Source organism: Pseudomonas sp. NPDC087690, assembly GCF_044743175.1.
GTDB lineage: Bacteria > Pseudomonadota > Gammaproteobacteria > Pseudomonadales > Pseudomonadaceae > Aquipseudomonas.
Map to the genome: position 1 here is coordinate 57,672 of NZ_JBIUVX010000001.1, position 57,671 is coordinate 115,342.

Below are 57,671 nucleotides of genomic sequence, written 5' to 3' on the forward strand. Positions count from 1 at the left end.
AATGGCGGGGCCTTGTGCATAGGACTGTTGGGTTGCCTGAGGCGCCCCGCACTGTGGGCAAGCCACGGCCAAAGTGCTTATTTCCTTGGCGCAACCGCGGCAGAAAACCATGCTCATATTTTTTCCCTAAAATTATTCAATCGATAGACACAGCAAAACCAACGCGGTAAGGCCAGACAAAATGATGCCGGCGATCGCAAGGTTTCTTCCTGAGTGTTTTTGGTTGATGCAAATGATGCCGCAGGCGAGACCGGCGATGCTGATAAAACCAACACCGAGGATCGTTTCAGCGTCCCATTCGGAATCATCAAAGAGCGTGAGTGCGCAGATAATTCCGAGGATCATCGAAACGATGGCTAGCCAAGGTACTTCGGCTTGCGTTTGCGGCACGAAGGCCTGTTGGCTGGCCCCGCACTGGGGGCAAGAGAGCGCCGTTTCGTGAAGCTCCTTGGCGCAAGCACGACAATAGACCATTGCCATCGTTTTCCTTAACTGAGTGCGAAATCCCCGACCTTCCGTAGGCCGAGGCGGCGCTAAGTTAATCTTTATTACCAAATTTGTCATCAGGCACTGTGCCACTAATCGCATTTTTGCCCTTGTAGACGCTGTGGTGGGTGGTTCAACACTCCTTTGAGAGCCTCAAGACCTATAAGTCCCGAGCAAGCGCCTGACATGCACATTTCGCTAGGGGGCTATAAATCTGTTTGGTGACAAATCTGCGTAGCGGTGCGTGCAAAGGTCATGACCGCAGATGAAATGATTGCATTTGAATAGTGGCTCTATGATGTTATTTTTCGCGACCCATTTCCTGTTTCATTCGCTCAAGGAGAAAGAGCACTCATGGTTGAGCATCAGTTGATCCTGTTCGGACCGCCCGGCACCAGTAAAAGCCATCGGGCCCGGACGACAAAGGCCGAGGCTCTGGGCGTGGACGATGCGCAGATCGTTCCAGTCGCCTTTCATCCGGATTACAGCTACGGCGAATTCGTTGCGCGATTGATGCCCAGAACTCGGGAAAATCAGATCGAGTATCGCGTCCACGCCGGGCCTTTCCTGCGTGCGTTGGCGCTTGCCTATAGTCATCTGCCTCAGGCAAGTAACGGTCAGGCATCGCAGAACGTATTGCTGCTTGTCGATGAGATCAACCGCGGTAATTGCGCAGAAATTTTTGGCGATGTGTTCCAGTTGCTTGATCGTGATGATGAGGGCTGGTCGAGCTATGCGATCAGTGTTTCCGATCTGGTGATCGATGCGCTTGAGGCCGAGCTTGCACTGCTCGGCCACAACAGTCCTTTTCCCGATTTGAACAAGCGACTGGCGGATACGCTGAAGCAGCGTCAGTTATGCTTGCCGCCGAACCTGATCATGATCGGCACGATGAACACCAGCGACGAATCCGTGTATTTTATGGACTCGGCGTTCAAGCGTCGCTGGCATTTTGAATTCTGTGCTGAAGAGTTCAGCAATGACGTGCCGGCCAGCCAGAAAAAGGCTCTCATGCCGTCAGCACATCATTTGACTTGGGAGACATTCGTCACCGCGCTGAACCAGTTCATTCGAGACCGCTGCACAGCCCCAAGGCTCGATGACAAGCTGGTGGGGCCTTGGTTTATCAAAGGCAGGCGCGAGCCGGATAGAACTCTGGCCGATGTCTACCCAAAAGAACTGAACAAGCTCATTGCCGCGACCGGCATGATTGGCGACCCCGCCAGCGGTGTTCGGCAAAGCAGAGCGTTCGACGATGACTTGAAGACGCTGGCTGACAAAATGTCCGAAGCCAATCGCAAGCGCTTGCTGAAGGAGGGTGGCCATGATCCAAAAGCTGAACTCAAGTTCACAAAAATCCGTTCCAGTTCCGGCCATGCAAATCAGTACTACTGTTCAAAGACCTCTCCAAAGAAGTTCAAGTCGGACACCAAAGGTCTGATTATCGAAGACTATTTAGAGCAGCTTGCCAGGTTCAAACTGCACTCTGAAGTTCACCGCATTGAGCGCGCCGATATCGTGGGCAAGTTGTTCCTCTATTTGTGGGACAACGTCTTTGATCGTGACCGGTCCCCGTTGTGTACGCTGCTCGCAATCGAACAGCGTGAGCTGCGCACCTTCGGGCAGTTTGCCACGCGGGTCGACGAGTTCATTAAATGCTTGTGCCCACCCCCTGATATCCACGAACTACTAAGCGCCGCGTTCGTTGAGGCTGCCCTGGATCTGGAAGATGATGCATTGCCTGCATCCGACGAGGCCTGACGATGCTGCTCGACGACATTGAACGAGTCGAAAGCGACGGCGAGGTGGGACTGTTTCGCGAAAAGGATGGGCGCTATCTGTTGAAGGTGCCCCATGGCATGAGCGAAGTGAACAGCGCTGAGGCGTTGTCGCTGCTTTACCGTTGTTTCGTAGTGTTTCGCCGAACCCAGCGCGAGCATGAGGTGCTGACAGCCCATGATGGTGTCGAAGCCGATGACAAGGGCAATGAGCGGGCTGACGACGGAATGGCGTTCCACGACGCGCTGGCGCTGGACGAGTTGTTCGATCGTGCCGACCCACGCAGCCTGCTTTCAATGTGTGAGCGGCGCGGTCGCAGTGTCGATAACCCATATCGCCGTTTTGATCGACATCTGCATCGTGCGCTGTTTGATCAACGAGGCGCGGCTTACTTTGAGTCGATCCAGCAAGACCGTCGGTTCGGTCAGTTTGGCAAGGCGGATATCGTCGGCCTTTACTGCTTTCTGGCGCTGGATTTTTATCGGGGTTTTCTCAAAGTCGATCCCCGATGTGCCTGGGGCAGTTTCGTTGTTGAAGGCGAAGCGCTGGCGCAAGATTTCCGCCACTGTTACCTCAGCGCCGAAGACTCGCTCTATTGCGGTGATGCGCTGTCACGCCAGCGCAGCCTGAGCCATCTGCGCCACTTGCTGCAAAGTATCGACCGCTGCGCGGCACCTCGCGACGCTCACTATTATCAGTTGCACGATGCGCTGGAGCGATACCTGCATGCAGGTACACAAAGCAACCAGGACACCGGGCTGATATGGGGCGTTGGAAAATTCTGGGCAGTCTGGGAATCAGTCTGTTTGTGTCATGGATTGAGCGAAGGTGAAGGCAGGCTCGAAGCTTTCCAGACTTGCGATGATCAGCATCTGCCACTTGGAATAGCCGATGCCACGACGCTAGCCCGCTGGCAAAAGCAGCGCTACAGGATTTTCGCTCGCAACCACATCAAACGGCGCCCCGATCTGGTCAAGCAGGAGGGTGAAGTCTGGACGGTGGTGGATTTCAAATACTACGAGCAGGCTACTTTAAAACGGCCCAAGTGGAGCAAGAATGCTGAGCTCGCCAAGGAAGAGCGGGACTTTCTGAATCTGGAGGCCTACGGGCTGCTACTGCATAACCATCTGGCCAAAGAGGGGTTGAGCGAGCACGAAGTCTGGCTGGAGATGTGGTTGCCGGGCGAGCGAGAGTCATGGTTCGAGTTTCGCGGCGAACCGGCCTGGGACCCGCCGCTGCGTGTGCGTACGCTGGCGACCACCGAGCTGATCAAGGCATACGCTGATCAATACCAGTGCTCGACACGGTCCTGATCCCATCACCGCCGGGCGCCAGCTACTTCTTCGGCATGGTGGAGCGCTTTACCGGGCCCTTGCTGCTCAAGGTACGCCGCGCGGCATGGACCGCACGCTCGGAAAGTGCTTCCATGCGTGGCGATTGCAGTTCCCAGGCATGCCAATAAAGCTCGATATCGGTGAAATGCCCCGGGGCCACATCCACCAGATCCCGACTTTTCAGCAAATCGCTGACCTGCATATACGGCACCATTCCATAACCCAGCCCTCGGCGGATAGCTTTCAGGCGTGCCTCTGGAAGTGACAATTAGTGAGTGGGATAAGCGTCTGCGTGCAGGCCGAAGCGTGACTGCACGAAATCAGACTGCAATGTGTCCTTGCGAGAATAGGCAAATACTGGTGCCTTGCGCGCAGCAGAGCGATTCAGGCCCTTGGCAAACCAGCGTTGTTGAAAGTCTGGTGATGCCACCAGTTGATAACGCATCGAGCCCAGCAACTCTGCAAAGTATCTCACGCATCGGCTCTGAACGCGTGCCGATACAGCCGATTACTTGGCCACTTTCCAGCAGTGCGTAGGTGTGATCCTGATCTGTCGTACTGGATTCGAAGAGACAGATGGGTGACAAACTGCACAACTTTAGAGAAGGCGGGTTATATCGACAGGTTTGTCCAAGGGTTTTCCAGTGAAACACCTTGGCGGCTGTTGATACTGCAAGAAAGTGCCAGTAAGCAGGCCGTCGGAGGTGATCTTGTATACGGTGTGGCGAGAGTTGTCGGGATGAAGCCCTACGTGGATAGTTACATTGACCTACTGAGTGGCAGTGACAAAAGGGCAGCACTAGATACGGATCATGTCATACGCCGTCGTATGCAAGAGAAGTACCTGGTATCGAGGAGTCAGGATATTTGCTCCTTGTATCAATTTCTGCTGGAAGGTGAGACACCAAAGTGACTCTGTAGGCCTATACCTTCTGACGGACGCTAAAACGTTGAAGGGGAGCCTGCGATGATCAAACAGGATAGCTACGCGCATCAAGCGACAGCTACCCGGGACCGAACCACAGGATCTCGACCCTTGTTTCAAAGACTATCCGGATCCCCAAAAAACATCTGAATCCGCGACCGCAACCATCTCTCCCCCGGATCATTATCCTGCGACCCACGCCAAGCCATATGCAGCTCAAACGTACGCGTCGGCAACGGCGGATCCTCCGCTCGCACACCGCCAGCCGCTGTCAGCGCATCCGCCGTGTAATCCGGCACGGTCGCAACGATATCGGTGCCCGCCAAAAGCGTACTTAACCCGTTGAACTGCGGCACGGCCAGCACTACATGCCGTTTGCGACCCAGTTTCTCCAGCTCTTCATCAATAAACCCACTGAGGTCGCCGGCAAACGAGACCAGCGCATGTGGCCGCGCGCAATAGTCATCAAGACTCAGGGGCCCCGGCACGGTATCGGCGCGCAGCAGTTTAGGCGCGCTGCGACGCAAGACCTTGCGCTTGGCGTTGGCCGGCAGGTCGGTGGTGTAGCTGACACCAATGGATATCTCGCCGGAGGCCAGCAGGCCCGGCATCAATATGTAATTGACGCGACGGATCACCAATACGATCCCCGGCGATTCAGCACGCAGACGTTTGAGCAGCATCGGCAGCAGGGCGAATTCGACGTCATCGGACAAACCGATCCGAAATACCGATGTGCTGGTCGCCGGGTCGAATTCGGCCGCGCGGCTGACGGCGGTCGAAATCGAATCGAGGGCCGGCGAGAGCAGGGCGAAGATTTCCACCGCGCGGGCAGACGGTTCCATGCTGCGCCCGGTGCGTACAAATAGCGGGTCATCGAACAGGCTACGCAGGCGCGAGAGCGCCGCACTGATCGCAGGTTGACCGAGAAACAGCTTTTCCGCCGCCCGGGTCACGCTGCGTTCGTGCATCAATGTTTCGAATACGATCAACAGGTTCAGGTCGACACGACGCAGGTCATTACGATTCATCTGGAGTCCTGGCAGAGTCATCAAGCTTGACGAGAGCGGCCATATGAGAACAATGGCCGGCATGAATATTACGGTGAAAGGCTGGTACTCTGCACCGGAAAATTCAGCTTTACTGAGACGGTGGCAGCAGTTTTTCATGGGTTTTGCCAATGCCGCCCATACTGCGGAATCAATGACAGGCATGTCGACTATTAATAGCCACTGATAGTCTTGGGTCGAAAGCCCAGATAGAGTTCATGGCATTAGAGGTTACTTTGACGAGGTTTGCGATGTCCCGCACGATCCGTTTTCACAAGTTTGGTCCCGCCGAGGTGCTCAAATGCGAAGAGCATGCGGCCGCTCAGCCAGGTCCTGGCGAAGTGCAGGTGCGTGTCGAAGCGATCGGCATCAGCTGGTATGACACGCTCTGGCGTCAGAACCTGGCCTCGTCTCAGGCTCGCCTGCCTTCGGGCCTTGGCCATGAGATGGCCGGTGTCGTCACCGCAGTCGGTGCCAATGTCGAGGACTTGTCCGTAGGTGACAAGGTCGCCAGTTTTCCGGCTGAAAGCCCGAACGACTACCCTGTCTACGGCGAGCAGATCGTATTGCCACGCACTGCGCTGACCCGCTATCCGGACGTGCTCAGCCCGATCGAAGCCAGCGTGCATTACACGCCGCTGCTGATTGCCTACTTTGCCTACGCCGATCTCGCACGGGTCAAGCCGGGGCAGTTTGCTCTGGTCACTGACGCCAGCCATTGCGCCGGTCCGTCCTTTGTCCAGTTGGGCAAGGCCATGGGTGTACGGGTGATTGCCGCGACGAAGTCAGCGCAAGAACGTGAATATTTGCTGTCCCTGGGCGCCGAGAAAGTCATCGTCACCGAGGAAGAAGATCTGCTGATGCGCGTCAACAAGATCACTGACAACCGTGGTGTTGACGTGGTGTTCGACGGTCTGGGTGGCCCGCAGATGTCGCTGCTCGGCGACGTCCTGGCACCGCGCGGCAGTCTTGTCCTGTATGGCCTGCAAGGTGGTAACCAGACGCCATTCCCGGCGTGTGCAGCGTTCCAGAAGAACATTCAGTTCTTCGTCCACTGCATCGGCAACTTCACCGGCAAGCCAGAACTTGGCATCACTCAGGATCATGTCGCGCTGCAACGTGCCCTGCGTGACATCAACCAGCTGACAGCCGATCGAGTGCTGGAGCCGTTGAAGACCCGGGTGTTCCCGTTCAACGAGTTCGTCGAAGCTCATCGCTACATGGACGAATGCCCATGCCGCGAGCGGGTCGCACTGCAAATCGAACCTGCCTGACCCTGCTGAACAGAGTCCGTGACCCCACGGACTCTTCTGTGTTTATCCCTCCCCAAATGAAAGCCTGCCTGGTTTCGCCTGTGCGGCCGTTCAGCAACTGAACTGGTTTTTGCTTTCGATCTGTATCTTCTAATCGTCATATAAGCCCTGATAATTGAATGATTACTTTCATCTCAAGGAATGAGCCATGTCTGTGCATTCTATTTGTCCTGTGCAATATCAAACGGCTACTTCTGTGCGCTTCGATAATTTCTGTTTAATTGTTGTAGGGCGTTTCCGAGGCAGCGTCTTTTTTTCTTGTACTCAATTGTCGTGGGACGTTGTCGGAAGTTTCCTAGGGTATTTTTTATGCAAAAAATATCCTTCTATAACAGTGTGTTAATGGCGCTGGTTGTGCACTGATCAGTCTTTGATTGCTCATGTGTTTCAAATAACTACGATCGCGTAAGTGTTAGCATTCAAGCGTCTATTACTTATTGATGAATTGTTGTGCGACTGACCTTTCAGTGCGCGCGGCATGAAACTATTGATACCGGGTAAATACCGATGACTACGATCCATGATCAGGCAATGAATTACGTCTACCAGCAAGTTCTGCAACGGTTATTGAGCTTCTTCTCCCGTGCAGAGCGGACGGCTTTGCAGCTGTTGATCCAGCGCCTGCTGGTGGCGGCCGGCGGCATGGAACACATCGGATCCTTCAAGGTGCTGGTGATCCAGTCAGGCTCACGGGACAGTTGCTACACGTTGGCATTGCTGCGAGCCGCGCAACTGAGCCTTGCAGGTCGGGCGCCGGCGACCTTTCAATTGCGCGTTGCCTCTTTGCGCTTGAATGGCAACAGCCATGGCGCACTGCAGAACATGCACCGCAGCTACGGCGCGCTGTTTCTCTACGACGATCCTCGGGTCGAGTTATTGATGGTGGATCAGCGACAGGTTGCTCCCTTCGATTTCCAGTCGGTGGTCAGTGAAGCCAGTCGCGAGGCTAATCGCGTCAATCTGCTGATGTCGGGGCATCGCCGAACGTCGAACGAAATCCTCGAATTATGGGATGACGCCTACCTGGCTACAGCGGAGTTCTACAGCCAGATCGCTCGCTGGAACAACGGTGTCGACGCGATGATCGGCGCTGAGCCTCCTCGTCGGCAGACACTGTTTCTGGAAGGACTCAATCGGGCGGCACTCAAAGCCGGGATTGGCGGATTACCGGCGAATCATCGCGGTTTCGAGGCGTTATTTCCGATGCTTGACGGGCTGGGTAGCGACTACTACCGGCATTTTTACACGGAGGGCGAGCAATTGCCGTGGCGTCCGGAAGGGCAGTTCGAGGCGTGTCGTCGCTCCAGCTTCATCGACATCAACGACATGATTGTCGGCAAACTCGAAGAGCGCTGGCCTTTGCTCAGTGACTTCCTCGGATTTCAGGCCGACGACCTGACGCTGCATCAAGGTGATCACGAGTTCGTTGAGCCATTGGTGGCCGCGCACCTGCATGGATTGCACGCGAGTGTCATCGAAGACCAGACCTATGAGAGCGGTGTTGCCGTCTATCTGCAAGACACTCTCGCAACATTGCGCCGCAATCAGGTGCCCGAGCCGGTTTGTGAGCATTTGCTGGCAACCTACGGCAACCTGCTGGATCTTGAACAGCGGCGAATACACGCTGCCAGTCACTTGCAGGAAACCTTCAATCTCAGTGAAAACCAGCTGACGTGTCTGCTGTTTGCGCCCTTTATCGACAGTGGCGCGGGGCTCGAAATATTTCTGCGCAAATGTCATCCGGGCATGCTCGTGGCATTGCCGGATTTGCACCGTGCCATGCAAGGCTTGCATGCCCCGGAACAAGTGATGAAGTGGATGACCGAGGTCAGCGGGCTACCGGTGAAATTGATTGCCCGTTTGTACGCCATGAGCGTAATCCAGATTCCTGAGTCGCTAGAGCAGCAGAACTCGCAGAAACCGGCGACAGCTGTCACGCAAACGGCCGCAAATGAGCGGTCGGCGGAAGGTTGAACGTGATTTCTGCGAGAGTCGCAGTGCAATGGCTCGCGGATCCGCAGCCATGAAATACCGGCGGGAAAATGATTTCGCGTATCAGGCGGTTTATCGATATCTGACCGTGTTGATCAACGCCTCCGTCAGTGGCTGTGCGCTGCGTTTACCTTCATTAAGGCAGTTGGCGGAGCGTTTGAATGTCTCGATCTCGACCATTCAGTACGCCTATTCGTTGCTGGAGAAAGAAGGGCGGGTCTATTCGGTTGCCAAGTCCGGCTATTACGCCCAGGCGTCCGCGCTGATGGCACCAGCTGCCAACGGTAGCGACGTGCTTGAAGCGGTGTATGGCAATGCGCGCCTCCCAGGAATGTGCGTACTGAGTGCAGATGAGCCGGCTTCATTGCAGTCTCTGGACAGTCCGTTGTTGATGCTCGAACGCGAGTTGCTGCGCCAGTACCCTCGCCAGCCACAATCATTGGCGCAGCCCTGTGGTGAACTGGAGCTGCGCACGGTTCTGGCCGCGCGATATACCGTTTCCCCGGTTAACTGCTGGCACGCGGATGACGTGTACATAGGCGCCGACCTGCGTTCGGTACTGGAAATTCTGATCTGCGTACTGCAGTTGCGAGACGTGACGGTGCTAGTGGAGTCACCCTGCGACTGGGTGATCCTGCGACTGTTGGAAGCCGCGCAGGTGAGGGTGATCGAATTGCCGTTGCAGGCTGACGGTCAGCTTGATCCGCAGCAACTGGTGATGCTGCTTCAGTCCGAACGAGTCGGGTTGATCCTGTTGTCTTCGTCATTGAGTTTGCCGCACGGCAGTCTCGGGCCGGACGCCAATCGGCAGTTGATTGCCCAACTGCTCGCCAACCATGGCACCTGGGTGCTGGAGAACGACTGCAGCAGCGAATTGGCCGACGAGCCATATGCCCAGCGCCTGCGCGACTGGCTGGATCCTGATCGGTTGCTGGTGTTTAGCGCTTTCGACAAACTTATCGGGGTCGAAGCGCCCTACGGTTTTGTCTTGTCACGGCAGTGGCGCACCGAGTTGCAACGGCATTTCCTGCTGCGCTCGTTTCGATTGTCGGCGACTCGCCAGAAAGCCCTCGCACGATTGTTTGCGAGTGGCCGCATCGACCAGCATTTGCAGGTGCTGCGACGTTTGCTCAAGGAGCGTCGAACGCAATTGATCCACTTGCTGCGTGAGCGTCTGGGCGATGCGCTGCAGATTGTCGAACCGCAAGGTGGCGCAACCCTATGGCTACGTTCGATACGTCGGGTCGACATGAACGAAGTGTTCCAGCGCCTGCTCAGACAGCAGATCGTTATCGCCCCCGGTGAACTGTTCAGCCTCAACGGCCATTATCCACATCACCTGCGCTTGAGCCCGATCAGTCACAGTGATCACGATCTGCCAGATGTGGTAGGACGGGTCGCCGATGCACTGCGACTGGCCTCGGCGACTGACGTTAAAAAACATCTGAGTTGATCCGGATACATCCCATCGCACTGCGGTCAAACTGCCAGTAAACTGCGCTGTATTTCCTGAACCACTCGATCTCAGAGGTTTTGCATGACACTCAGTCCTTTTGCGGGCAAACCGGCACCGGCAGAATTGTTGGTCGATATCCCGCGACTGGTAACGGCCTACTACACGGGCCAACCTGATGCATCGGTTTCCACTCAGCGAGTGGCGTTCGGTACTTCCGGACACCGCGGCAGTTCCTTCGATTTGAGTTTTAATGAATGGCACGTTCTGGCGATCAGCCAGGCCATCTGCCTGTACCGCGAAGCCCAGGGCATTACCGGCCCGTTGTTCGTCGGCATCGATACCCACGCCTTGTCGACCCCGGCCGGCGCCAGTGCGCTGGAAGTTCTGGCAGCCAACGGTGTGACCGTGATGATCGCCGAGGGTGACGAATACACCCCGACGCCCGCTATCTCGCACGCAATTCTTTGCTACAACCGTGGCCGTACCTCGGGCCTGGCTGACGGCATCGTCATTACGCCGTCGCACAACCCGCCGCAAAGCGGTGGCTACAAATACAACCCAACCAACGGTGGTCCGGCCGATACTCACATCACCAAGTGGATCGAAGCCAAGGCCAACGAACTGCTGGCCAACAAGCTGGCCGGGGTCAAGCGCATCAGCTACGAGCAGGCGCTCAAGGCTGGCACGACCCATCGCCACGATTACCTGAATACCTACGTTGCCGACCTGATCAACGTCATCGATTTCGATGCCATCCGTGACGCCAAATTGCGTCTGGGCGTTGATCCGCTGGGCGGAGCAGGGGTGCGCTACTGGTCGGCCATTGCCGAGCACTATCGTCTAGACCTGGACGTGGTCAACAAGGAAGTCGATTCGACTTTCCGTTTCATGACCGTCGACTGGGACGGCCAGATTCGCATGGACCCATCGTCCAGCCACGCCATGCAGGGCTTGATCGGCTTGAAAGAGCGTTTCGACGTGGCGTTCGCCTGCGACCCGGATCACGACCGCCACGGTATCGTCACGCCGTCCGGTGGTTTGCTGGCGCCGAACAACTATCTGGCCGTGTCGATTGATTACCTGTTCCAGAATCGCCCGCAATGGCGTGCCGACGCTGCCGTCGGTAAAACCGTGGTCAGCAGCGGTCTGATCGATCGCGTTGCCAAACGTCTGGGACGTCGCTTGTATGAAGTGCCGGTCGGTTTCAAATGGTTTGCCGAGGGTTTGTTCGACGGCTCGCTGGGTTTTGGCGGGGAAGAGAGCGCCGGCGCGTCGTTCCTGCGCAAGGACGGTGGTGTCTGGAGCACTGACAAGGACGGTCTGATTCCGGCCTTGCTCGCGGCTGAAATGACTGCCCGCACGGGGCGCGATCCAAGCCAGGCTTATCGCGCGCTGACCGATGAACTGGGCGAGCCGTTCTCGGTGCGTGTCGATGCCAAGGCTAATCCTGAACAAAAAGCCTTGCTGAGCAAACTGTCGCCGGCACAGGTCACTTCCACTGAACTGGCAGGCGAGAAGATCCAAAGCATCCTCAGCCACGCACCGGGTAACGATCAGGCGATTGGTGGCTTGAAAGTGATGACCGAAAACGGCTGGTTCGCAGCGCGTCCATCCGGCACCGAAGACATCTACAAGATCTACGCCGAAAGCTTCGTCAGCGACGACCACCTCAAGCAACTGGTGGCCGAAGCGCAGACGTTAGTGGATGGCGCTATTTCGACCAAATGATCCGAGCCTGCAGATAACCCAGTAGAGAGGGGATAAATCTCCCCAAAATACGGAGTTTGCAAAGCGAAGATAAAAAAGGGGCAACCGTCATGGTTGCCCCTTTTTTGTGGCTCGCGTTCAAACGATCAAGCCAGATCCACCAAAACGATTTCACTGTCTTCAATCGCCGTGACGGTCAGCACCTGCTCATGCGCAACCGCGACACCGTCTCGAGCTTGCGCACGCAAGCCGTTGACTTCAATCACGCCGGTTGCTGGCACCAGATAGGCGCGGCGTCCTTCATCCAGTCGATACTCTGCGGTTTCCCCAGCCTTGATATTCGCAGCCACCAAACGTGCATCGGCCCGAATGCGCAGGCTCTGGTCATCGCCGTCCTTGCCGCTGGCCAATGTCACGAAGCCTTCACGCTCGCCCTTTGGAAACGGTTTTGCACCCCACGAAGGCGGCGCGCCGGTTTCGGTGGGCAGAATCCAGATCTGGAAGATCTTGGTGTCATGCGCTTCCAGGTTGTACTCGCTGTGCGCAATGCCGGTACCGGCACTCATTACCTGCACGTCGCCCGCTTCAGTACGGCCTTTGTTGCCAAGATTGTCCTGGTGAGTAATCGCACCTTCACGGACGTAAGTGATGATTTCCATGTCGCGGTGCGGATGCTGCGGAAAACCGGTACCTGCGGCGATGATGTCGTCGTTCCACACGCGCAGATTGCCCCAGCTCATGCGCTGCGGGTCGTAATACTCGGCGAACGAAAAATGGTGATGAGCATCCAGCCAGCCGTGATGGGCGCCGCCCAGCGAGCTGAAAGGTCTGAGTTCAAGCATGATCGTCTCCTCAAAAGGCTCGTCATGGGGCGCGATGGTTGCACCCGACACGAGACCGTTGGTTTATGACGGCGATCATCTATCAGTTAACCATCGATAAAAAGCGTAAAAAGTGCGGCATTATTATCTAAGTTATTGATGAGAACGCCACTCGAAATCGTCTGGTCTCACCTTCAATTGATCGCCTAAACCAATGACCTGTAAGCATTTCGCTAGAACTCAACGGCAAATACAGACACCATAGCCGCAACAGCCTCACACACTGGAGCCCGTCAGCGTGGCGCAACACACTCCCGATCTTCCCTCCGAGCTTCGCCCTTTGGCCGAGATGCCATGGTTCAAACGCTTGGCCGCGCGCTTTTTTGGCCACGGATTGACGCGATTGCGCGCCCAGCATCGTGCTTCATGGTTGCATGGCCAGGCAGATGGCTTTCGCAGCGGGCACACCGCTGGCGTCGAATATGGTTTTAGAGAAGGCAAGCTCGAAGGTCTGGAAGAGGGTCGGCAAGTCCTGCTGATCCGCGACAGCCGAAGCACCGAGCATCGTCCGCCGAGTGTCGACAATCATCTGTTCGACGATTGGCGGCTGCCGCTGACGGCCGAGCTGAAAAAGCGCATGAAGGCCGATGTCGCGCGTTTGTTGCCTGAGCATGCGCAACCGAGCGTTGCGCAATGGAAAATGATATTCAGCGATACGCCGTCGACCTCGGTGGTGGCTGGCGCCGGTGCCGGCAAATCCACCACGCTGGTGTTGCGCATCCTGCTGTTGACCCATTACCTCGGCTTCGAGCTGGACTCGATGACGGTGGTGACCTTCACTCGCGAGTCGCGCAAGGATTTCGTCAATAAGTTGATCGAGCTGTTCGCACTCTGGGATCAGGCACTCACACTGAAACAGGCGCGCGAGCTGGTGCGAACCTTTCACTCGCGGATCTTACCGATGATTCGCAGCCTGCCCGGATTCGAGCGCTTGCAGGCATTCGAGAACCTTAGCCTGCGGCCACAGGGCGGCGACGAGGAGGTTGATAGCAATCCGTTCGACCTGCGCATCAACGATGCACAACGCCAACAATTGAACGCCTGCTATCACCGGTTATTCAACGAGGACGAGCGTTTCCGCCAGTTGATTCAACCGCTGTCGCGCGCAGGATTGCAGCTCAAGGAACTGGAGCGCGATCATCCTGACGTACAGAAACGCATGGCGGTGACCGAATTGGCAGCCAAGCGCGACGAGGAACTGTGCGATGCCATCGAGGACCTGTGGTTGCGCGCCGGCGCCTGGCCGATCAAAGGCATTGAGCCGAACCGGCAGACCTTTGATATCAATGGGTCGACGTTCCATTGCCACGGGTATATTCCGACACTCGATGCTTGGGTAGTGCTTGGCTTTGATCCCCGGGAGAATCCTCAGGCTTGCCGCCCCAACGCCAAGCTGTCAGTTCGGGCGGAGTGGGCAGTAAAGCGCACCCTGTTTCAAGCTTTCTGTCGTAAGCCATTGATCTGGATGGATAGTTACGAATCATCAAAGCGTGTTTTAGCGACCCTGGCAGGCGATGCCAGCGCGGGGCCCGGGTTCGACTACAAGGTCAAAGGCGAGTTGGCATCGGCGCCTTTGCTCGATTGTTTTGTCGCCGCCGCAGGCTTTATCGAGAATCTAGGGCTGGATGTTCCGGACGCTGTCGGGCGCATGAGTTTTGCCAAGGACGACACGGACCGGTTTTTCTTTGAAGCCCTGAGCCTGTTCTGGCGGGCGTTTGAAGATCATTTGCTGGACCAGAAACCGCCGGTGATGACGTACAACCGCATGTTTGCGCTGTTCAGCGAGCATTCGCCAGAGAATCTCAAGCTGTTGAGTGATGAGCTGCTGCGGCCGATGTCGCACCTGATGGTCGATGAATTTCAGGATGTGTCGCCACAGATCGTCTCGTGGATCCGCGCCAGCCTGACTGAAATCCGCAGTCGTGGACCGGCGATGCACGTTGGTCGGGGAGCGCAGCGCTCGTCGTTGTTATGCGTGGGGGACGACTGGCAGTCCATCTACGGATGGCGGGGCAGTTCGCCGAGTTACTTCATGGAGTTCAACAAGGAATTCCCGTCGCCGAGTACCACGCGGGTGATGCTCAGTGAGAATTATCGCAGTCATCAACACATCATCGACGCGGCCGAGCACATTGTCCGGGCAGCGCCGGCGATTCCCGGCAAGAAGGCCAAGGCCAGCGGCGAGCCGAAGCATTTGCAGCCGGTCAACGTTCTGCAACGCGATGATCAGGACTTGGGGCGGCGCCTTGCCGAACACTACCGCCAAGGTCATTCAATCTTGATGTTGTATCGAAAAAGTAGCGATAAGTCATTGATTGAAGAGCATATTCAAGCAGTAGTTAATGTTGATTCGAGTTTGCCGTACGACGCTCGCAGGCTGAAGCAATTGACTTATCACAGTGCCAAGGGTCTGCAAGCCGATGCAGTGTTTCTGCTAGGTGATTGCCAGCATCTGACCAGTTCGCCTTACAAGAATCAGGTCTACCGCATGGCCGGGCTGGGCAAAAATGGCGACAGCGAACCGTATGACACGGCGCAAAAGGACGAAATCCTGCGCCTGGCTTATGTCGGTATTACCCGCGCTGTCAGTCATTGTTATTGGTATGTCGAGCCGCAGGATACTCAGGCCGTTAACATGCCACGGGCGTCCGACCGGGTAAGCAAAGGCAAAGCGTTCTTCGCCGATCACCGACTGGAAAAGTCTATCGCCTGACCATAAAAAAGCCCGCAAGAATGCGGGCTTTTCGTTTTGAATCAGACGCTTATGCGTAGCTCCTGAGAGACTCTGGAGGTACAAAGGCTTCCAACTCATCCTCCACCGCTTCAATAATTCGCTCGACATCAGCGGCATTCATCACCGTAGCGCACGGTATGCCGGCGATGGCGATCATCGTTTCACCACTGACTCGATCGAACAAACGGGCAATCATGCTGCCCGGCGCATCCATTGTTGCCTCGAAACCCATGGGATGAAAATGCCAGCGCATCAGCTGGCAAGCGTTGGGGAACGTGACTTTGCTTGACCCTTTATTCATGTGTTGCCCGCCTTCTTCATCGAGCGCTTCCGTTTGCTCATGTTAGGTGGGAAGAGCCTTCATTGGCTCAACCGGTGACTGACATTAAAAGTAGCATCTCGATGTGAAATTCCTGTGAGAGTTTTCAGTTCATTTGGCGATTGCTTTGATTTTTTTGATGTATGTCACGCTCGGTGAGCGTCATGGTCAAATGGCCACTATCTATGGGCCATTGCTGCCAGTGTCGAATTTGGGCAAGCTCGACTCTTTTGCGATGAGCATTTTATGCACGCCGAAGACGACGGCCCCGACCAGAGCGAAGCCACGTCCGCCACGGTCATGCGCTACCACTTGAGCTGGAAGCATCGGGATCTGGACAGCGTGATGGCGCTGTATCACGCGGACATTCAATACAACGATTTTTTTCAGAACCGTGTTCTCGGCCTTGAAGAGTTACGCGAGTACGTGCGCGTCAGCATGCCGCGAGAATCCGACGAACTGCTCGAGCATTGCGATCGAATCCGCGTGGATGGCAACACCGCGTTCATTCAATACGAAGTGACTCTGCGTGGCGGTGAGGGGCTGGTGTCATTTCGTTCCAGCGAAGCGATCACGGTCAAGGACGGGCTGATCTGGCGCGTCAATGAATATGCTTCTCTGGTGCGCACACAAAGCAATGGCAGCACCACGGCGAGCCAGCGGCCGGCAGTCAGTCGCCTGGGTTTGTCGCCACGCCAACTGAGTTTCATGGCTGAAGACCTGCAGCAATACTTCGAAAGACAACAAGCCTATCTCGATCCCGAACTCGACCTGCAGCGGGTAGCGAAGGAGTGCGGGTACAGTCGCAATCAGATTTCCTACCTGCTCAATCAGGTGTTGGGGCAAAGTTTCTACCGTTACGTCAATCAGGCGCGCCTGCAGCATTTGCTCCGTTCGCTGGACAATGCCGCGCCACCCGTGCGCATCGATGAGCTGGCGTTCGCCGCCGGGTTCAATTCGTTATCGGCGTTCTACAGCTGCTTCCGCCAGCACACCGGGCAGTCACCGAAGGCTTACGCCAAACAAATTTCTTTGCGGACACGCGCGCAAGACATCGGCTGAGCTCACGCACTAGGATCGACGCCATCGAAGGTTTTCAGTGGCGGAGTCTTGCATGCCGGCGTGGCGCACTATTAGCTTGTGGATGGATCAACTCGATGAGCCGCTGATTGCGCGGCCTGAGCTTGAGCGGGACCTGGACGTCGACGTGGCGATCATCGGTGCCGGCTACACCGGATTGTGGACTGCGTATTACCTGAAGAAACTGGCCCCCGGCCTGAACATTGCCATCGTCGAGGCGCAAACCGCCGGCTTCGGTGCTTCCGGCCGCAATGGCGGCTGGCTGATGGGGAATCTGCTCGGCGAGGATCGGCTGCTGGCCGGTTTGTCGCCAGAGCAGCGCCGAGCCTCGTTCGACCTGCTGCACAGCATTCCCGATGAAGTCGAGGTTGTCCTTGAGCGTGAAGGCATCGCCTGCGACTACCGCAAGGGCGGCGTTCTTTACTGTGCTGCGCGCTATCCGGAACAGGAAGCCACCCTGCGCGACTACTTGAGCAAACTGCACGCCCAAGGCTTGACCGACAACGATTACCGCTGGCTCAGCCCCGAGCAACTGGCGCAGCAGATCCGTGTGGCCAAGCCTTATGGCGGCATTTATGCGCCGCACGTGGCGACCATCCATCCGGCCAAACTGGTGCGCGGTCTGGCGCGGGCCGTGCAGAACATGGGTGTGAAAATCTACGAAAATAGCCCGGTCACCCATTGGCAGTCGGGCAGCCTGCGTACTGCGAAGGCCAGCGTGCGCAGTCACTGGATCGTGCCGGCAGTCGAAGGTTATTCGGTGACCTTGCCGCCGTTGGGTCGCTATCAGTTACCGGTGCAGAGCCTGATCGTCGCCACCGAGCCGTTGTCTGCCGCCACTTGGGATGAAATCGGGCTCAATCGTGGGCAAGCGTTCAGCGAGTTCAGCCGCCAGGTCACGTATGGCCAGCGCAGCGCCGACAATCGCCTGATCTTCGGCGCCCGTGGCGGCTACCAGTTTGCCGGCAAGCTGCGGCACAACTTTGACCTGACCCGCGATGAAGTCGAACTGCGCCGCTATCTGTTCGGCGAGCTGTTCCCGCAACTGAAAAACGTGCAGATCACCCACGCCTGGGGCGGCAACCTCGGCATGTCCCGACACTTCAAACCGCACATGCTCTGCGACCGCGCCAACGGCATTGCATTGTCGGGCGGTTATGGCGGCGAGGGCGTTGGCGCCAGCAATCTCGGCGGCCGTACCTTGGCGGATCTGATTCTGGAGCGTGACAGCGAACTGACTCAACAGCCATGGGTGCTGCCCGACGGCGCGATTCATGCGTTGCGCGCGTGGGAGCCGGAGCCATGCCGCTGGCTCGGTTACAACGCAATCATCAAAAGTTTTGTCCACGAAGACCAGACCCTGGCCAACCCGGCGACCGCGCCATGGCGGCGCAAACTGGCCAGTCAGGTGGCGGGCTTCATGGAAGGTTTCATGCACTAAACGTCGTTTATCGAACAGACAGGTCAGACCATGAGTATTACGCAATTCAAGAACACCGCGACATTGCCACTCGACGAATCCAATCCGGTGGCGGTGCCGCTGGGCGAGCCGGTCGCGGTTGCCTCTACCACCAGCGTCGAGCGCGACGACGGCGTCGAAACCGGCGTCTGGGAATGCACCCCCGGACGCTGGCGCCGGCAGATCACCGCACAGGAATTCTGCCATTTCATTTCCGGGCGCTGCACGTTCACCCCGGACGGCGGGGGTGAAACCCTGCACATACAAGGTGGCGACGCACTGATGTTGCCGGCCAACTCGCTCGGCATCTGGGATATCCAGGAGACCGTGCGCAAAACCTACGTGCTGATTTTCTGATCGCTTGATCCCTTTGATTGCCTGCCAACAAAAAAACCTACACAGGAATCGCCCCATGATCCGAAAGACCCTTGCTCTGGCACCGCTGATGCTTGCCGTTTCCCTCGCTCAGGCGGCGGAAACGGTCAAGGTGTACAACTGGTCCGACTACATCGCGCCAGACACCACGAAGAATTTTCAGAAAGAAACCGGCGTCGGCGTCACGTATGACGTCTACGACAGCAACGAAACCCTCGACGGCAAGTTGATGACCGGCAAATCCGGCTACGACGTGGTCTTTCCGTCCAACCATTTCATGGCCCGGCAGATTCAAGGGGGAGCGCTGAAGAAACTCGACAAGAGCCAGTTGCCGAACTGGAAGAATCTCAATCCAGTGCTGCTCAAGGCCTTGCAGGTCAACGATCCGAACAACGAGCATGGCTTCCCGTATCTATGGGGCAGCACCGGCATTGGCTACAACATCGCGAAAGTCAAAGCGGTGCTGGGCGACAACGCTCCGGTGGATTCCTGGGACTTGATCTTCAAGCCCGAATACATGGAAAAGCTGCAGAAGTGCGGCGTGGCAATTCTCGACAACGGCCCGGAATTGCTCCCGGCGGCGCTCAACTATCTGGGCTTGCCGCCCCACAGCAAAAATCCCGAGGACTATAAGAAGGCCGAAGCCTTATTGATGAAAGTGCGGCCGTACGTCAGCTATTTCCATTCCTCGAAGTACACCAGCGACCTGGCCAACGGCGATATCTGCGTGGCCGTCGGCTTCTCCGGCGACATCCTGCAAGCGGAAAACCGCGCCAAGGAAGCCAAGAACGGTGTCGACATCGGCTACAACATTCCCAAGGAAGGCGCGGCAATCTGGTTCGACATGGTCGCCATGCCCGCCGATGCCCCGGACGAGAAGGCCGGTTATGCGTTCATGAATTACCTCCTGCGCCCGGACGTCATGGCCAGCATCAGCAACTACGTGCACTACGCCAACGGCAACGAGCAAGCCGACAGCCTGATCGATCCGGCAATCAAGAACGACACCAAGGTTTATCCGAGTCCGGAGATGATGGGCAAATTGTTCGCGCTGGAAGCAATGCCGCTAAATATCGACCGCATCCGCACGCGGGTTTGGAACAAGATCCGGACTGGTAGCTGACTCGCTTTTCCCCTGTAGGAGCTGCCGCAGGCTGCGATCTTTTGATCTTGCTTTTGAAAGGCAAAGTCAAAAGATCGCAGCCTCGTTTCACTCGTCAGCTCCTACAGTTTGGGTGAGCCGTTTGGTTGATATCAATACACTGGCATCGCACTAATAAAGTGCAGCAAATTGAGACGCGCCTAACAAAAAACAACTTACCCATATTTAATATTTAAATAGAAAATCGTCAGACAATTAGGCAAGAGCCGCACAACTAAAACATTCTTTCATCGCCACACGCTTTGTTTACGGCAGTTTCCCGAAACACTCCGGTTTGATCTCAAAAAAATCCTTTACGTCAGATTTCAAATTGTGTCAGGTTTCTGATGCCTTCATTGGGCGAGTGATAGGACTATCTCGCCAGAGATTGTCGCTATCGGACAAAAACTGTTCCATTGCTAAACAAGGAAGTGTGTTTATGTCGAAAGTTAAAGCTAATGCTATTGATACCGCCGAACAGGCTTTTTTGCTGTCTGCGGCGCCGCAACCTCTGGCCGCAGCCAGCTCGGCGTTTAACCAGATCGATAGCTTCAGCCACCAATACGATCGTGGCGGCAACCTCACGGTCAATGGCAAACCCTCCTTCTCCGTCGACCAGGCCGCAACCCAGTTGCTGCGCGACGGCGCTGCCTACCAGGACAAGGATGGCAGCGGCAAGATCGAACTCACCTACACGTTCCTGACTTCGGCATCGTCCAGCACGATGTACAAACACGGGATCAGCGGGTTCAGTCAATTCAGTGCACAACAACAAGCCCAAGCCAAGCTCGCCATGCAATCCTGGGCAGACGTGGCCAACGTGACCTTCACCGAGAAAGCCTCAGGTGGTGACGGCCACATGACTTTCGGTAACTACAGCGGTGGCCAGGATGGCGCTGCAGCGTTCGCCTATCTGCCAGGCACCGGTGCTGGTTATGACGGCACCTCGTGGTACCTGATCAACAGTGGCTACACGCAGAACAAGAACCCGGATCTGAACAACTACGGTCGTCAGACCCTGACTCACGAAATCGGTCACTCATTGGGCCTTGCTCACCCTGGCGACTACAACGCCGGCAATGGCAACCCGACTTACAACGATGCGTCCTACGGCCAGGACACCCGCGGTTACAGCATCATGAGTTACTGGAGCGAGAGCAACACCAACCAGAACTTCAGCAAGGGCGGCGTAGAAGCGTATTCCTCCGGCCCGCTGATGGACGATATTGCTGCGATCCAGAAGCTCTACGGTGCCAACACCACCACCCGTACCGGTGACACCACCTACGGCTTCAACTCCAACACTGGTCGTGATTTCCTCAGCGCTTCGTCGTCGAGTGACAAAGTGGTGTTCTCGGTGTGGGACGCGGGCGGCAAGGATACGCTGGACTTCTCGGGCTTCACCCAGAACCAGAAGATCAACCTCAATGACGCCTCGTTCTCCGACGTTGGTGGCATGGTAGGCAACGTGTCCATCGCCAAGGGCGCGATCATCGAGAACGCCATCGGTGGTTCGGGCAACGATCTGCTGATCGGCAACAGCGTAGCCAACGAGCTCAAGGGCGGTGCCGGCAACGACATCCTCTGGGGTGGCGGTGGTGCTGACAAACTGTGGGGCGGTGCGGGTTCGGACACGTTTGTGTTCGCAGCCAGCTCGGACTCCAAGCCAGGTGCGATCGATCAGATCCTCGATTTCGTCAGTGGTCTGGACAAAATCGATCTGACCGGAATCACCAAAGGCGCCGGCCTGCACTTCGTCAATGCCTTCACCGGTGCGGCGGGCGATGCAGTGCTGACTTCGTCGGGCGGCAACAGCCTGCTGTCGGTGGACTTCTCCGGGCATGGCTCGGCTGATTTCCAGGTCAGCACCGTAGGCCAGGCGGCATTCAGCGACATCGTAGCGTGATGTGAAGCAGGAAAGCGGCGCGTGATGCGCCGCTTTCTCTCCTTGCATCGTGTTGCTCTGTAAGCAAGGCTACACGCCGGAGCGAATATTCCCATGATCTACAAAGCTTTTCCCTACAAGGCAATGGCGTGGCTCGCGGCGGCGCTGATCACGATTTCAGGAGAAAACAGCATGGCAAGCAGCCTCAGACTCGAAGAACCCTCGGTGTTGGCCGGCCAGTGGCAGGCAACGTTGTCTACCCGGGATGAAGACCCGCAAGCGCAAAAGCAGCAGGACAAGCCTTCGAATACTTGCCTCGTCGAATTGCTCGCAAACAAGACTTTGGGTCAAGGCGCTGACTGCCTGGGCGCATGGCTTGATGAAGCACCGATCGGCTGGTTTCCCGATCCTGACGGCCTGTCGATCACCGGCAAGGAAGGTTCCAGAATCCAGTTCTTCAGCCGACAACGTGACGGGCTGTACTTGACCACTTTGAAGTCGGGTCTGATGATCACGTTAACGCACACAGTGAAACAGCCTTGATTATCGAATCCGCGACAAAGTTTTAATATAAAGCGCCACAAGCTGGTTATAAGAGACGCCGAATGACAACTGCACCGCTGTTAATTACGCAAGTTGTTATGAAAGTGTAAGCGGGTACTTGCAAGTCATCTTTCGCAGGTAAGCGGAACATTAATTGAGGCCTCGTCCAAGTGTGGCGAGACCGAACATTTCAGGAAGAATCAATGAAGATGGCGAAGGCCCCAGCCACCGCTCCGTTATTCAAGGCTTTGGGTGACTATAAAAGCATCCTGATCAGCGTCGGCTGCTTTACCGCGCTGATTAACGTGCTGATGCTGGTGCCCTCCATCTATATGCTTCAGGTCTATGACCGGGTGCTGTCGTCGCAGAACGAAACGACCCTGGCGATGCTGTCGTTGATGGTCGTCGGCTTCTTTGCCTTCATCGGCATGCTGGAAGTGATCCGCAGCTTTATCGTGATCCGCATCGGCAGCCAGCTGGAGCGCCGCTTCAACCTGCGTGTTTACCAAGCGGCGTTTGAACGCAATCTGTTCAAGGGCGAGGGCAACGCCGGGCAATCCCTGGGCGACCTGACGCACATTCGCCAATTCGTTACTGGGCCGGCGCTGTTCGCGTTCTTCGATGCGCCGTGGTTCCCGGTCTATCTGTTTGTGATCTACCTGTTCAACGTCTGGCTCGGCGTGCTCGCTACCGCGGGCGCACTGTTGCTGATAGGGCTGGCGTGCCTGAACGAATACATGACCAAAAAGCCGTTGGGCGAAGCCGCCGGTTATTCGCAGAAGTCCAGCCAGTTGGCCACCAGCCATTTGCACAACGCCGAAACCATTCAGGCGATGGGCATGCTCGGTTCCCTGCGCAAGCGCTGGTTCCAGGTGCACTCGCGTTTCCTCGGCCTGCAAAATCAGGCCAGTGACACCGGTGCGGTGATCAGCTCTCTCAGCAAAACCCTGCGTCTGTGCCTGCAATCGCTGGTGTTGGGGCTGGGCGCATTGCTGGTGATCAAGGGTGACATGACCGCCGGGATGATGATCGCCGGTTCGATTCTGATGGGTCGTGTCCTGAGCCCGATCGACCAGTTGATAGCGGTGTGGAAACAGTGGAGCGGGGCGAAGCTGGCTTACCGCCGTCTCGATGCACTGCTGCAAGCGTTCCCGCCCAGCGACGACGCCATGGCGCTGCCGCCGCCGAAAGGCCAGATCACCTTCGAACAGGTCAGCGCCGGCCCACCGGGGCAACGTGCGGCGACCCTGCAGATGGTCAATTTCAATCTGAATGCCGGCGAAGTGCTCGGCGTGCTCGGGGCTTCCGGTTCCGGCAAATCGACGCTGGCCCGCGTACTGGTCGGCGTGTGGCCAACTCTCGGCGGCACGGTGCGCCTCGATGGCGCGGACATTCATCGCTGGAACCGCGACCAGCTCGGCCCGTACATCGGTTATCTGCCGCAAGACATCGAACTGTTCAGCGGCAGCATCGCCGAGAACATCGCCCGTTTCAGCGAGGCCGATCCACAGAAGGTCGTTGCCGCCGCGCAACAGGCCGGCGTGCACGAAATGATCCTGCGCCTGCCGCAAGGCTACGACACGCAACTGGGCGAGGACGGCAGTGGCTTGTCCGGCGGCCAGAAGCAGCGCGTGGCCCTGGCGCGTTCAATGTACGGCACGCCGAGCCTGGTAGTGCTGGATGAACCGAACTCCAACCTCGACACCGTCGGCGAAGCAGCGCTGGCCAGTGCCATTGCCGCGCTCAAAGCCCAGGGCACCACGGTGGTGCTGGTGACGCATCGCTCTTCGGTGCTGGCCCAGGCTGATAAATTGCTGGTGCTCAACGACGGGCGTCTGCAAGCCTTCGGCCCGAGTCAGGACGTGCTTAAGGCACTCTCCGGCCAGCAAGAACAACAACGGGAAAAAGCTGCACAGGCACCGGGCGGGCTCAGCATGAGCCGACAGTATCAGCCCTCGACAAGGAATTCGGGTGTATGAGCAGCGCAAGCATGAACACTGAAAACGAAGCGAGCATGGAGCACGCGTACATCACCGAACGCCCGGAACGCGACGCAAAGTTCTTCGCGCGCATGGGCTGGATTCTGGCGATCGTCGGTGCCGGCAGTTTCTTCACCTGGGCGGCACTGGCGCCGCTCGATCAAGGCATTCCGGTGCAAGGCACGGTGGTGGTCTCGGGCAAGCGCAAAGCCGTGCAGTCAATGAGCAGCGGTGTGGTCAGCCGGATTCTGGTGCGCGAAGGCGAAATCGTGAAGCAGGGCCAGCCGTTGTTCCGCCTCGATCAAACGCAAGTCGCCGCCGACGTGCAGTCGCTGCAAGCGCAGTACCGCATGGCCTGGGCCAGCCTCGCGCGTTGGCAGGCCGAGCGCGACAACCTCAAGCAAGTGACCTTTCCGGCAGAGTTGAGCAACGACCCGGACCCGCGCCTGGCACTGGTTCTGGAAGGGCAGCGGCAACTGTTCAGCAGCCGTCGCGAGGCGTTCTATCGTGAGCAAGCAGCATTGCGCGCGAGCATCGAAGGCGCCACCGCGCAACTGGCCGGCATGCGCCGCGCCCGCACCGATCTGAATGCCCAGGCCGACTCGTTGCAACAACAGTTGAGCAACCTGCAACCGCTGGCCGACAACGGTTACATTCCGCGCAACCGCTTGATGGAATACCAGCGTCAACTGTCGCAAGTGCAGCAACAACTGGCGGAAAACACCGGTGAAAGCGGCCGGGTCGAGCAGGGCATCCTCGAGTCGCGCCTGAAGCTGCAACAGCACGGCGAGGAATACCAGAAGGAAGTCCGCACGCAACTGGCCGAGGCGCAACTGAAGAGCGTCACCCTGTCGGAGCAACTGACTTCCGCCGGTTTCGACTTGCAGCACAGCGAAATCATCGCCACCGCTGACGGTGTGGCAGTCAATCTTGGCGTGCACACCGAAGGCGCTGTGGTGCGGCAGGGCGAAACCCTGCTGGAGATCGTCCCGCAAGGCACCACGCTGGAAGTGGAAGGGCACCTGCCGATCAACCTCATCGACAAGGTCGGCTCGCATTTGCCGGTGGACATCCTGTTTACCGCGTTCAACCAGAGCAAAACCCCGCGTGTACCCGGCGAAGTCAGCCTTATTTCCGCCGACCAGATGGTCGATGAGAAAACCGGCGTGCCGTATTACGTGCTGCGCAGCAGCGTCAGTGATCAGGCCATGGAAAAACTCAACGGGCTGGTGATCAAGCCCGGCATGCCGGCAGAAATGTTCGTGCGCACCGGCGAACGTTCACTCCTCAACTATTTGTTCAAACCGCTGCTCGACCGGGCCGGCTCCGCGTTGACCGAGGAATAAGGATGTTCGGCTGTATGAATAAGCTTTCCATACTCGGGGCGGCAATGATGCTGCTCGCGAGTCACTCAGCGGTAGCGGCCATGGGGCCGTTTGAGATTTACGAACAGGCACTGCGCAATGACCCGGTGTTCCTCGGGGCGATCAAGGAGCGTGATGCGGGTCTGGAGAACCGCGCCATTGGCCGTGCCGGCCTGCTGCCGCGCCTCGGTTACACCTATAACAAGGGGCGCAACTCGTCGAAAGCCACTTCCCTGGATGACCGCGCGCGCAACCGCACCGACGACCGCAACTACAGCAGTTACGGCTCGGCCTTGACCCTGCAACAACCGCTGCTTGATTACGAGGCTTATGCCGCGTACCGCAAAGGTGTCGCGCAGTCGCTGTTTGCCGACGAAAACTTCCGTGGCAAAAGCCAGGAATTGCTGGTGCGCGTGCTGGATAACTACACCAAGGCGCTGTTCGCACAGGATCAGATCGACATCGCTCAGGCGAAGAAGAAAGCATACGAGCAGCAGTTCCAGCAGAACGAACACATGTTCAAGCAGGGCGAGGGCACCCGTACCGACATTCTCGAAGCCGAGTCGCGCTATGAGCTGGCCACTGCCGAAGAGATCGAGGCGCGTAACGAGCAGGATGCCGCGCTGCGTGAATTGGGCGCACTGGTCGGCGCACCGGCGGTGGATATCGGCGATCTGGCGCCACTGGATCAGAACTTCCAGACCTTCGCCCTGCAACCGGCCAATTACGATACCTGGCACGAGATGGCGGTCAGCAACAACCCGAATCTGGCTTCGCAACGTCAAGCCGTGGAAGTTGCGCGCTACGAAGTGGAGCGTAATCGTGCCGGGCATCTGCCGAAAATCAATGCCTATGCCTCGATGCGCCAGAACGAGTCGGAAAGCGGCAACACCTATAACCAGCGCTACGAAACCAACACCATCGGTTTTGAAGTCAGCGTGCCGTTGTATGCCGGTGGCGGTGTGTCGGCGTCCACGCGTCAGGCCAGCCGCAGCATGGAACAGGCGGAGTACGAGCTAGATGGCAAGACGCGCGAGACGTTGATCGAACTGCGTCGGCAGTTCAGCGCCTGCCTGTCCGGAGTGAGCAAATTGCGTGCTTATCAGAAAGCGCTGAGCTCGGCTGAAGCGCTGGTGGTGTCCACCAAGCAGAGCATTCTCGGTGGTGAGCGCACCAACCTCGACGCACTGAACGCCGAGCAGCAACTGTTCACCACGCGCCGCGATCTGGCGCAGGCGCGGTACGACTATCTGATGGCCTGGACCAAGTTGCATTACTACGCCGGGACCTTGAACGAGCAGGATCTGGCGCGGGTGGATGAGGCTTTTGTGGTCGCTCACCAGCCCTCACCCTAACCCTCTCCCAGAGGGAGAGGGGACTGATCGGGGGATATTGCAGACGTACACCGACTTGAACGAGCGTCACCGAATCCAACACCGACCCGGTGTTTCAGGTCGATGCACGACGCAAGACACCTCGGTCAGCTCCCTCTCCCTCGGGAGAGGGCTGGGGTGAGGGAAATGCTCTACCGAATCCATAATCGACGCGGTTTTTCAGGTCGATGTACGACGCAAGACACCTCGGTCAGCTCCTTCTCCCTCGGGGAGAGGGTTGGGGTGAGGGAAATGCTCTACCGAATCCATAATCGACGCGGTGTTTCAGGTCGATGTAAGACGCAAGACACCTCGGTCAGCTCCCTCTCCCTCGGGGAGAGGGCTGGGGTGAGGGGGACAGGCAACACCGCAAAAGAACCTGCATAAAACAATAAAAGTGAGTGGTGAACATGGACGTACGCATCAAGCCGATTTCGGTCGGCACCCTGCTGCTTGTGATTTCTGCAAACCAGGTTCAGGCGCAATACCTGGAAACCGGTAAACCCGGCAACGCCGCCAGTTGGCGCAGTGCCGAATTCCTCCGTGACTGGGGTCTGGAGCGCATGCAGGCCGACCAGGCCTACGCCGCCGGCATCACTGGCAAAGGCGTGAAAATCGGCGCGCTCGATTCCGGTTTCGCTGCCGACCACCCGGAGTTCGCCACGGATCGTTATCACCCGGTACTGGCGAGCGGAAGCTACGTTGACGGCACGCTGTTCAACGTCGATGGCACCCTCAATCCCAACAACGACTCCCACGGCACTCACGTGGTCGGCACCATGGGCGCCTCGCGCGATGGCGGCGGCATGCACGGCGTGGCGTACAACGCGCAGATCTACGTCGGCAACACCAACAAGAACGACAGCTTCCTGTTCGGCCCGAATCCCGATCCACGTTATTTCAAAGCGGTGTACGACGCCTTGGCCGATGCTGGCGTGCGGGCGATCAATAACAGTTGGGGCAGCCAGCCGCCGGATGTCAGCTACCGCACCCTCGCGGATCTTCACGCCGCCTACGCGCAGCACTGGAACCAAGGTACCTGGCTCGACGCCGCTGCCGATGTCTCGCGGCGTGGCGTGATCAACGTGTTCAGCGCCGGCAACAGCGGCTACCCGAATGCCAGCGTGCGCTCGGCGCTACCGTACTTTCAGCCGGATCTGGAAGGTCATTGGCTGGCGGTGTCCGGGCTCGATCAGAGCAATCAGCAGAAGTACAACCAGTGCGGCATCGCCAAGTATTGGTGCATCACCACACCGGGGGCGAAGATCGACAGCACCATTCCCGGCGGCGGTTACGCGATCAAGTCCGGCACCTCAATGTCGGCGCCGCACGCCACCGGCGCTCTGGCGCTGGTGATGGAGCGCTACCCGTACATGAACAATCAGCAGGCGCTGCAAGTGCTGCTGACCACAGCCACGCAACTGCACGGTTCGGTGACCGACGCACCGACAGAACGAGTCGGTTGGGGCGTGGCCAACCTGCAGCGGGCGATGCGCGGCCCGGGGCAATTACTTGGCGCGTTTGACGCGAATCTGCCTGCCGGACAGCGCGATGTCTGGAGCAACGACATCTCGGATAACGCACTGATCCAGCGTCAGCGCGAAGACCTCGCCGAACACAGCGCCTGGCAGCAGACCCTGCAGGCCAAAGGTTGGCAAAACGGCATCCCCAGCGGCGCCAGTCAGCAGGATCAGACCGATTACGCGGTCGGCATGGCCCGTGATGCAGCGGCAGCGACGCGGGTGTATCAAGGCAGCCTGATCAAGTCCGGCGGTGGGCAATTGCTCCTCAGCGGCGACAACACCTACCGCGGCCCGACCACGGTCAACGGCGGTTTGCTCACGGTCAACGGCTCGCTAACCTCGGCGGTGACGGTCAACGCCAGCGGCACCCTCGGCGGTTCCGGGAGCATCGGCGCATTGCTCGCCAACAGCGGCGGTCGCGTGGCGCCGGGCAATTCCATCGGCACCTTGAACGTGGCTGGCGATGTGACTTTCGCAGCGGGTTCGACCTACGCGGTGGAACTGTCGCCCATCGCCAGTGACCGCATCGTCGCCGGCGGCAGCGCGACCATCAGCGGCGCTACCGTCAGCCTGTCACTGGAAAACAGCCCGACGCTGCTGAGTACTGCCCAAGTGCAAAGTCTGCTCGGCCATCAGTACAACATTCTGCAAGCGGCCGGCGGCATTCAGGGCCAGTTCGGCGCGGTGTTGCCCAACTACCTGTTCATCGGCGGCAGCCTCGATTACGCCGCCAGCGGCATTCAACTCAACATCGAACGTAATGCCACATCCTTCGCCAGCATTGGCCAAACCCCGAACCAACGCTCGGTGGCCGCTGCGATCGAAGGGCTGGGCGCCGCTAACCCGGTGTTCGAAAGCCTGCTGCTGTCGTCATCCGCGGCATCCGCGCAACAGGCGTTTCAACAATTGAGCGGAGAAATCTACCCGGCGCTCGGTTCGATGCTGATCAACGACAGTCGCCAATTGCGCGATGCGGTGGACGAGCGTTTGCACAACGCGACGGCGGCGCAAAGCAATGGCTGGGTCAAAGCACTCGGCGCCTGGGGCAGCACCGATTCAAGCCACGACACGGCGGGTTACAGCACTTCGATTGGCGGCTTGCTGGCTGGTGTCGACGGCGCGCTGGATGAGCAGACACGCATTGGTCTGGTGACGGGTTACAGCGACAGTTCGTTGAGCATGGGCTCGGGCACGCATTCTTCGGCCAAGGTCGACAGCTATCACCTCGGCGCCTACGCGGGCCACGACATCGGCGCGTGGCGACTGAGTACTGGCGCGGCGTACAGCTGGCATCGCGGCGACGTCAAACGTGATCTGCAGTACGGCGAGGTCAGCGCCAAACAGAAGGCCAAGGTCGATGCGAGCACCACGCAAGTGTTCGGCGAAGCGGCGTATCAACTCCACCTGCAACCGTTGGCGCTGGAGCCGTTCGTCAACCTCGCCTATGTGCACGTCGACACAGAAGGGTTTACCGAGAAGGGCGATGCCGCCGCGCTGAAAAGCTCGGGCGATCAGCGTGACGCGGTGCTCAGCACCCTCGGCGTACGAGCGATCAAGACCTTCAATCTGTCGCCAGCGCAATCGCTCGATGTCAGCGGCCATCTCGGCTGGCAACACAGCCTCAGCGACATCGATGCCGAGCAACACCTGCGCTTCGCCAGCGGCGCCACGCCTTACCGCGTCGAGAGTTCGGCGCTGGTGCGCGACGCCGCGCTGGTCGGCGTGCAAGCCAGTCTGGCGCTGAGCCGCGACGTACGCGTGAACCTTGATTACAACGGACAACTGGCCAGTCGCGAGAAGCTTCATGGCGTTGGCCTGAGCCTTAACTGGCAGTTCTAAGCAAGATATCCCGGCAATGATCGTTCCCACGCTCTGCGTGGGAATGCCTCTAGGGACGCTCTGCGTCCAGTGACGCGGAGCGTCACGGGCTGCATTCCTTTGCTGCGCGTGGGAACGATCATTGCTCTGCGTGGGAACGATCAGGATTTTTCGCAACATCACTAAGGAAGGTCGCTGGATGAATAACAACAATACCCCCGCGCAAACGGGTGGCCGTTTTGCCATGAAAACCCTGACATTCGCGGTGTTGTGCGCTATCGGCACGGCGCAGGCCGCGCCTTACGTGGAAACCGGACGCAGCGGTGATCCTTCAAGTTGGCGCAGCAACGAGTTTCAGGCCGATTGGGGCCTGAGCGCCATCGGTGCCGATTACGCCTACGCCGCTGGCTACACCGGCAAAGGCGTGAAACTGGGCATCTTCGATCAACCGGTCTACGCCGCGCACCCGGAGTTTTCCGGCAGCAATAAAGTCATCACCCTGGTCACCAGCGGGATCCGCGAATACACCGACCCGTACATTCCGGTGAAAGCGGGCGACGCGTTCCGCTATGACGGTTCGCCCTCGGTCGGCTCCGATGGCAAACTCGGCGCCCACGGTACTCACGTTGGTGGCATCGCCGCCGGCAGTCGTGACGGCGGGCCGATGCACGGCGTGGCATTCGGGGCGCAAATCATCAGCGCCGACAACGGCGACCCGGGCCCGGAAGACGGCATTGTGCGCGGCAACGACGGCGCGGTGTACAAGGCCGGTTGGGATGCTCTGATCGCCAGCGGCGCGCGGATCATCAACAACAGCTGGGGCATCGGCATCACCGACCGCTTCGACCTCGGCGGCAAGGATCCGGCGTACCCGCACTTCACCGTCAATGACGCGCAGTTGCAGTTCAACGAAATCCGCACGTTGCTCGGAACCAAAGCCGGTGGCGCGTATGACGGTGCCATCGCCGCCGCACGCAGCGGTATCGTGACAATCTTCGCCGCCGGCAATGACTACAACCTCAACAATCCGGATGCCATTGCCGGCCTCGGTTATTTTGTCCCGGAGATTGCGCCGAACTGGATCACCGTCGCCGCATTGCAGAAGAACCCTGATCTGGCCAGCGCCAATCCGTACATCATGAGTACGTTTTCCTCGCGTTGCGGCTACACCGCGAGCTTATGCGTCTCGGCGCCGGGCACGAAAATCTACAGCGCAATCATCGAAGGCACCAACGCCGACAACCTGACCACCGGCTACAAAAATTACAACGGCACCTCGATGGCCGCGCCGCACGTGGCCGGCTCCATGGCCGTGCTGATGGAACGCTTCCCGTACATGAGCGGCGATCAGGTCGCCACGGTATTGCGTACCACCGCGACCGACCTCGGCGCACCGGGCATCGACGCCTTGTATGGCTGGGGCATGATCAACCTGCGCAAAGGCATTGATGGCCCGGCCATGTTCGTCACCGAGAAAGACATTCCTGAGGAGTTCCGCATTCAGGGAGCCTATGGCTCCGGCCAGTTTGTCGCGGATTTGCCTGGCATCGGCGCGATCATCGATCAAGGCAAACCGACCGAGCGTCTGTGCAGCGACATCACCTGCGGCCTCGACACCTGGCGCAACGACATTTCCGGCCACGGCGGCTTGACCAAGCAGGGCATCGGTACGCTGGTGATGACCGGCAACAACAGCTACACCGGCCCGACGCTGGTCAATCAGGGCCGACTGGCCATCAACGGTTCGCTGGCCTCGGCGGTCACCGTGAATGACAGCGGCATCCTTGGCGGTAACGGCCGCATCGGCGCACTGTCGGTGAAAAACGGCGGTACGGTGGCGCCGGGCAACTCCATCGGCACCCTGAATGTTGCGGGTGACGTGACCTTCGAGCCGGGTTCGACCTATGCCGTGGAAGTCTCGCCGACCGCCAGCGACAGGATTGTCGCCGATGGCAAGGCAGTGATCGAGGGGGCCACGGTCAGTCTGTCACTGGAAAACAGCCCGACGCTGCTGACCACCACTGAGGTGAAAAGCCTGCTCGGTACGCAGTTCAATATCCTGCAAGCGGCGGGCGGTATCGAAGGGCAATTTGGCCAGGTGCTGCCCGACTACGCCTTTCTCGGCGGCACCCTGGCGTATTCGGCCAGTGGCGTTCAGTTGGAGGTTGGGCGCAATGGCGCGTCGTTCGCCAGTGTCGGTCTGACGCCAAACCAGCGAGCGGTCGGTGCGGCTGCCGAGCGGCTGGGCGCAGGCAATGCGCTGTTCGAAACCCTGCTGCTGTCGCCCAATGCGGCCGTGGCGCAACAAGCGTTCCAGCAGTTATCCGGTGAGATTCATCCGGCGATCGGCACGCTGTTGATCAACGACAGCCGTTACCTGCGCGAGGCAGTCGGCGAACGCCTGCGCGAGCGTGATCTGTTCAACGCCGATGCACCGACTGATGATCGCAGCAATGCCTGGGTCAAGGTGCTGGGTTCGTGGGGCACCAGCGATGGCGGCAATAAAAACGCCGATTCGACCAGCTCCATCGGTGGTCTGCTGGCCGGTGTCGATGGCTTGATTGCTGAAGATACCCGCCTGGGCTTCGTTACTGGTTACAGCGACAGTTCATTGAGCATGGGCAGCGGCACGCATTCGTCAGCCTCGGTTGACAGCTACCACCTCGGTGCGTATCTGGGGCATCAAATCGATGCACTGCGCCTGACCGTTGGCGGCGCCTACAGCTGGCATCGCATCGACGCGAAACGTGATCTGCAGTTCGCTGACGTCAGCGGCAAGCAGAAGACCAAACGCGACGCGAGCACGGCGCAATTGTTCACTGAAGCCGCTTACGATCTGGGCTTGCAACCGATGAACCTTGAGCCGTTCGCCAACCTGTCTTACGTGCACCTGAACACCGACAGCTTTACCGAAAAAGGCGATGCCGCCGCGCTCAAAGGTGGCGAAGACAACCGCGATGTGCTGTTGTCGACGCTCGGCGTACGCGCCAAACGCAGTTTTGCTCTGTCGGACCAGCATCAACTGGAACTGGGGGCGAGCCTGGGCTGGCAGCACAACCTGAGCAGTGTCGACGCTGACAGCCATCTGGCGTTTGCCAATGGCAACAGCGCGTTCACCGTGCAGAGTGTGTCGATGGATCGCGACGCTGCCGTAGTCGGCGTGCGGGCGGGGCTGGCGCTCAACCGCGATGTGCGGGTGAACCTGGATTACAACGGGCTGATCGGCGCGAACGAGAAGGACCACGGGGTGGGCCTGACGCTCGACTGGCAGTTCTAGGCAGCGCCGGCAGTTCCAGACGAAACTGCCGGGTTTTTAAAGGAAGAGAGGGCACAACATGGGATTGTTCGATTACAGGAATGCCGATGGCAAAGCGTTGTACAGCGACGCCATCGCACTCACGCTGTATGCCTACACGCCGACCGGCCAGCCATTGCCGGCGACGGGATGGGCACCCGTTGCCGCGACCGCGCTGGGTTATCAAGGCAAGGTCGGGGCGCAGGGTACGTTCTTCGGTGAGAAGGACGGCTTCACCAGCGCCGAAGCCGAAGTACTTGGCAAATACGACGCCGCCGGCAAGTTGGTTGGCATCGGCGTTGCCTTTCGTGGCACCGGCGGGCTGGGTTATAGCGATACCTTTGGCGACATGAAAAACAACTTGCTGGCAGCGATCGGACCATCGGATTACGCCAGCAACTACGCAAAAAACGCTTTCGACAATCTGCTCAAGGCTGTCGCCGCGTTTGCCATTGCCAACGGCATCGCCGCCAAGGACGTGTTGATCAGCGGCCACAGCCTTGGCGGGCTCGGGGTCAACAGCGTGGCCGAATTAAGCGCGAGCAACTGGGGAGGTTTCTTCAAGGACGCCAACTACATTGCGTTCGCCTCGCCAACCCAGAGCAGCACCGGTAATAACGTGCTGAACATCGGTTACGAGAACGATCCGGTATTTCGCGTGCTCGATGGCACTACGTTCAGCACCGCGTCGATGGGCAAGCACGACAAACCGCATGATTCGACCACCGACAACATCGTCAACTTCAACGACAATTACGCCTCCACCGCACAAAACCTGGTGCCGTTCAGCATCGTCAATCCGCTGAGCTGGTCGGCGCACGGCTCGCTGGGCTATGCCGATGGCCTGAATCGAGTGATCGATTCGAAGTTCTACAACCTCACCGGCAAGGACTCGACGATCATCGTCTCCAACCTGGAAGCGTCGTCCCGAGGCAAGACCTGGGTCGAGGATCTCGGCCGCAGTGGCGAGCCGCACACCGGCAGCACATTCATCATCGGCACCGACAGCAATGACTGGCTCAAGGGGGGCGCGGGCAACGACTTCCTTGAAGGTCGCGCGGGCGATGACCGTTTCCGCGATGACGGCGGTTTCAACATCCTGCTCGGTGGCCAGGGCCACAATACCTTCGAGCTGCAGAAGCCATTGCAGAACTTCAGCTTCGCCAATGACGGCGACGGCACGCTGTACGTGCGCGACGCCTACGGCGGCATCAGCATGACCCGCGACATTGGTGCGCTGGTGAGCAAAGAGTCGGGTTCGTGGTGGGGCAGCAAGGAAATCACCTGGGGTGTGACGGCCAAAGGGCTGACCAATGGCAATGAGCTGACGCAGTACAACCATTCGCTCAGCGGTGATGGCTACGGCAACGCGTTGCATGCGACGGCCGATGGCGACTGGCTGTTCGGTCTCGGTGGCGACGACAGACTGATCAGCGACAAAGGCCACGTGACCTTTGTTGGCGGCGCCGGTAACGATGTGATGACGGCGGTTGGCGGCGGCAACACCTTCCTGTTCAGCGGCGCGTTCGGCTTCGATGCCATCAATGGTTATCAGGGCGGCGACAAACTGGTGTTCATGGGCGTCGAAGGCGCGGGGCAGGGCTACGACTACAAGCAACATGTGGCGCAGACCGGTGGCGATACGGTGCTGAAGATTGGCGACTTTGCCGTGACCCTGATAGGGGTAGGCGTGACTAACCTGTCGGACTCGGCGTTCGTGTTCGCCTGACCAACGCCCCGGTAGGAGCTGCCGCAGGCTGCGATCTTTTGATTGTGTTTTTAAAGATCAAAAGATCGCAGCCTCGTTGCACTCGACAACTCCTACTGGGGGTTTACATGGGGTGTTGAAATGCTCCGGAGCGCTCCGTGAGGGGCGCACTGGCTGTGAGCTATCTCTGAACAATTCCAACAAAGAGAGAGGCAATAGCAATGGGTGTGTATGACTACAAGAATTTCGGCACGGACGATTCCAAGGCGTTGTTCAGCGATGCCATGGCAATCACTCTGTATTCCTACCACAACCTCGATAACGGTTTTGCCAGCGGTTATCAGCACAACGGTTTCGGTATCGGCCTGCCAGCCACACTGGTCACCGCGTTGATTGGCGGTACCGACTCGCAAGGTGTCATCCCGGGCATTCCATGGAATCCCGACTCGGAAAAACTCGCCCTCGATGCGGTTAAAGCGGCCGGCTGGACGCCGATCACCGCCTCGCAACTGGGCTACGAAGGCAAGACCGATGCGCGAGGAACCTTTTTCGGCGAGAAGGCCGGCTACACCAGCGCTCAGGTCGAGATCCTCGGCAAGTACGACGCCCAAGGCCATCTCACCGAGCTTGGCATTGCCTTTCGTGGCACCAGTGGCCCGCGAGAAATCCTCATTGGCGACTCGATCGGCGACGTGATCAACGACCTGCTCGCGGCCTTCGGCCCCAACGACTACGCGAAAAACTACGTTGGCGAAGCGTTTGGCAATCTGCTCAATGACGTGATGGCCTTCGCCAAGGCCAACGGCCTCACCGGCAAGGACATATTGGTCAGCGGCCACAGTCTCGGCGGCCTGGCCGTCAACAGCATGGCCGACTTGAGCGGCGGCAAGTGGGGCGGATTCTTTGCCGACTCCAACTACATCGCCTATGCCTCGCCAACGCAAAGCAGCACCGACAAAGTGCTTAACGTCGGCTATGAAAACGATCCGGTGTTTCGAGCTCTCGACGGCTCGACCTTCACCGGCGCCTCGGTAGGCGTACACGATGCACCGCATGCCTCGACCACTGACAACATCGTCAGTTTCAACGATCACTACGCCTCGACCGCGTGGAATCTGCTGCCGTACTCGATCCTCAACATTCCAACGTGGATTTCACACCTGCCCACCGGTTACGGCGACGGCATGACCCGTGTACTGGATTCGAAGTTCTACGACCTGACCAGCCGCGACTCGACAATCATCGTCGCCAACCTGTCCGATCCGGCGCGAGCCAACACCTGGGTGCAGGATCTCAATCGCAACGCCGAAACCCACAAGGGCAGCACGTTCATCATCGGTAGCGACGGCAACGATCTGATCCAGGGTGGCAGCGCCAATGACTATCTGGAAGGCCGTGCCGGCAACGACACCTTCCGTGACAGTGGCGGCTACAACATCATCCTTGGCGGGCAGGGCAGCAATACCCTGGACTTGCAGCAAGCGGTGGGCAAGTTCGACTTCGCCAACGACGGCGCCGGCAATCTGTACATCCGCGATGCCAACGGCGGGATCAGTATCACCCGCGACATCGGCAGTATTGTCACCAAGGAACCGGGGTTTCTCTGGGGGCTGTTCAAGGATGACGTCACTCACAGCGTCACCGCCAGCGGCCTGAAGGTCGGCAGCAATGTCACGGCGTACGAGTCCAGCGTCAAAGGTAGCGCTGGCGCCGACACGCTGAAGGCGCATGCCGGTGGCGATTGGCTGTTTGGCCTCGACGGTAACGATCACTTGATCGGCAGCACGGGTAATGACGTGTTTGTCGGCGGTACCGGCAATGACCTGATGGAATCGGGGGGCGGGGCGGATACGTTCCTGTTCAACGGCGCGTTCGGCCAGGATCGGGTGGTCGGTTACACGACGAACGACAAACTGGTCTTCCTCGGCGTACAGGGTGTTCTGCCGACTGAGGATTTCCGTGCCCATGCCGCGACCGTTGGGCAGGATACGGTGCTGACGTTTGGCAACGACTCAGTGACACTGGTGGGCGTGTCGCTCAATAGCCTGAGTGCTGACGGTGTCGTGATCGCCTGATGTTGATGGGGTGCCGGTAAGGGCCCTTTCGCGAGCAAGCTCGCTGCCACCCTGGATCTGTGTCGTTTACAGAACCCTGTGGAAGCGAGCCTGCTCGCGAAGAACGATAACGCGGTTTAAAAGTGACTCAACAGCCACTCCCTGACTCAAATCCCTGCCAAACAGGAAATGCGGCCTAAAGCCAGCACGTGCACACACGTTCAATAGCTAGCCGCCATTGAGTACAGGAGATTCAAACGTGAAAGGTTTCAAGGGGTATATCGGCTTCGTCGCACTGGCGCTGTGTTCGGCCAATGTCTGCGCCGATCTGCCTCAAAGCTCGATTCTGAGCCGCTACGGCATCACCACCGACCAACTGCCGAGCCCGCCGAAAACCGAAGCAGTCGAACCGGTCGAAGAGAAAAGCCGCTTTCAGATTCAGCCTGAACAACCGTTCGTGACTCTGCGTCTGGGTGACGGCAAGCAGCCGCAGACCACCGGCAATCTGAGCATTGATCGCATGGCGCAGCAGGATCTGGAACGCTGCCGGCGTTTACAAGGTGAAGTGGTCAAGCGGGGCGGCACGTACATGCCTTGCGATGGCAGCATTCCGGGCATGCCAACCTTCGAATAACACAAACATCCCCTGTAGGAGCTGCCGCAGGCTGCGATCTTTCGCTCGTGATTTACAAGATCCGGATCAAAAGATCGCAGCCTTCGGCAGCTCCTACAGAGATTGCGGGGGTTTCAGTCCTCTTCGCGGACCGTCGCGACTTCATCGGCGCGGACTTTCACCTTGGCCCCGGAAATATCCTCGAACTCATAGAAGCCATCCTTGGTTTTGGTCTTCGGCATGTCCTTGGTCAAATACTGGGTGCCGTTCTGCAAGGTCACCACTGTCTGGGTCGAGCAACCGCCCAGCACGAGCAGCGCGACGACTGCCAAGGGAATGCCCAGCCTGTTGATTTTCATACCCACCTCTACTTCCTCATGCGATGTGAACCCGAGCATTGTCGGTCCTGTAACGCGGTTGGTGCCACTGCGCCGGAAAAAGTTCGATTGCCCGGTTAAAAAATGCCATTGATCCTTTTCCATTTGCACCGGGCAGGGCAGAGCTGGTATCTGTACGCATAACCAGTACTCGTTCGCCATGGCCCTGAATTCCCGTGACTGCCAATCCCCTCGACGACCCGTTCTATTACCTCAACAACTTCCGGCAAGTGCTTGATTGGCTTGAGCTGCGCTATGCCGACGTGATGAGCGAAACCGAGCACGGCTTCATCCGCGATTTCAAGGCATTGCCCAAGACCTCGCAGGGCCTGCTGGTGCGCATGGTGATGCGCAAGGGCGTGCACTTTCGTGTCGGTAAACTCAATTACCCTGAAATCGGTGACATCGCACACGCCGCGCAACCGCTGCTGAATCATGGCTGGCTCGACGAATTCGCGGCGCTGACGATGGCCGAACTGTTCGATGTGCTGCTCAAGGCCGAGGTTCTCCAGGCATTTGGCGCGTTCATCGAGCAACCCAAGGGGCGCAAGGACGATTGGCTGCCGCTGCTCACCGAACAGTTCGCCGATGCCCGTAGCCTGCGCGATTGGGCGCCGTTACTGGCAGAGCGCCTGTTCAGCCTGACCATCATGGACCTGTGCGATCGTCTGCGTCTGATGTTCTTTGGCAATCTTTATCAGGACTGGTCGGAATTCGTCCTCGCTGATCTGGGGATCTTTACCTACGAAAAAGTCGAATTCTGCGCTGATTCGCGCGGCCTGCGCAGCCGCCAGGATGTCGACGCCTGCCTGTTCCTGCATAACTGCCAGTTGCGCTTCGAGGCCGGTGAACCGCTGCAAGCCATTGTCGAGCAAGTCGGCGCCTTGCACTTCGACAACCCCTGGTTGCAACGTCGACGAGGCAAGGTGTTGTTCCAGATTGGCCAGTATTGCGAGCGCATCAGCGAGTTTGCGCTGGCCTTGAGCATCTACCGCGACTGCGCCTATCCAGGCGCGCGATTGCGCATGATCCGCGTGCTGGAACGCTGCGGCGAATACGCCCTTGGCCTGGAACTCGGCACGCTGGCTGAACAGACGCCGCAAAGCGCTGCCGAACAGCAAGGCCTGCAGCGAATAATGCCGCGATTGCGGCGCAAACTCGGCGGGCCGCCACTCAAGCGTACAGCGGCGAAACCGGTCGAACGCCTCGATTTGCAGTTGCTGCGCAGCGATCCTGGGTTGTCGGTGGAGTTTTACGTGCAGGCGCACCTGCATGATGACGACGGCCCGGTGCACTACGTGGAAAACAGCCTGATCAACTCGTTGTTCGGTTTGTTGTGCTGGCCGGCGATCTTCGCGCCGTTGCCCGGTGCATTCTTTCACCCGTTCCAGCGCGGGCCGGTCGATCTGCTCAATGAAGACTTCCAGCCGCGCCGCGCCGAGCTGTTCCAGGCCTGTCTCGACGAGCTCGACGATGGTCGCTACGCCTCGACCATTCGCCAGCGATTCGTCGCCAAATGGGGTATTCAGTCGCCGTTCGTGTTTTGGGGCGCACTCAATGAACAGCTGCTCGAACAGGCGTTGGCCTGCCTGCCGGCTGAACACCTCAAGCACTGGTTCAATCGGCTGTTGCTCGACATCAAGGCCAACCGCGCCGGCATGCCCGATCTGATCCAGTTCTGGCCGCAACACAAAACCTACCGGATGATTGAAGTCAAAGGCCCCGGTGATCGCTTGCAGGACAACCAATTGCGCTGGCTGGAGTTCTGCCACGAACACCAGATGCCGGTGGCCGTGTGCTACGTGCAATGGGCGGAGCAGAGCGCTTGAGCTACAGCATTGCGGTGCGGGCGCTGTGTGAGTTCACCGCCAAGACCGGCGACCTCGACCTGCGTTTCACCCCGTCGCCGACGGCACTCGAAGGCATTGCCGGCCACCGTACCGTGGCCTCGCGGCGCAACGAGAAATACCAAAGCGAAGTGGCCCTGGAAGGCGAGTTTCGCCAGTTGAAGGTCAAGGGCAGGGCGGACGGCTACGATCCGGGGCAAAACTGCCTGGAAGAAGTCAAAACCTACCGGGGCGACCTGAGCAAACAACCGGCCAATCACCGCCGGTTGCACTGGGCGCAAGCGAAAATCTACGGCTGGCTGATGTGCCGCAAACTCGATCTGCAGCGGATCAATCTGGCGCTGGTGTATTTCGACATCGTCAGCGAAAAGGAAACCTGTCTGGTCGAGGCATTCAGCGCTGAGGCCCTGCAAGTGTTTTTCGAGCAACAGTGTGGCGTGTTCCTGCTCTGGGCCGAACAGGAAATGGCCCATCGCGAGGTGCGCAACCTGGCGGCGCAGCAACTGAGCTTTCCTCACGCCGAGTTTCGTTCGGGGCAGCGGCATCTGGCTGAATCGGTGTTCAAGGCGATCAGCACCGGGCGCTGCCTGATGGCCCAGGCACCGACCGGCATCGGCAAAACCCTTGGCACGTTGTTTCCGATGCTCAAGGCGCTGGCGCCGCAGCAACTGGACAAAGTGTTCTTCCTGACCGCCAAGACGCCGGGACGCAAACTGGCGCTCGATGCCAGCCAGGTGCTGTTCGAACAGTCGCCGAACCTGCCCTTGCGGGTTCTGGAAATGGTCGCTCGGGACAAGGCCTGCGAACACCCGGACAAAGCTTGCCATGGCGAATCCTGCCCGTTGGCACAAGGTTTCTACGATCGCTTGCCGGCCGCGCGTGAGGCGGCCAGCCGCATCAGTCTGCTCGATCAGCCCGCCATGCGCGCCGTTGCCGCGCAGCATGCGGTGTGCCCGTATTACTTGAGCCAGGAAATGGCCCGCTGGGCTGACGTGGTGGTCGCCGACTACAACTATTACTTCGATTTCAGTGCACTCCTGTTCGGTCTGGCCCAGCTCAATCAGTGGAAAGTCGCCGTGCTGGCCGATGAGGCGCACAACCTCGTTGAGCGCGGACGGCAGATGTACAGCGCCAGTCTCGATCAGTTCGTCCTTGGCGCCGTGCGTAAAACCGCCCCTGAACCGCTAAAAAAATCCCTGCAACGGCTCAACCGTGAATGGAACACGCTGCATGCTCCGCAACTGGCCGCGTATCAGGCCTACGACAAGGCGCCGGAAAAACTGCTGCAAGCGATCTCCCTGTGTTGCGCGGCCATCGGCGATTACCAGAATGACCATCCACAGGGACTCGACAGCGCATTGCAAAGCTTCTATTTCGAGCTGCTGCAGTTTGCCCGGGTCGCGGAGTTGTTCGATGAGCATTACCTGTTCGATATCAGCAAGCGCGACCTCGAGCGCAAGCGCCCGCTGTCGCAACTGTGCCTGCGCAACGTGGTCCCCGCGGCGTTTATTGGCCCGCGTCTGAAAGCGGCGCGCAGCAGCGTACTGTTTTCCGCCACGCTGAGCCCGCGCAACTATTACGCCGATTTGCTTGGCACACCGGACGATACGGTGTGGGTCGACGTCGAATCGCCGTTCAGCCCGGCGCAGTTGCAGGTGCAGGTGGTCAGCCGGATTTCAACGCGCTTCAATCACCGCCAGGCGTCGCTGGAGCCGATTGTCGAGCTGATCGCCAGGCAGTTCGGCGAGCGTCCGGGCAATTACCTGGCGTTTTTCAGCAGCTTCGACTATCTGCAGCAGGTCGCAACGTTACTGGCCGAGCGGCATCCGCACATCACGGTGTGGCAGCAGTCGCGCGGCATGCTCGAAGGGCAGCGGCAAGCGTTTCTCGACCAGTTCACCGTGCGAAGTCAGGGCGTAGGTTTTGCCGTATTGGGCGGGGCATTCGGCGAAGGTATCGATTTGCCTGGCGCACGCCTGATCGGCGCGTTCATCGCTACGCTCGGTCTGGCGCAACTCAATCCGGTCAATGAACAGTTGAAACGCCGCATGGCGGCAATCTTCGGCGCCGGGTATGACTACACCTACCTGTATCCCGGTGTGCAGAAAGTGGTGCAGGCCGCCGGCCGGGTGATCCGCACACGCGAAGATCGTGGTGTGCTCATGTTGATTGACGACCGCTTTGCCGAGCCGCGGATCCAGCAGTTGCTGCCGCGCTGGTGGTCAATCAAAAACGAGGCGGACGCTTTTCAATTCGCCGGATTAACGCATACTCCAGCACATAACTGTGTGCGGTGAATGTGATGATTGAAAAGAACAAGACCGCGGCGATCGAGGAGATGCGTTTCAGGCTGTTGATCGATGCGGTCGTCGACTATGCGATCTACATGATCGACCCGGATGGCATCATCACCAGCTGGAACTCGGGCGCCAAACGCTTCAAGGGTTACGAAGAGGCGGAAATCCTCGGCGAGCATTTTTCGCGCTTCTATACTGCCGATGATCGCGCTGCCGGTCTGCCGCGACGTGCGCTCGATACCGCGATCCGCGAGGGGCGTTTCGAGGGCGAAGGCTGGCGGGTGCGCAAGGACGGCACCAACTTCTGGTCGCACGTGGTGATCGACCCGATCATTGATCCCGACGGCAAGTTGCTCGGTTTCGCCAAGATCACCCGCGACCTCACCGATCGCAAGATGGCCGAAGAAACCCTCAAGCAAAGCGAACAGCAGTTCCGCTTGCTGGTGCAGGGTGTCACCGACTATGCCATCTACATGCTCAGCCCCGAGGGCCGGGTCAGCAACTGGAACCAGGGCGCCCAGCGCATCAAGGGTTATCTGCCGGAAGAAATCATCGGTCAGCACTTCTCGATTTTCTATACCCCCGAAGACCGCGAACTCGGCGAGCCGCAGCGGGCGCTGGAAATAGCCACTCGTGAAGGCCGCTTTGAGAACAAGAGCTGGCGCATGCGCAAGGACGGCACGCGGTTTCTCGCCCATGTGGTGGTCGATGCGATTCGCGGCGATACCGGCACTTTGCTCGGGTTTGCCAAGATCACCCGCGACATCACCGAAGCGCATCAGGCCCAGCAGGCGCTCGAGAAAACCCGTGAAGCCCTGTTTCAGGCGCAGAAGATGCAGGCCATCGGTCAGCTCAGCGGCGGCATCGCCCATGACTTCAATAATCTGCTGACAGTGATTCTCGGCAATCTGGAAATCGTGCAAAAGCGCATCGGTGACGACGCGAAAATCAGCCGTTTGCTGGAAAATGCCACCCAAGGCGCATTACGTGGCGTGTCGCTGACCCAGCGCATGCTGGCTTTTGCCCGCCGTCAGGAGCTAAAGACCGAGTCCGTCGACATCCCCCAATTGGTGCAAGGCATTACCGGACTGTTGCGCAGTTCCCTGGGGCCGGGCATCCGCGTCGATGCGCGGTTTCCCGAGGATCTGCAACCGGTGCTGGCGGACAGCAATCAACTGGAACTGGCCTTGCTCAATCTGGCGACCAACGCCCGTGACGCCATGCCCGACGGCGGCACGGTGATCATCAGCGCTGAAGCACAAGTGGTGCTCGAACTCGGTCATGCGGATCTGCCGGCCGGGCGTTATGTCTGTCTCAGTCTGATCGACAGCGGGGAGGGCATGGATGCGCAGACGCTGGCCTCGGCCAGAGACCCGTTTTTCACCACAAAAGGCTTGGGCAAAGGCACAGGGCTGGGGCTGTCGATGGTGCACGGGTATATGGAACAACTCGGTGGCCGCTTCGTGCTCAAAAGTGCAAAAGCCCAGGGCACCACGGCTGAACTGTGGATTCCGGTGGCTGTCGAGGGTGTCTCCAGCAAGCCGCTGCATCCGCCGGCAGAGCCGATCACGGTGCCCAGGCTCAGCGTGCTGGTGGTGGATGACGATTCGCTAGTGTTGACCAGCACCAGCCTGCTGCTCGAAGACCTGGGGCATCGAGTGATCAGCGCCACGTCGGGTTCGCAGGCGCTGACGCTGTTCGATCAGGGTGAGGTCATCGACCTGTTGATCACCGACATGGCCATGCCCCATATGAGCGGTGCACAACTGGCCCACGCGGTGCGGGTGCTCAAACCGGATCTGCCGATCATTCTTGCCACCGGCTACGCCGAGCGCCTGGAGGGTTTTGCCGCGCAACTGCCGCGGTTGCCCAAGCCGTTCACGCAGATGAATCTGGTGGCGATCATTGCGCAATCGATGAAGTGAGGCGCCGGTCAATCCGGCTGAACTTGCGCGCAAACGGGGACTTCTAAACGTTTTCCCAACCCCGGAGCGTGCATCTTTTGTCTCGCATACTGACTGAGCCCACCGCTGAAGAAACCCTGACCGAACATGACGCCAAGATGTTCGGCTCACCCAAGGAACGGCTGGATTTCTATCGGCGGGAGATCCAGTACGAAACCAGCATTCTTGCCAACCGCACCGATGCCTATCTGGCGGCGCAGTCGTTCCTGGTGATCGCCTTCGCCTCCTGCATGGCCAACCTCAATCCGGAGTGGGGCAAGTTGTTCACGCTGGTGGTGCCACCGTTTCTGGCGCTGCTCGGGCTGCTCAGTTCCTTGAACGCCTGGCCGGGGATTCGCGCAGCGTACGACATCATCGATCACTGGCATTTCAAGCAGAGCCACTTGCTCCACAGCGAGCCGCTGATGGGCCTGGCGTATGACGAATCGCCGTTGTTCAGTGAGATGGAATCGAGCCACAAGGGTTATCGCAAGTCGCTGCTGTTCTCGGTGCGCACGCCTTGGATCTTTGCGACGTTCTGGGTGTTGCTGGGGAGTTATGCGGTGTTTATTCAGGTGACCAATCCTGGAGGGTGATGGGCAGGTATAGAAAAGCCCGGCTTATGTGGCCGGGCTTTTTCATTCGCTTGGATTTTGTGTTGCCATTCAGATCGATCCCCCTCACCCCAGCCCTCTCCCCCAAGGGGGCGAGGGGGAAGGGAGCAGATCTTCGCTGTAGTCAAAATCTGCGTTCGACTCGGTATCTCAGTGTCGTGGTCAAAATCTGCGTTCAACGCGGTATCTCAAGTCGGCATACCTCAACCATTCACCCCGGTCAGTTCCCTCTCCCTCTGGGAGAGGGCCAGGGTGAGGGGCTTTCAGGGTTCATATCGCAGAGAGCCAATATTTGCACTGCTCAAAATTTGCGTGCAACGCGGTATCTCAAGTCGGCGTACCTCAACCATTCACCCCGGTCAGTTCCCTCTCCCTCTGGGAGAGGGCTAAGGTGAGGGGCTTTTCCGCTTCACTCCACGGTCTCAAGCTCTCGACGCAACGCCACCGAGTTCTGCGAAGACATCGGGATCGGCGGGAAATCTTCATTCAAGACGCACAAATGATCGATGGCATCTTCAAACATCGAATCGGCTTTCTTGCGCAGCGCGCGGTAGCGCTCGAACTGTTCGATGTCCAGATCCTTGACGTCAAGCAGCGCATTGGCCGCTCGGTTGAGCGTGTGGGCGTTATCGAACAATTGACGATTGCGTTCCAGAGCCAGTGCTCTGCAAGCCTTGATTTGCGCAGGAGTCGAGCATTCTTTCATGTTCGTGACCTTATTCTTCAAGGATTCCGTTTCATAGGCGTATCGCCGCAGGGGAACCGAACCTGCCGGGCCCCGCCGGCCACATCTGGCGGGGGGTTATGCTTGTGACTGTCGGCGATTAAGCAAGGATCCATTTTTTTACAGAAAAAAATTCGATTAATCCGTCGATAAAATCCGCGATTAAAAATCACGTTTTTTGTTTCTTGCGCTGTTCATAGCGAGCGAGGATCGGTTGGGTGCTGATCCCGTGAAGCAGGATGCTCAGCGCGACCACCGACAAGGTCAGGTCGGTGCATTGCGTGGCCACCGTGTCGGTCAGCCCGTGATTCAAGGCATAAAACAGATAAAACAGGCTGCCGATCCCGCGAATGCCAAACCAGCCGATCAACAGCCGTTGCCGTCCCTCCAGCAGCGCGCCCCATGGCATCAGCGCGACGCAGGCCGGGCGGATCAGGCAGAACAACACACCGCCCACCAGCAACGCCCGCCAATCCCAATGCGCCACCAGCACGACGCCGAGCAAGGTCACCAGAAACACTTCCATGGCGCGCTCGACCAGACTGCCAAATGACAACATGTCACCCATCATGATCCCCGCGGCAACCTGGCTGCTTTCCAGCCTTTCGGTGTCGCCATGCACCGCGTGTTGCGGTTCGACGTTCTGATGGCCGACCACCGGTTGCACCAGATGCTCGGCAGGCGGCTGGCCGGCGCCGGTGGATTGCACTTCCACCTGACGCAAACCCAGCCCGGCGGCGAACACCGACAGGAAGCCATAACCGCCAATCGCCTCGGCAACCACATAGGCCAGGGCAATCAACGACAACGCCAGATAATCATTGGGGCTGAGGGTGCTGTCGTCATTGCGGATTCGTAGCGAAAGCGTCACGCGCCCGATACCTCGGCCCATCCAGTAACCGGTGAGTAACCCGGCCGGCACCGCCCACAACACACTGCGCAAGACCCAGCCCTGCCATTCGCTGGCGCTGCCATCACCGTGCAGCAACAACAGGCCGAGAATCACGAAGGGGAAGGCGATGCCGTCATTCAATCCTGCTTCGCCCGAGAGCCCGAAACGCACGCTGTCGACATCCCGCGCATCGTTGACCTGGACAAGTGCCGCCAGTACCGGGTCGGTCGGTGCCAGAATCGCGCCGATCAACAGTGCCGGCCCCCACGGCAAGCGCAAGCCAAAATGCAGCAGCAGACAAACACCGATGATGGTCAGCAACATGACTGGCCCGGCCAGGCCAAAAGCAATCCGCCAACGCTTGTCGCGCAAAGGCAAACGTAACTTCAAACCGCAGACAAACAGGGAAAACAGCACCGCGACTTCCGTCAGGTGCTCCATCCACAGCGAAGCGTTTTCCAACGACAGTTTCAGCAGATCTAGGCCGCTGGGGCCGATGCCGATCCCCAGCAACAGACACACTGCCGAAGTCGTCACCGGCATCCAGCGCAGATACGAAGAAGTCAGTGCCAACGTCAGCAGCACGGCACCGAGTACGGCAACCCACACAGTAAAACTCATGATTTGCCGCCTTCAGTGATTAATGACGGCCGCCTGCAGAGACCCTTTCGCTCCTGACGCCGCCCCTGTAGGCGTTGCCGCAAGCTGCGATCTTTTGATCTTGTTTTAAAAATCAGAATCAACAGACCGCCGCCTGCGCAAACCCCTGCAGTGCATTTGCTCAAAGCATCGGCTTGCCACCGGTCACGCCATAGCGCTGGCCGGTGATATAACTCGCTTCGTCCGAGGCCAGCAGCACGTAGATCGGCGCGACTTCCACGGGTTGACCGGGGCGGCCGAGCGGGGTGTTGCCACCAAAGTTCTGTACTTCTTCATCGGGCATGGTCGAGACGATCAGCGGCGTCCAGATCGGCCCCGGCGCCACGCAATTCACGCGGATTTCCTTCGGACCGAGCATCTGTGCCAGACCGCCAGTGAAATTGGCAATCGCGCCTTTGGTGGTGGCATAGGCGAGCAGGGTCGGTTTAGGCATGTCCGAGTTCACCGAACTGGTGTTGATGATCGACGCCCCGGCACGCATGTGTTTGATCGCTGCCTGACACAGCCGGAAGATCGCGGTGATGTTGACGTCGAAGGTCATCACCCATTCTTCGTCGGGGATTTCTTCGAAGGTTTCGTGGGTCATCTGAAACGCGGCGTTATTGACCAGCACGTCGATGCGGCCGAAGCGTTCGACGGTTTTGTCGACCAAGGCCTGACAATGGGCCTTTTGTGCGATATCGCCCGGCAGCAGCAGGCATTGACGCCCGGCCTGTTCGACCCAGCGCGCGGTTTCCTTGGCGTCTTCGTGTTCGTTCAAATAGGCGACCGCCACGTCGGCGCCTTCACGGGCGAAAGCAATGGCCACGGCGCGGCCGATGCCGCTGTCGGCGCCGGTGATCAGGGCGATCTTGCCGGCCAGTCGCCCGGAACCGACATAGCTTTGCTCGCCGCAATCGGGATAGGGTTCCATTTTGCGTTGCGAACCGGGAACGGTCTGGGCCTGTGCGGGGAAGGGTGGTTTTGGATAGTCGGTCATCGCGGGTCTCCGAGGTCTCAGGGCTGGTATGGGCGGTTGACCCGGTGTGTTTGCCGTGAGTTCGATCGGATTTACGCCGAAGATTTTGCGTGAACACACATCCCCTGTAGGAGTGAGCCTGCTCGCGATAGCGGTATTTCAGTCAACAATGATGTTGGATTTTAGAACGCTATCGCGAGCAGGCTCACTCCTACAGGGGGATGTGGTGTTTTCAGGTGTTGCGATTAGTCAGGGCGCGTTCCATGCGGGCGATGCCTTCTTCGAGCAACGAGCGTGGGCAGCCGAAGTTCAGGCGCACGAACTGCTGGTGTTGATCGCCGAAGTCCAGACCGGCGCTGAGGCCAACCTTGCCCTGCTCAAGGAAGAACTGCTGCGGATCGGCCAGATCCAGCGCCGAGCAATCCAGCCAGGCCAGATACGTGCCCTGTGGCACATTGATGGTCACGCCCGGCAAGCGGCTGCGCACCGCGTCCACCAGCCAGTCGCGGTTGGCCTGCAGATAGGTTTTCAACTCGGCCAGCCACGGCGCGCCTTCGCTATAAGCCACGCGCGTGGCTTCCATGCCCAGCGGGTTGACGCTGTCGACCATGCCGCAGCGGGCGTGGTTGACGCGCTCACGCAGGGCCGCATCTTGAATGATCATGAACGAGGTCTTCAGGCCGGCGATGTTGTAGGCCTTGCTCGCCGACATCAGGGTGATCGTGCGCTTGGCAATCTCCGCGCTCAACGAGGCGGTCGGAATGTGCACGCGACCGTCGAAACACAATTCGGCGTGGATTTCGTCGGAGATGATCCAGGCGTCCTGCGCCGCACAGATATCCGCCACCGCTTGCAACTCTTCACGGCCAAACACTTTGCCCAGCGGATTGTGCGGATTGCTCAGCAACAGCGCGCCGCCACCGTTCAGCGATTCACGCAGCACGTCCAGCGGCGTCAGGTAAGTGCCGTCAGCTTGCGCGAGGAACTCCAGCTCAACCTTGTTCAAACCCCAGTGGCCCGGCGCGTGGCGCAGTGGCGGGTAGTTCGGCACTTGCACCACGACATTCTGCTGCGGCTGTACCAGCGCTTTCAGAGCCATGTTGAAACCGGACTCGACGCCCGGCAGGAAGATCAGCTCTTGCGGTTTTACCTTCCAGGCGAACTTGGCCCAGAGGTCAGCGACGATGGCTTCACGCAGGTTGTCCTGCGCCACGCTGTAGCCCACCAGCGGATGCAGCAGGCGCTGTTGCAAAGCCTCGATGATGACCGGCGGCGCGGCGAAATCCATATCAGCGACCCACATCGGCAAGACGTCGGCCGAATAGCGGCTCCACTTGGTGCTGCCAGTGTTGTGGCGGTCGAATAGCTGATCAAAATCGAAAGTCATGCGCGGTCTCGTGAAGGCGGGATTGGTCCTGCGGGCATGATAAGCCCATGGCCGTGCAGGAGCACACAAAACCTGTGGGAGCGAGCCTGCTCGCGAAAGCGGTCTGTCAGTCAATATTTGTCTCAACTGACAGGGCCTCTTCGCGAGCAGGCTCGCTCCCACAGGTTTTCCAGTGCATGACCGATTGTCGCCGACGGTCGGTTTTCACACAGATCGTGTGGTCATTGTCTACAGTGAAAAGGTCGGCAGACGTTTGCCGCAACCGTGATTGTCCAGATAAAACCCGGCACCAGTACCGGGTTCCACCTGATCAGGAGTGCACGATGGATCTCAGCCGTCGTCAGTTCTTCAAGGTCGCCGGTATCGGCCTTGCAGGCTCGAGCCTGGGCGCGTTGGGCATGGCCCCGACGCCAGCCTTCGCCGAGCAGGTGCGCCACTTCAAGCTTGCCCACACCCATGAAACCCGCAACACCTGTCCGTATTGCTCGGTCGGCTGCGGTTTGATCATGTACAGCCAGGGCGATACCGCGAAGAACGTCGCGCAAAGCATCATCCACATCGAGGGCGACGCCGACCACCCGGTCAACCGTGGCACCCTCTGCCCGAAAGGCGCAGGCCTGCTTGACTTCATTCACAGCCCCGGCCGTTTGCTCTACCCGCAAACGCGCAAGCCGGGCAGCAGTGAATGGACGCGGATCAGTTGGGACGAAGCGCTCGATCGCATCGCCGACCTGATGAAAACCGACCGCGACGCCAACTTCATCGAGAAAAATGCCAACGGGCAGACGGTGAATCGCTGGCTGAGCACCGGGTTCCTCGCCGCGTCGGCAGCGTCCAACGAAGCCGGTTACATCACTCAGAAGGTGATTCGCAGTCTCGGCATGCTGGGGTTCGATAACCAGGCGCGTGTCTGACACGGCCCGACGGTGGCAAGTCTTGCCCCGACGTACGGCCGTGGAGCCATGACCAATACCTGGACCGATATCGCCAACGCGAATCTGATCCTGGTGATGGGTGGCAACGCCGCAGAAGCGCATCCGTGCGGCTTCAAATGGGTGACCGAGGCCAAGGCGCACAACGCTGCGCGGCTGATCGTCGTCGATCCGCGTTTTACCCGGACCGCTTCGGTGGCCGACTACTACGCGCCGATCCGCACCGGCACCGACATCGCCTTCATGGGCGGCCTGATCAATTACCTGCTGACCGAGGACAAGATCCAGCACGAGTACGTGCGCAATTACACCGATATGTCGTTCATCGTCAGAGCAGGCTACGGCTTCGAAGACGGCATTTTCAGTGGCTACGACGCAGAGAAACGCAGCTATACCGACAAGTCCGGCTGGGGTTACGAGATGGGCGACGACGGCTTTGTCAAAGTCGACCCGACGCTGCAAGACCCGCGCTGCGTCTATCAATTGATGAAGCAGCATTACAGCCGCTACAACATCGACCTCGCCAGCCAGATCTGTGGCATGCCTGTCGATGCCATGCAGAAAATCTGGGAAGAAATCGCCACTTGTTCGATTCCGGGCAAGACCATGACGATTCTCTACGCCCTCGGCTGGACCCAGCACTCGATCGGCGCGCAGATCATCCGCAGCGCGGCGATGGTGCAACTGTTGCTGGGCAACGTCGGCATGCCCGGCGGCGGGGTCAACGCCTTGCGCGGTCACTCCAATATTCAGGGGCTGACCGACCTAGGCTTGCTCTCCAACGCACTGCCGGGCTATCTGACCCTGGGTCAGGACAGCGAGCAGGACTACAACGCCTTCATCCACAAACGTACGCAAGTGCCGCTGCGTCCGGGACAACTGTCGTACTGGCAGAACTACAGCAAATTCCACGTCAGCCTGATGAAGTCGTGGTACGGCGCTAACGCCACGGTCGAGAACAATTGGTGCTATGACCATTTGCCGAAACTCGACATTCCCAACTACGACGTCCTGAAGATGTTCGACCTGATGAGCCAGGGCAAGGTCAACGGCTACTTCTGCCAAGGCTTCAACCCGATCGCTGCGCTGCCGGACAAAAACCGCGTAATGGGCGCGCTGGCCAAGCTGAAATGGCTGGTGGTCATGGACCCGCTGGCCACCGAAACCTCGGAGTTCTGGCACAACGTCGGGCCGTACAACGATGTGAAAAGCGCGGAGATCCAGACCGAAGTCATTCGCCTGCCGACCACTTGTTTTGCCGAAGAGGACGGCTCACTGGTCAACAGCAGCCGCTGGCTGCAATGGCACTGGAAAGGCGCCGACGGTCCGGGCGAAGCGCAGACCGACATCCGCATCATGAGTGAATTGTTCCTGCGCCTGCGCAAGCGTTATCAGGCCGAGGGCGGCAAATTCCCCGATCCGCTGCTGAAACTGACGTGGCCGTACAAGATCGCCGACGAACCTTCGCCGGAGGAGCTGGCCAAGGAAATCAATGGCAGCGCCGTGGCTGATTTCACCGATGCCACCGGTGTCGCGGTGAAGGCCGGCTCGCAACTGGCCGGGTTCGGCTTGCTCAAGGATGACGGCAGCACCGCGTCCGGCTGCTGGATCTTCGCCGGCAGTTGGACCGAGGCCGGCAACCAGATGGCGCGGCGTGACAACAGCGATCCGTTCGGCATGCACCAGCACTTGGGCTGGGCGTGGGCCTGGCCGGCCAATCGGCGGATTCTCTATAACCGCGCTTCGGCGGACGTGTCCGGCAAACCTTGGGACCCGAAAAAACGCCTGGTGTGGTGGAACGGCAAGGCCTGGACCGGCACCGACGTACCGGACTACAAAGCCGACGTGCCGCCGGAAGCCGGGATGAACCCGTTCATCATGAACCCCGAAGGCGTGGCGCGGTTCTTCGCCGTCGACAAGATGAATGAAGGGCCATTCCCCGAGCACTACGAGCCGTTCGAAACACCGATCGGCATCAACCCGCTGCACCCGCAAAACAAGAAAGCCACCAGCAACCCGGCGGCACGGATCTTCGATTCGGTCTGGGAAACCCTCGGCGAGGCCAAGGACTTCCCGTACGCCGGCACCAGTTACCGGCTCACCGAGCATTTCCACTTCTGGAGCAAGCATTGCAAGTTGAACGCAATTGCCCAACCCGAGCAGTTCGTCGAAATCGGCGAAGTGCTGGCGAAAGAGAAGGGCATTGCTGCCGGAGATCGGGTGCGCGTCAGTTGCAAACGCGGGTTTATCGAGGCGGTGGCGGTGGTGACAAAAAGGATCCGGCCGCTGCAGGTCAACGGCCAGGTCGTGCATCAGATCGGCATTCCGCTGCACTGGGGTTTCACCGGCCTGACGCGTCACGGTTACCTGACCAACACCCTGGTGCCGTTCCTCGGCGATGGCAATACACAGACCCCGGAATCCAAGTCATTCCTGGTCAACGTGGAGAAACTGTAAATGGCCAGCCAAGACATCATTGCCCGCTCGGCCACCACCACGGTGCCGCCATCGGTGAGGAATCAGGAAGCGGTGGCCAAGCTGATCGACACCACCAAATGCATCGGTTGCAAGGCCTGCCAGGTTGCCTGCTCGGAATGGAACGAGTTGCGCGACGAGGTCGGCCACAACCACGGCACCTACGACAACCCGCAAGACCTCAGCGCGGACACCTGGACGTTGATGCGTTTCACCGAACATGAAACCGACGCCGGCAACCTCGAGTGGCTGATCCGCAAGGACGGCTGCATGCACTGCGCCGAGCCCGGTTGTCTGGCGGCGTGCCCGAGCCCCGGCGCGATCATCAAACACGCCAACGGCATCGTCGATTTCGATCAGGATCACTGCATCGGTTGTGGATATTGCATCACCGGTTGCCCGTTCAACATTCCGCGCATTTCGCAGAAAGATCACAAGGCCTACAAATGCACCTTGTGTTCGGATCGCGTGGCTGTGGGGCTTGAGCCAGCCTGCGTGAAAACCTGCCCGACGGGTGCCATCGTCTTCGGCACCAAGGAAGACATGAAGGAACACGCCGCCGAACGCATCGTCGACCTGAAAAGCCGTGGCTTCGAAAACGCCGGTCTGTATGACCCCGCAGGTGTTGGCGGCACGCACGTGATGTACGTGTTGCACCACGCTGACACGCCGACCATTTACGCCAATCTGCCGCAGGATCCGGCGATCAGTCCGTTGGTGGGGTTGTGGAAAGGCATCAGCAAACCTCTGGGCCTGTTGGCCATGGGCGCGGCGGTGTTGGCCGGGTTCTTCCATTACGTGCGCATCGGCCCGAACCGGGTCGAAGAAGATGAGCATCCAACGCCAGCCGACACCTCGGTGCACGTCGTCGATCCGGCGGTACACACCTTCGATCCGCGCGGGGAGAACCGGCCATGAGCAACAAGACGATCCTGCGTTATACCGCCAACCAGCGTACCAATCACTGGCTGGTGGCGATCCTGTTTTTCATGGCCGGGCTGTCCGGGCTGGCGTTGTTTCATCCGTCGCTGTTCTGGTTGAGCAACCTGTTTGGCGGCGGGCCGTGGACGCGAATTCTGCATCCGTACATGGGAATAGCGATGTTCGTGTTTTTCCTCGGTCTGGTGCTGAGTTTCTGGCGCGCCAACTTCTTCATCAACAACGACGGTAAATGGCTGCGGCGTATCGATCGGGTGATGGTCAACGACGAGGAAAGCGTGCCGCCGGTAGGCAAATACAACGCCGGGCAGAAGTTGCTGTTCTGGACTTTACTGCTGTGCATGCTCGGTTTGTTGTTCACCGGGCTGGTGATCTGGCGCGCCTGGTTCAGTGCGTATTTCGGCATCACCGTGATTCGCTGGGCGATGCTGTTGCACGCGCTGGCCGGTTTCATTCTGGTGCTGAGCATCATCATTCACATCTACGCGGGGCTGTGGATCAAGGGTTCGGTGGACGCGATGCTGCATGGCTGGGTCAGCCGCGCCTGGGCGAAGAAACACCATGAACTCTGGTATCGCGACGTCACCCGCGATGAACGCCATCCGGACGTGCCGGAGCGACCGATCACCAAAAAGGGCTGACTTTTGCCAACCATTCTGGAACCTGGGGAAATCGAAGCGGCGGCGAGTTCGCCGCCGTTTCTGCATCTGCCGCCGCTTAACCTGTTCACCTTGCGCGCGCAACGGCTGGAGCAACTGGCCGAGGGGCATGCGCTGGCCGAGTATCTGCGCTTGATCGCCGGATTGTGCCGGGTGCAGCAGCAGGTGTTCGATGATCCACCGCTGGTGGCGCCGTTCGATCAGCAACGGATCGAAGCGTGTCAGCAGCATGGTTTGCCGCCGTTCGCGGCGGATACGTTGGTGCGCGAAGAGGGCTGGCAAGCTTATCTCGGCGCTGTTCTGCAGCGTTACCCGCCTTTGGGTCAACCCGCTGTCGTTGCAGCGGTGGACACGCTGCGCGCCGCCAGTTCCGGTCAGTTACGCTCATGGGCCGTGGCGTTGGTCAGCGGTCAATATTCGATGGTGCCGGCGCAACTGGTGCCGTTTCTCGGCGCGGCATTGCAAACGGCGTGGAGCCATTGGCTGCTCAGTGCGCCGGATCTGAAACTCAGACCCGGCGACAGCCTCAGCCAATGCCCGGCCTGCGGTTCATCGGCGATGGCCGGGGTGATCCGCCATCGCGGCAAGCACAACGGTTTGCGTTATCTGGTGTGTTCGCTGTGTGCTTGCGAATGGCATGTGGTGCGGGTCAAGTGTGTGTATTGCGAGTCGAGCAAAGGTCTGGATTATCTGAGTGTCGAGGACGATCGTCACGCGGCGAATCAGGCGCCGTTGCGCGCGGAGGTTTGTCCCGGCTGCAACAGTTATCTGAAACTGGTGTATCTGGAAAACGATGCCGACGCCGAGGCATTGTCAGCGGATCTGAGCAGTTTGCTGCTCGATATGCGTTTGGCTCAGGATGGTTTTCAGCGCCTGGCACCGAATCTGTTGCTGGCTCCGGGAGACGAATGACCGGCAGCGTCTACACTCTTGGGCGATAGCGGTTGTCTCCAGGAGTGACTGATGTCCCTGCGGTTACCTTCCATTGATGGTCTGTTGCGTCATCCGGCGTGTGTGCCTTTGCTCGAACGCCACGGGCGTGAGTCGCTGCTGGCGAGTTTGCGGTGGTTGCTCGATGAATTGCGGCCCGGCGTGGTGAACGGGCACTTGTCTGCGATAGAAATCAGTCCCGAAGTGTTGGCCGGGCGCGTCGGCGAACGCCTGGCGCAACTACAACGCAGCAACGTTCGGCGGGTGTTCAATCTCACCGGCACCGTGCTGCACACCAATCTCGGCCGCGCTTTGTTGCCCGATGAAGCCATCGACGCCGTGCAAATGGCCGCGCGTTATCCGCTTAACCTGGAATTCGATCTGGCCAGCGGCAAACGCGGTGATCGCGACGATCTGATCGAAGGCCTGATCCGCGAACTGACCGGCGCCGAAGCCGTCACCGTGGTCAACAACAATGCCGCCGCCGTGCTGCTGACGCTCAACAGTCTGGGCGCGCGCAAGGAAGGCATCATTTCCCGGGGCGAACTCATCGAGATCGGCGGCGCCTTCCGCATCCCCGACATCATGGCCCGCGCTGGCGTGCGTCTGCATGAAGTCGGCACCACCAATCGCACCCACGCCCGCGACTATGAAGCGGCGATCAGCCCGCGCAGCGGTTTGATCATGCGCGTGCACGCGAGCAACTACAGCATCGAAGGCTTCACCGCCCGCGTACCGACTGCGGAACTGGCCGAGTTGGCCCATCGACATGGTTTGCCGTTGCTAGAGGATCTCGGCAGCGGCAGTCTGCTCGACCTGACTCGTTGGGGCTTGCCGGCAGAACCGACGGTGCGTCAGGCGCTGTTCGATGGCGCGGACATCGTCACCTTCAGCGGCGACAAATTGCTCGGCGGCCCGCAGGCCGGGTTGATCGTCGGGCGCAAAGAGCTGATCGCGAAGATCAAGAAGAACCCACTGAAACGTGCACTGCGCGTGGACAAACTGACCTTGGCGGCGCTGGAAGCGGTGCTCGGTTTGTATCGTGATCCGGATCGTCTCGCTGAGCGCTTACCGAGTTTGCGCCTGCTGACGCGCCCGCAAGCTGACATCTTCGCGCAGGCCCTACGCTTGCGGCCCTTGATGACTGAGTTGTTGGGTGAGCGCTGGCAGGTCAGTGCGGTCGAAGCCTTGGGCATGATCGGCAGCGGCAGCCAACCGGTGGCGCGACTGCCGAGTGCGGCGTTGTGCTGTCGCCCGCAAGTGTCAAAGCGACTGCGCGGGCGTTGTCTGTTGAATCTCGAAGCGGCGTTGCGCGGGTTGCCGATCCCTGTGCTCGGTCGTATTGACGACGACGCGCTGTGGCTCGATTTGCGCCAACTCGATGATGAGCCGGCGTGGCTCGCGCAATTGCCGCACCTGCAGGTCGCCCCGTGATCATCGGCACGGCGGGGCACATCGACCATGGCAAGACGTCGCTGCTGCAAGCCCTGACCGGGCAAACCGGCGACCGTCGCCCGCAGGAACGCGAGCGCGGGATGACCATCGACCTCGGTTATCTATATGCCGAACTTGAGCCGGGCGCCGGACTGAGCGGATTTATCGATGTGCCGGGCCACGAGAAATTCACTCACAACATGCTTGCCGGAGCGCAAGGCATCGATCTGGTGTTGCTGGTAGTCGCAGCGGATGACGGCGTGATGCCGCAGACGCGGGAGCATCTGGCGATTGTCGAATTGCTTGGCATTCCGCGCGCCGTGGTGGCGATCACCAAGTGCGACCGCGCCGAAGCGGGCAGGGTGGAAGAGGTGCAGCGACAAGTGCTCGACCTGCTCGCCCCGGGGCCGTTTGCCGA

43 protein-coding genes (2 of these 43 cut by a window edge) are annotated in these 57,671 nt (G+C 59.0%); 31 read left to right on the forward strand and 12 right to left on the reverse strand.

Annotated elements, in window-relative coordinates; genetic code table 11:
* Together ACIPIZ_RS00250 and ACIPIZ_RS00255 are read right to left on the reverse strand one after the other, a co-directional pair.
* On the reverse strand, positions 1–117 hold the beginning of the coding sequence (locus tag ACIPIZ_RS00250; RefSeq protein ID WP_064389877.1) for a DUF805 domain-containing protein. 336 nt of this gene lie to the left of the window's left edge; the window shows 117 of its 453 coding nt (coding positions 1–117); the start codon lies at positions 115–117; the stop codon falls past the left edge of the window.
* 15 nt (positions 118–132) lie between these two features.
* On the reverse strand, positions 133–480 hold the full coding sequence (locus tag ACIPIZ_RS00255) for a DUF4190 domain-containing protein (protein ID WP_105706228.1): 348 nt from the start codon (positions 478–480) through the stop codon (positions 133–135).
* Between the two features lie 360 nt (positions 481–840).
* Between ACIPIZ_RS00255 and ACIPIZ_RS00260 the strand changes: the two genes are divergently transcribed.
* Positions 841–2,247 (forward strand): McrB family protein, encoded by a 1,407-nt coding sequence (locus ACIPIZ_RS00260; RefSeq protein WP_064389879.1) that lies wholly within the window; start codon positions 841–843, stop codon positions 2,245–2,247.
* Positions 2,248–2,249: 2 nt separating this feature from the next.
* Complete coding sequence (locus ACIPIZ_RS00265) at positions 2,250–3,578, forward strand: hypothetical protein (protein ID WP_401163217.1); 1,329 nt, start codon at positions 2,250–2,252, stop codon at positions 3,576–3,578.
* Between the two features lie 22 nt (positions 3,579–3,600).
* On the opposite strand, the gene ACIPIZ_RS00270 is transcribed toward ACIPIZ_RS00265, so the two are convergent.
* The 3 genes from ACIPIZ_RS00270 to ACIPIZ_RS00280 form a co-directional block, all read right to left on the reverse strand.
* Positions 3,601–3,801: a hypothetical protein gene (locus ACIPIZ_RS00270; protein ID WP_401163220.1), complete on the reverse strand. Its 201-nt coding sequence runs from the start codon at positions 3,799–3,801 to the stop codon at positions 3,601–3,603.
* 66 nt (positions 3,802–3,867) lie between these two features.
* Positions 3,868–4,044, reverse strand: a complete 177-nt coding sequence (locus ACIPIZ_RS00275; RefSeq protein WP_241091097.1) for a hypothetical protein — start codon at positions 4,042–4,044, stop codon at positions 3,868–3,870.
* 596 nt (positions 4,045–4,640) lie between these two features.
* Positions 4,641–5,555 carry a LysR family transcriptional regulator gene (locus ACIPIZ_RS00280; RefSeq protein WP_034154182.1) on the reverse strand — a complete coding sequence of 305 codons (915 nt, stop codon included), beginning with the start codon at positions 5,553–5,555 and terminating at the stop codon, positions 4,641–4,643.
* 269 nt (positions 5,556–5,824) lie between these two features.
* On the opposite strand from ACIPIZ_RS00280, the gene ACIPIZ_RS00285 reads away from it, so the two are divergent.
* The 4 genes from ACIPIZ_RS00285 (at position 5,825) to pgm (ending at position 12,062) form a co-directional block, all read left to right on the forward strand.
* A complete protein-coding gene (locus tag ACIPIZ_RS00285) occupies positions 5,825–6,847 on the forward strand; it encodes a zinc-dependent alcohol dehydrogenase family protein (protein WP_064389887.1) in 1,023 nt (340 codons plus the stop codon).
* A 546-nt stretch (positions 6,848–7,393) separates the two neighbouring features.
* A complete protein-coding gene (locus ACIPIZ_RS00290) occupies positions 7,394–8,860 on the forward strand; it encodes a hypothetical protein (RefSeq protein WP_122854728.1) in 1,467 nt (488 codons plus the stop codon).
* A 49-nt stretch (positions 8,861–8,909) separates the two neighbouring features.
* Entirely contained in the window at positions 8,910–10,331 is a 1,422-nt protein-coding gene (locus ACIPIZ_RS00295; RefSeq protein ID WP_122854729.1) for a PLP-dependent aminotransferase family protein, read from the forward strand.
* 84 nt (positions 10,332–10,415) lie between these two features.
* Positions 10,416–12,062, forward strand: coding sequence for a phosphoglucomutase (alpha-D-glucose-1,6-bisphosphate-dependent) (gene pgm, locus ACIPIZ_RS00300; RefSeq protein ID WP_064389890.1), 1,647 nt, complete (start codon positions 10,416–10,418; stop codon positions 12,060–12,062).
* A gap of 125 nt (positions 12,063–12,187) precedes the next feature.
* Here pgm and ACIPIZ_RS00305 read toward each other — a convergent pair whose 3' ends face one another.
* Complete coding sequence (locus ACIPIZ_RS00305; RefSeq protein WP_064389891.1) at positions 12,188–12,883, reverse strand: pirin family protein; 696 nt, start codon at positions 12,881–12,883, stop codon at positions 12,188–12,190.
* Positions 12,884–13,160: 277 nt separating this feature from the next.
* Here ACIPIZ_RS00305 and ACIPIZ_RS00310 point away from each other — a divergent pair, with 277 nt between their 5' ends.
* Positions 13,161–15,635, forward strand: a complete 2,475-nt coding sequence (locus ACIPIZ_RS00310) for a UvrD-helicase domain-containing protein (RefSeq protein ID WP_401163225.1) — start codon at positions 13,161–13,163, stop codon at positions 15,633–15,635.
* A 49-nt stretch (positions 15,636–15,684) separates the two neighbouring features.
* On the opposite strand, the gene ACIPIZ_RS00315 is transcribed toward ACIPIZ_RS00310, so the two are convergent.
* Complete coding sequence (locus ACIPIZ_RS00315; protein ID WP_064389893.1) at positions 15,685–15,957, reverse strand: DUF1652 domain-containing protein; 273 nt, start codon at positions 15,955–15,957, stop codon at positions 15,685–15,687.
* Between the two features lie 264 nt (positions 15,958–16,221).
* On the opposite strand from ACIPIZ_RS00315, the gene ACIPIZ_RS00320 reads away from it, so the two are divergent.
* The 14 genes from ACIPIZ_RS00320 to ACIPIZ_RS00385 all read left to right on the forward strand — a co-directional run bounded on the left by ACIPIZ_RS00320 (position 16,222) and on the right by ACIPIZ_RS00385 (position 38,206).
* A complete protein-coding gene (locus ACIPIZ_RS00320) occupies positions 16,222–17,037 on the forward strand; it encodes a helix-turn-helix domain-containing protein (protein ID WP_401163227.1) in 816 nt (271 codons plus the stop codon).
* 52 nt (positions 17,038–17,089) lie between these two features.
* On the forward strand, positions 17,090–18,496 hold the full coding sequence (locus ACIPIZ_RS00325) for an FAD-binding oxidoreductase (protein ID WP_064389895.1): 1,407 nt from the start codon (positions 17,090–17,092) through the stop codon (positions 18,494–18,496).
* A gap of 30 nt (positions 18,497–18,526) precedes the next feature.
* On the forward strand, positions 18,527–18,871 hold the full coding sequence (locus tag ACIPIZ_RS00330; RefSeq protein WP_401163229.1) for a cupin domain-containing protein: 345 nt from the start codon (positions 18,527–18,529) through the stop codon (positions 18,869–18,871).
* Between the two features lie 55 nt (positions 18,872–18,926).
* Complete coding sequence (locus tag ACIPIZ_RS00335; RefSeq protein ID WP_064389897.1) at positions 18,927–20,012, forward strand: polyamine ABC transporter substrate-binding protein; 1,086 nt, start codon at positions 18,927–18,929, stop codon at positions 20,010–20,012.
* 457 nt (positions 20,013–20,469) lie between these two features.
* The gene (locus ACIPIZ_RS00340) at positions 20,470–21,936 is read left to right on the forward strand and encodes a serralysin family metalloprotease (protein WP_064389898.1); all 1,467 of its coding nucleotides are present in this window, start codon (positions 20,470–20,472) and stop codon (positions 21,934–21,936) included.
* A gap of 93 nt (positions 21,937–22,029) precedes the next feature.
* Positions 22,030–22,458: an AprI/Inh family metalloprotease inhibitor gene (locus ACIPIZ_RS00345; RefSeq protein WP_401163232.1), complete on the forward strand. Its 429-nt coding sequence runs from the start codon at positions 22,030–22,032 to the stop codon at positions 22,456–22,458.
* A gap of 203 nt (positions 22,459–22,661) precedes the next feature.
* Positions 22,662–24,437 carry a type I secretion system permease/ATPase gene (locus ACIPIZ_RS00350; protein ID WP_105706258.1) on the forward strand — a complete coding sequence of 592 codons (1,776 nt, stop codon included), beginning with the start codon at positions 22,662–22,664 and terminating at the stop codon, positions 24,435–24,437.
* Positions 24,434–25,783 (forward strand): HlyD family type I secretion periplasmic adaptor subunit, encoded by a 1,350-nt coding sequence (locus ACIPIZ_RS00355; RefSeq protein ID WP_401163234.1) that lies wholly within the window; start codon positions 24,434–24,436, stop codon positions 25,781–25,783. Before ACIPIZ_RS00350 ends, ACIPIZ_RS00355 begins: the two co-directional genes overlap by 4 nt.
* A gap of 2 nt (positions 25,784–25,785) precedes the next feature.
* On the forward strand, positions 25,786–27,156 hold the full coding sequence (locus ACIPIZ_RS00360) for a TolC family outer membrane protein (protein ID WP_401163237.1): 1,371 nt from the start codon (positions 25,786–25,788) through the stop codon (positions 27,154–27,156).
* 428 nt (positions 27,157–27,584) lie between these two features.
* Complete coding sequence (locus tag ACIPIZ_RS00365) at positions 27,585–30,536, forward strand: autotransporter domain-containing protein (protein ID WP_401163239.1); 2,952 nt, start codon at positions 27,585–27,587, stop codon at positions 30,534–30,536.
* Positions 30,537–30,759: 223 nt separating this feature from the next.
* Positions 30,760–33,792, forward strand: a complete 3,033-nt coding sequence (locus ACIPIZ_RS00370; protein WP_401164212.1) for an autotransporter domain-containing protein — start codon at positions 30,760–30,762, stop codon at positions 33,790–33,792.
* A 58-nt stretch (positions 33,793–33,850) separates the two neighbouring features.
* Entirely contained in the window at positions 33,851–35,539 is a 1,689-nt protein-coding gene (locus tag ACIPIZ_RS00375; RefSeq protein ID WP_401163241.1) for a polyurethanase, read from the forward strand.
* A gap of 200 nt (positions 35,540–35,739) precedes the next feature.
* Positions 35,740–37,593, forward strand: a complete 1,854-nt coding sequence (locus tag ACIPIZ_RS00380) for a polyurethanase (RefSeq protein WP_401163243.1) — start codon at positions 35,740–35,742, stop codon at positions 37,591–37,593.
* 238 nt (positions 37,594–37,831) lie between these two features.
* Complete coding sequence (locus tag ACIPIZ_RS00385) at positions 37,832–38,206, forward strand: hypothetical protein (protein WP_122661470.1); 375 nt, start codon at positions 37,832–37,834, stop codon at positions 38,204–38,206.
* A 113-nt stretch (positions 38,207–38,319) separates the two neighbouring features.
* On the opposite strand, the gene ACIPIZ_RS00390 is transcribed toward ACIPIZ_RS00385, so the two are convergent.
* Positions 38,320–38,544 (reverse strand): YgdI/YgdR family lipoprotein, encoded by a 225-nt coding sequence (locus ACIPIZ_RS00390; protein ID WP_064390700.1) that lies wholly within the window; start codon positions 38,542–38,544, stop codon positions 38,320–38,322.
* A 194-nt stretch (positions 38,545–38,738) separates the two neighbouring features.
* Here ACIPIZ_RS00390 and ACIPIZ_RS00395 point away from each other — a divergent pair, with 194 nt between their 5' ends.
* The 4 genes from ACIPIZ_RS00395 (at position 38,739) to ACIPIZ_RS00410 (ending at position 45,245) form a co-directional block, all read left to right on the forward strand.
* On the forward strand, positions 38,739–40,391 hold the full coding sequence (locus ACIPIZ_RS00395) for a VRR-NUC domain-containing protein (protein WP_401163246.1): 1,653 nt from the start codon (positions 38,739–38,741) through the stop codon (positions 40,389–40,391).
* On the forward strand, positions 40,388–42,706 hold the full coding sequence (locus tag ACIPIZ_RS00400) for an ATP-dependent DNA helicase (RefSeq protein WP_064389906.1): 2,319 nt from the start codon (positions 40,388–40,390) through the stop codon (positions 42,704–42,706). Before ACIPIZ_RS00395 ends, ACIPIZ_RS00400 begins: the two co-directional genes overlap by 4 nt.
* 5 nt (positions 42,707–42,711) lie before the next feature.
* Positions 42,712–44,631: a PAS domain S-box protein gene (locus ACIPIZ_RS00405; protein WP_401163248.1), complete on the forward strand. Its 1,920-nt coding sequence runs from the start codon at positions 42,712–42,714 to the stop codon at positions 44,629–44,631.
* A 77-nt stretch (positions 44,632–44,708) separates the two neighbouring features.
* Positions 44,709–45,245 carry a hypothetical protein gene (locus ACIPIZ_RS00410; RefSeq protein ID WP_016983364.1) on the forward strand — a complete coding sequence of 179 codons (537 nt, stop codon included), beginning with the start codon at positions 44,709–44,711 and terminating at the stop codon, positions 45,243–45,245.
* A 427-nt stretch (positions 45,246–45,672) separates the two neighbouring features.
* Here the strand turns inward: ACIPIZ_RS00410 and ACIPIZ_RS00415 are convergent, their stop codons facing one another.
* From ACIPIZ_RS00415 to ACIPIZ_RS00430, 4 genes are all read right to left on the reverse strand, one after another.
* The gene (locus ACIPIZ_RS00415) at positions 45,673–45,969 is read right to left on the reverse strand and encodes a hypothetical protein (RefSeq protein ID WP_064389907.1); all 297 of its coding nucleotides are present in this window, start codon (positions 45,967–45,969) and stop codon (positions 45,673–45,675) included.
* A 187-nt stretch (positions 45,970–46,156) separates the two neighbouring features.
* Positions 46,157–47,500, reverse strand: coding sequence for a sodium:proton antiporter (locus tag ACIPIZ_RS00420; RefSeq protein WP_064389908.1), 1,344 nt, complete (start codon positions 47,498–47,500; stop codon positions 46,157–46,159).
* A 160-nt stretch (positions 47,501–47,660) separates the two neighbouring features.
* Positions 47,661–48,518, reverse strand: coding sequence for a glucose 1-dehydrogenase (locus ACIPIZ_RS00425; protein WP_401163251.1), 858 nt, complete (start codon positions 48,516–48,518; stop codon positions 47,661–47,663).
* Between the two features lie 211 nt (positions 48,519–48,729).
* Positions 48,730–49,884, reverse strand: a complete 1,155-nt coding sequence (locus ACIPIZ_RS00430; RefSeq protein ID WP_401163253.1) for a MalY/PatB family protein — start codon at positions 49,882–49,884, stop codon at positions 48,730–48,732.
* 323 nt (positions 49,885–50,207) lie between these two features.
* Here ACIPIZ_RS00430 and fdnG point away from each other — a divergent pair, with 323 nt between their 5' ends.
* The 6 genes in view from fdnG to selB are tightly spaced (at most 48 nt apart) and all read left to right on the forward strand, a layout consistent with a single transcriptional unit that may run on beyond the window.
* The gene (gene fdnG / locus ACIPIZ_RS00435; RefSeq protein WP_401163256.1) at positions 50,208–53,273 is read left to right on the forward strand and encodes a formate dehydrogenase-N subunit alpha; all 3,066 of its coding nucleotides are present in this window, start codon (positions 50,208–50,210) and stop codon (positions 53,271–53,273) included.
* Positions 53,274–54,209 carry a formate dehydrogenase subunit beta gene (gene fdxH, locus ACIPIZ_RS00440; RefSeq protein ID WP_401163258.1) on the forward strand — a complete coding sequence of 312 codons (936 nt, stop codon included), beginning with the start codon at positions 53,274–53,276 and terminating at the stop codon, positions 54,207–54,209.
* Positions 54,206–54,871 carry a formate dehydrogenase subunit gamma gene (locus tag ACIPIZ_RS00445; RefSeq protein ID WP_401163260.1) on the forward strand — a complete coding sequence of 222 codons (666 nt, stop codon included), beginning with the start codon at positions 54,206–54,208 and terminating at the stop codon, positions 54,869–54,871. Before fdxH ends, ACIPIZ_RS00445 begins: the two co-directional genes overlap by 4 nt.
* Positions 54,872–54,874: 3 nt before the next feature.
* Positions 54,875–55,801: a formate dehydrogenase accessory protein FdhE gene (fdhE, locus tag ACIPIZ_RS00450; protein ID WP_401163262.1), complete on the forward strand. Its 927-nt coding sequence runs from the start codon at positions 54,875–54,877 to the stop codon at positions 55,799–55,801.
* Between the two features lie 48 nt (positions 55,802–55,849).
* The gene (selA, locus tag ACIPIZ_RS00455) at positions 55,850–57,253 is read left to right on the forward strand and encodes an L-seryl-tRNA(Sec) selenium transferase (RefSeq protein WP_401164214.1); all 1,404 of its coding nucleotides are present in this window, start codon (positions 55,850–55,852) and stop codon (positions 57,251–57,253) included.
* On the forward strand, positions 57,250–57,671 hold the beginning of the coding sequence (selB, locus tag ACIPIZ_RS00460; RefSeq protein ID WP_253485327.1) for a selenocysteine-specific translation elongation factor. The gene runs 1,495 nt beyond the window's last position; only the first 422 of its 1,917 coding nucleotides appear in the window; the start codon lies at positions 57,250–57,252; its stop codon lies off the right edge, out of view. Before selA ends, selB begins: the two co-directional genes overlap by 4 nt.

Bases quoted from the DNA above. Each gene is read 5' to 3' on its own strand.
- ACIPIZ_RS00255 (WP_105706228.1), bottom strand. From the start codon at position 480: ATGGCAATGGTCTATTGTCGTGCTTGCGCCAAGGAGCTTCACGAAACG.
- ACIPIZ_RS00260 (WP_064389879.1), top strand. From the start codon at position 841: ATGGTTGAGCATCAGTTGATCCTGTTCGGACCGCCCGGCACCAGTAAA.
- ACIPIZ_RS00265 (WP_401163217.1), top strand. From the start codon at position 2,250: ATGCTGCTCGACGACATTGAACGAGTCGAAAGCGACGGCGAGGTGGGA.
- ACIPIZ_RS00270 (WP_401163220.1), bottom strand. From the start codon at position 3,801: ATGCAGGTCAGCGATTTGCTGAAAAGTCGGGATCTGGTGGATGTGGCC.
- ACIPIZ_RS00275 (WP_241091097.1), bottom strand. From the start codon at position 4,044: ATGCGTTATCAACTGGTGGCATCACCAGACTTTCAACAACGCTGGTTT.
- ACIPIZ_RS00280 (WP_034154182.1), bottom strand. From the start codon at position 5,555: ATGAATCGTAATGACCTGCGTCGTGTCGACCTGAACCTGTTGATCGTA.
- ACIPIZ_RS00285 (WP_064389887.1), top strand. From the start codon at position 5,825: ATGTCCCGCACGATCCGTTTTCACAAGTTTGGTCCCGCCGAGGTGCTC.
- ACIPIZ_RS00290 (WP_122854728.1), top strand. From the start codon at position 7,394: ATGACTACGATCCATGATCAGGCAATGAATTACGTCTACCAGCAAGTT.
- ACIPIZ_RS00295 (WP_122854729.1), top strand. From the start codon at position 8,910: ATGAAATACCGGCGGGAAAATGATTTCGCGTATCAGGCGGTTTATCGA.
- pgm (WP_064389890.1), top strand. From the start codon at position 10,416: ATGACACTCAGTCCTTTTGCGGGCAAACCGGCACCGGCAGAATTGTTG.
- ACIPIZ_RS00305 (WP_064389891.1), bottom strand. From the start codon at position 12,883: ATGCTTGAACTCAGACCTTTCAGCTCGCTGGGCGGCGCCCATCACGGC.
- ACIPIZ_RS00315 (WP_064389893.1), bottom strand. From the start codon at position 15,957: ATGAATAAAGGGTCAAGCAAAGTCACGTTCCCCAACGCTTGCCAGCTG.
- ACIPIZ_RS00320 (WP_401163227.1), top strand. From the start codon at position 16,222: ATGCACGCCGAAGACGACGGCCCCGACCAGAGCGAAGCCACGTCCGCC.
- ACIPIZ_RS00325 (WP_064389895.1), top strand. From the start codon at position 17,090: ATGCCGGCGTGGCGCACTATTAGCTTGTGGATGGATCAACTCGATGAG.
- ACIPIZ_RS00330 (WP_401163229.1), top strand. From the start codon at position 18,527: ATGAGTATTACGCAATTCAAGAACACCGCGACATTGCCACTCGACGAA.
- ACIPIZ_RS00335 (WP_064389897.1), top strand. From the start codon at position 18,927: ATGATCCGAAAGACCCTTGCTCTGGCACCGCTGATGCTTGCCGTTTCC.
- ACIPIZ_RS00340 (WP_064389898.1), top strand. From the start codon at position 20,470: ATGTCGAAAGTTAAAGCTAATGCTATTGATACCGCCGAACAGGCTTTT.
- ACIPIZ_RS00345 (WP_401163232.1), top strand. From the start codon at position 22,030: ATGATCTACAAAGCTTTTCCCTACAAGGCAATGGCGTGGCTCGCGGCG.
- ACIPIZ_RS00350 (WP_105706258.1), top strand. From the start codon at position 22,662: ATGAAGATGGCGAAGGCCCCAGCCACCGCTCCGTTATTCAAGGCTTTG.
- ACIPIZ_RS00355 (WP_401163234.1), top strand. From the start codon at position 24,434: ATGAGCAGCGCAAGCATGAACACTGAAAACGAAGCGAGCATGGAGCAC.
- ACIPIZ_RS00360 (WP_401163237.1), top strand. From the start codon at position 25,786: ATGTTCGGCTGTATGAATAAGCTTTCCATACTCGGGGCGGCAATGATG.
- ACIPIZ_RS00365 (WP_401163239.1), top strand. From the start codon at position 27,585: ATGGACGTACGCATCAAGCCGATTTCGGTCGGCACCCTGCTGCTTGTG.
- ACIPIZ_RS00370 (WP_401164212.1), top strand. From the start codon at position 30,760: ATGAAAACCCTGACATTCGCGGTGTTGTGCGCTATCGGCACGGCGCAG.
- ACIPIZ_RS00375 (WP_401163241.1), top strand. From the start codon at position 33,851: ATGGGATTGTTCGATTACAGGAATGCCGATGGCAAAGCGTTGTACAGC.
- ACIPIZ_RS00380 (WP_401163243.1), top strand. From the start codon at position 35,740: ATGGGTGTGTATGACTACAAGAATTTCGGCACGGACGATTCCAAGGCG.
- ACIPIZ_RS00390 (WP_064390700.1), bottom strand. From the start codon at position 38,544: ATGAAAATCAACAGGCTGGGCATTCCCTTGGCAGTCGTCGCGCTGCTC.
- ACIPIZ_RS00405 (WP_401163248.1), top strand. From the start codon at position 42,712: ATGATTGAAAAGAACAAGACCGCGGCGATCGAGGAGATGCGTTTCAGG.
- ACIPIZ_RS00415 (WP_064389907.1), bottom strand. From the start codon at position 45,969: ATGAAAGAATGCTCGACTCCTGCGCAAATCAAGGCTTGCAGAGCACTG.
- ACIPIZ_RS00420 (WP_064389908.1), bottom strand. From the start codon at position 47,500: ATGAGTTTTACTGTGTGGGTTGCCGTACTCGGTGCCGTGCTGCTGACG.
- ACIPIZ_RS00425 (WP_401163251.1), bottom strand. From the start codon at position 48,518: ATGACCGACTATCCAAAACCACCCTTCCCCGCACAGGCCCAGACCGTT.
- ACIPIZ_RS00430 (WP_401163253.1), bottom strand. From the start codon at position 49,884: ATGACTTTCGATTTTGATCAGCTATTCGACCGCCACAACACTGGCAGC.
- fdxH (WP_401163258.1), top strand. From the start codon at position 53,274: ATGGCCAGCCAAGACATCATTGCCCGCTCGGCCACCACCACGGTGCCG.
- ACIPIZ_RS00445 (WP_401163260.1), top strand. From the start codon at position 54,206: ATGAGCAACAAGACGATCCTGCGTTATACCGCCAACCAGCGTACCAAT.